Raw genomic sequence first — 46,800 nt, 5'->3', positions numbered from 1 at the left:
ACGTTCCCATCAACTTATTCAAAAAGATTTTTTCTACAAAAAAGTTTTTAATAATCAGCTTATTTTTCAAATATTCTTGTTGTTGCAAGATACTTAATTGGTTCACTTCAGCCCATTCCTTTGAATGCTTTCGAATAGATTTCGCAAATAATTTTGGCACTAATATTGGTAGGAACGACAACGTTATAAAGAGAGCTGCCAGCTTTAAATCTATAGCGGACACATATAACAAAGTGACCAACGCAAATACAAGGCAATAGAAAAATCCCATGATGGACTTGATTCCTTGTTCTTCTAATAGTTTTAATTCATTAAGCACGATTGACTCTACTTCCTGTTGATTAAACTTTCCATAAAAGAATGCTGTAATAACTTTTTCTTTAAGGGATAGAGTTACTTGCTTTATCATTTTTTGTTGCGAATCTTCCCATATGAATAATCCCAGACGAATTAGGGAAAAGCTGAGAATACCTATCATTGAAATTTTTACTAAATCCTCAACCTTTTGAGTCGCCGAAACATCAATTAATCCAGAAATAAAAGAAGGGATAATAATACCATCTAAAGCAGTTAAAGACATACCAATTGCTATTAATAATAGGTATTTCCTTGGTAACCAACCTAATATCTTCTTCATATATCCCATATCGTTTACATTCCTTCCTACACAGCTTCTATTACGATATTAATTATAGCAAATAGTTAAAAACTTTGTACATCTATTTTTAGCAATGATTCCAAGTTATATTTAGCAAAGATTTTTTCTTAGAAAGCCTAATCTATCCCTATTTTTATCCAAAAAAAGCTCTATTACTGCGATTATAAAATCCGCAACTCTCTTCGGTATCACTTTTTGTGTATTTTATTCAACCTCCTTATAAAAAATGAAGAAAAGTGTTGCGTCCTTCATTTTGAATGGATCTGTGAAAGGTGTTAGAAAGTGCATACCACCGCTCTTTTTGAAGCTTTTTGGTGTTTCAAATCGAGAAGCAACTGAAAAAAATTTTTTGATTTTCTCTCGGAATTTTTACTATGATTTTCGACATTCGTACTTTTGAACCAAAACCATGTTATTGACTATACCGCTAAAAACCTCATCATTTCAACGTTTATAGTTTACTTTTAATTTTAAAATTCGAAATGTAACATATATGCTACTGTAGCATATATGTTACATTTTTATTTTTGCAGTCTTTCACTCAATAAAAAACCGTAACCCTGGAGGCTACGGTCGGTTGTTTGATTATTTTATAGTATATTGTCTTTCGTGATTTTTAACTCCTGTGAGTGTCACTGGGCTATTGTCTTCACGTGTGAAAGTTTGTTCACCGCTAGAATCGACAACTTCCATAAAGATTTCTTCGTATTCTTCAACGGTTAACATTTTACGGTTTTCAAGCAAAGCCTTATGTTCCGCAATATGCAATTGATTTTCGAATCCTTCAACTAATTCCCCAGCAAAGAATTCCCCAACTGCTCCTGAACCATAACTAAAGAATCCGATGCGGTCTCCAGCTACTAGTACAGAACTGTTTTCTAATAACGAAATAAAACTTAGGAATAATGATCCTGTATAAATATTTCCGACATGGCGGTTATAAATAGACGCTTCTTGGTATCTTGCCGTGAAACGTTCTCTTTCTTCTTCGCTCATTTCTTCTAAGAACGGTTTGAAAGCTTTCATCCCCATCTTCGTATACGGTAAGTGGAAGCAAATGGCCTCGAAGTCCGAAAACTCGCAATGAGTCTTTTCTTGATAGTTCTTCCACACTTCAGAGAAGAAACGGATGTATTGTTCATTTGAAAATTGACCATCTACTAATGGATAGGCTTCATAGTTCGGTCTCCAAAAGTCCATTACGTCATCCGTAAACAAGCTTGTTTCATTGTCTAAGACTAATAAACGTGGCGACTCAGAAACAACCATGGCTACCGCACCAGCTCCTTGAGTAGGTTCTCCACCAGAATTTAATCCATATTTAGCGATATCACTAGCAATGACCAATACTTTTGATGAAGGGTTTAATGCGATATGCCCTTTTGCTAATTGAAGGGCTGCTGTTGCCCCATAACAAGCGTGCTTTAATTCTACGCTTCGAACACGATTAGATAATCCTAACATCCGTTGCATATAGACTGCAGCTGATTTTGATTGATCAATTCCTGTTTCTGTTCCAAATAAAATCATATCAATAGATTCGCGGTCAGCATCATCAATAATCGATAAAGCTGCATTTGCGGCTAAAGTCACGATATCTTGTGTAACGGGAGCTACTGCCATTGTAGACTGTCCAATGCCAATCGTGTATTTAGCTGGCTCTACTCCACGTGCAACTGCCAATGTTTCCATATCCAGTGCAGTTGGCGGAACAAAAAAGCCAATCTTATCTATTCCTATATTCATTGTTGTTCTCCTTTACAAAAAAGCCCTAACCACATGTTAGTCTTCCTGTTCTTTCTTAGCAACAACTATACTAGCAAAAAATTGCCGTCTGGACAATTGAATTTACTATTTGTTCTATAATTTAAACAATTCTTTACTATTTAGAACGATTAAAAATTAGGGTTTAGAGGCAAAATCTTATAAAATAGAGGAGATGAAAGTGAATCTACTATAGAAAGGAATCAAAGATATGAACGGAAATGATATTGTCATTGTCAGTGCCACACGGACTGCCATTGGTAAATTCGGAGGTCAATTTGCTACAACCTCTGCGATTGAATTAGGAACAGCGGTAGCAAAATCCGCAATCCAAAAAGCCAAATTATCTCCCGACCAAATTGATACAGTGATTTTCGGAAATGTTTTACAAGCTGGACTTGGCCAAAACCCTGCTCGACAAGTAGGATTAAAAGCTGGTCTACTCCATTCTAGTACAGCCTTAACGGTCAATGAAGTTTGTGGTTCTGGGTTAAAAGCCATTATTCTTGCAGCGCAATCCCTTCGACTAGGAGATGCTAAAATCGTCTTAGCTGGTGGTATGGAAAATATGAGTTTAGCACCTCATTTATTACAACAACGGTTTGCTCCAAAAAACGGACCGGTTACTTTAGTCGATTCATTATTTAATGATGGGTTAACAGACGCCTATTCAATGGACGCGATGGGGATTACCGCTGAAAACATCGTTGAAAAATACGGATTTACACGTGAAGAACAAGACGCTTTCGCTGTGGCTTCTCAACAAAAAGCCGCTAAAGCACAAGCAGAAGGACGTTTCCAGAAGGAAATCACTCCAGTCGCAGTCTTCAATCGCAAGACAAAATCTGAGGACTTAAAAACAACGGACGAATCGATTCGCGGCAATACGACATTAGAGATTCTTGCAGGACTAAAACCATCCTTCAAAAAAGATGGAGTGGTCACTGCTGGAAACTCTTCAGGAATCAATGATGGAGCCGCTTGTGTCATTATGACCACTCGCGAATATGCAAAAGAATTGAATCTACCTATTCTAGCAACTCTAAAAGGATATGCAGAAGCAGGTGTGGATCCTGCAATCATGGGGGTTGGACCTATTCCAGCGATTGAAAAATTAGTAGCACGCACCCGTATTCCTCTTGAAAAAGTGGATATCTTCGAACTGAACGAAGCCTTTGCGGCACAAAGTATGGCCGTCATTAAAGACTTGAAAATCCCAACCGAAAAAGTAAATCCATTTGGTGGGGCGATTGCACTAGGACATCCAATCGGTGCTTCTGGCACACGTATTGTTGTCACACTGATCAATGCTCTAAATCAATTAGATGGTAAACTCGGCGTTGCTTCACTTTGTGTGGGTGGCGGAATGGGCGTTGCCATCGCAATTGAACGCGAAAAATAATAGAAACAAAGAGAGCTGCCCAAAATTCACTTATAAGTGAATTTTGGGCAACTCTCTTTCTCTTCTTTTTTTCCTTGGAAGAACGAAGAAAAGAAATCAATTTAAAGATTCGAAGTAAAGCTGTAACTTTATTTCTCTTCGTGTTTCTTTTGTTCGTGTCGCTGTTGATAGTATTCTCGAATCTCTTCATTCTCCTGGCTTGCCTGATATTTAATCGAAATTCCTTCTTTTTTCCAATGAATGCTCGTTAAAATATCATCCCAGCTTGGAAATTCGACGTTAAATGTATCCGCAAAACTAATGGAAGCTCTCCATACATCGAAGCGAGTCTGTAGTAAAAGCAAGGCTACTCGAGTGAGTAGTTCACGTTTTTCTTCATCCATTTGCCCTGCAGCTTTGAAGAACTCTTGAACATAATGCATAAATTTGCCAAACACATCATTAATCGTATCTAATCCAATCGTAAAAAGAAGCTCGAAGAACACGTCCCAGAACAGTTCTAGTTCTTCATCACTCACTTCTTCAGTCCATTTTTTAAACGTTTGGTCATTTAATTGACTGTTTTTTGTCAGCTGATCCATCGTTACAAATTGTCCATTTTCAATTTCCCATGTCAAAGCGCTATGTTGTAGAGCAGCAAAGGCATTACTTTTGACGATGACATAAGGAATTTCAGATTCCAAAAGCAATCCTACTAACGCATCTTGAGGAATGTAACGCATCGCTAACGGAACCACTGCGTGATAGCCTTCCGTTTCTAAAATTGAACGGTGTAATCCTGGAGAATCAAAACAGAAGATTTTCCCCAATCTCGATTGAACTTCTTTCTCTTGGGTAGAGGCAGCGTATAAGGCTAGATTTCCTCCTTTTGAATGTCCTGACAAGAGGATTTCCCCATCGAACAACTTCGCCTGTTGCTCCAAATATTCCTTGGCATCTTTGTGCGCTGGAATCACTGGAGAATACGTCATCATAAAGTCTTCTTTCCAACCAATCAGCGTTTCATCTGTTCCACGATAAATCACGATGCGCACGTTGGGGTTTATCTCCACTGTAAATGCGGCAAATTGTTTTGTAATATCTGAGTCCACTTCGCTCTTCATCCCAAAAAACTTAAGGGATTGATATCGTTTTGCTTTTCCAATTTCCTGAGTTAAATCGACTCTTTCTTGCGTAATCATCATCGGATTATCTCTCAATAATCTCTCCGAATTTTCCCCCATATAGTGAGCAATCTCTTCAACCGTTGAAAATTCTTTTCCACTCATATCTGAAGAAACGATTTCTTCTAGAGGTGAATATCCTAATTCCGTTAAGACAAGGGCGTCAATTTCAGAGAAAGGTCTCTCATCAAACGTGTCCTTTCCAAACTCTTGTACATAATTCATCATATTTTTCATTGAATCGTCCTCCATTAATTTGAGTGAGTCCAATACTATTTTACTCCGCCCTTATACCTCTTGCAACTCTTTTTCCTATAGGCTTTTTTTGTTGATTTACTATAGAATTTTCCCTCCTTTTTATGCTATACTACTGAAATGAATTGAAGGGGGTTGTCGTATGAAATTAGGTTTTGATAGTGAGAAATATCTAGAAGAACAAAGTCAGTTCATTCTTCAGCGAGTGAATGCTTATGACAAATTATATTTAGAATTTGGGGGAAAACTAATCGGTGATTTCCATGCAATGCGAGTATTACCTGGATTTGACCCAGACGGAAAAATCAAATTACTCCACCGCCTAAGAGACAAAGCAGAGATTATCATCTGTGTATATGCCGGTGATATTGAACAAAACAAAGTTCGCGGTGACCTTGGAATCACTTATGATCAAGATGTTCTCCGCTTAATGGACGACCTACACTATTGGGACCTCAAAATCAATAGTGTCCTCATCACACGATACACAGGGCAACCTGCTGCTACTCAATTTAAAAATTCCCTCGAGCGACGTGGTATCAAAGTGTATACGCATGGTTACACAGAAGGGTATCCAATGGACGTGGAAACCATCGTGAGTGACGCAGGATATGGCGCAAATGAATTTATCGAAACAACACGTCCTCTAGTTGTCGTAACAGCTCCTGGTGCTAACAGTGGAAAACTAGCAACTTGCTTAAGCCAACTATATCACGAAACCAAACGTGGTCGCCGTGCAGGATACTCTAAATTCGAAACATTCCCTGTATGGAATTTACCGCTCAACCATCCTGTTAACGTGGCGTATGAAGCAGCCACTGCTGACTTAGAAGATGTCAATATGATTGATACTTTCCACCTTGCGCATTACGGAGAAACAACAGTAAACTACAACCGAGATATTGAAGCATTCCCTCTATTACGTCGTATCTTGACAAAGATTTATGGTGACGCTCCAATTCCTTACAACTCTCCTACAGATATGGGCGTGAACCGTGTTGGATTTGCTATCACTGATGATGAAGTCGTTAGCGAAGCTTCTAACCAAGAAATCATCCGCCGTTACTATGCAGGTCAATGTGACTACAAACGCGGTATCGGAACTTTAGAAGCGGCTCAGCGTGGTAAATATATTATGGAAGAATGTGGTCTTTCTGCAAAGGATCGACCAGTCGTAGCCGTTGCCCTCGGAAAAGAAAAAGAAGTCAACACTCCTGTCGTTTCACTCCAATTACCAACTGGAAAAATCATCACAGGTAGACAAACGGACACGATGACGGCTAGCGCGGCTTGCTTACTCAACTGTATTAAAGAGCTTGCAGAAATCGGAGACTCTATCCATCTCCTACCTCCAGTGATTTTAAACGCTATTGGACAACTAGGTCAAGACATCCTCAAACACCAACGCCGTTCTCTAGACAGTAAAGAAGTGCTCATTGCATTAAGCATTTCTGCAGTAACCAATCCTGCTGCAGAAGCTGCAAAAAATCAATTACAAAACTTACGTAACTTACAAGCGCATAGCACGGTCATCTTACAAAAAGCTGACGAAGAAACCTTCCGAAACCTCGGAGTTATGGTCACTAGCGAACCAAAATTCGCCGGCACCAATCTTTATTACACAAACTAACCTAAGCCCTCGTTCATTTGGACGAGGACTTTTTTATTGGCACAATCATAATCCTAGAACCCTTCCCAGCACTTCCCCCTGTTTCTTTAACTGTCCCAGCGCACTCCACTTCCCCTAGCCGTCCATACGACCTATTAGCCTTTCCAACTCCTCTTTTCAGAAGTGGAATCCTAAAATTCCGCACACTCTCTCTTTTTCATAAAAACCTTCGTTCCATTGAAATTCGTCAAAATAAAAGAGGGGATTGGATTCTATTCTCCCAATGAGCCTCAAATTCACGGATTCTATAGTAGGAATAGTGGCGGTTGTAACCGATGTGAAATGGGAGTAAGACAGAAGAAACAATGCACTTCTGTTTCTTCGTCGTCTTACCCCCGCAAGGACAAATAGGATTGACCAAACTGCTTGCCAGTAACGGTCAATCCATTTGTCTACTGCGTCAAAATCAATAAAGTTTATTAATTGATAAAGACAAACTTGAAGCTCGGTAGTCGTTGAGACTAAAGGCTCAACACGGTACAGCCACTATCACTACTATGAAGAAATCCGTAGAATTTAAAGGCGAATTGAACTCTATTCCAATTTCTCTTCTTTTATTCCTGCACAAGAATTTCAAAGGATTGAAGTTCCTTTTTTCATCATTCTTTATTTTTATGCACAAAAAAAGTCGAGAGCGTGTCTCGACTTTTCTTAGTTTCTAAAGATTTTGGCTTCTAAGAAGAGATCGTTGTAAAGGCCTAATAGGTCGGTTCCTAAGTTTTCGTAAACCTCCATCTTACTCATCGCCTCTTCCGTCGGATAAAAACTCTCATCCGAAGTAATATCTTCCGGCAATAATGCTAGCGCATCTTTATTTGGAGTGGCATATCCTACATATTTCGCATTTTTAGCCGCCACCTCTGGACGCAACATGAAGTTAATAAACTCATAGGCGCCTTCCTTATTGCCCACTGTTTTTGGAATGACAATATTATCAAACCATAAATTCGTTCCTTCGCTTGCAACTACGTAGGCGAGGTTTTCGTTTTCGCTCATCATTTTTGATGCCTCTCCTGAGAACGTCACTGCAATATTTGCTTCTTCTTGAATCATATACGTCTTCATTTCATCCGCAATAATGGCTTTCGCATTTGGCATTAACGTCTTCAAGAACTTACCTGCCTCTTTCACAATGGTTTCATCTTTTTCGTTTAAGGAGTACCCTTGTGTTTGTAGCGCGATTCCCATCATTTCACGAGCGCCATCAATGAATAAGATCGAATCTTTAAATTCTTCCTTCCATAAATCTCTCCACTCACTAATGGTTCCTTCGGGATAGACATTTTTATTGTATACAATTCCTAGAGTTCCCCAGAAATAAGGAATACTATACGAATTTTCAGGGTCAAAAGACTGATGTAGGAAACGTGGATCAATATGTTCGATGCCTTTTATTTTCGAATAGTCTAATTTCTCTAATAGATTTTCTTGGACCATTTTATGAATCGTATATTCACTTGGAATAGCGACATCATAATTTGTTCCGCCTTGCTTAATCTTGGTTAACATGGCTTCGTTCGAATCAAAGGTTTCATAGATGACTTTATATCCAGTTTCCTCTTCGAATTGAGCAATCAACTCTGGATCAATATAGTCTCCCCAGTTATAAACGATAATTGTTTCGGGGCTACCAGCTGTTGCCGTTTCAAAGTTTTTACGAACTCCAAACAGCACTAGGCAAGAAACTAAAATCGCCCCGATTAAAATCGTTAGTCGCTTCATAATGTGACTCCTTTCAATAAGTCACTCTCCACATTCTTCCCATTGAATCGTTTTTGTTGGAACTTTTGAATAAAGTAATAGCCAATTACAAGGGATAGGGAGAATAGGAACATCAATGTACTTAAGGCATTGATTTCTAAACTAATCCCTTGACGTGCACGTGAGTAGATTTCAACGGCAATCGTTGAGAATCCATTCCCCGTTACGAAGAATGTCACCGCAAAGTCATCTAGCGAATACGTAAAGGCCATAAAGAATCCACTTAGAATTCCTGGTGTAATTGATGGCAACATGATGCGTGTTAACACTTGAGAACTTGTTGCTCCTAAGTCACGAGCCGCTGTAATCATTGATGGATTCATTTCAGATAATTTTGGTAAAACCATTAACACGACAATTGGAATATTAAACGCGATATGCGCAAGTAATACAGACATAAAGCCGAGTTTAAATCCTACAACTGTGAATAGAATCAATAAACTTGCCCCGATGATAACGTCTGGTGACACCATCAAAATATTGTTAAACCCTAATAGGACTTGCTTGCGACGGTTTGAACGGATGTAATGGATCATAATGGCTCCAAGTGTCCCAATCACAGTCGCGATGAGTGATGATAGTAGCGCAAGAATCAGTGTATCCAGCACAATCCCGATTAAACGCGTATCTGCTAGAACTGCTTCATAATGCTTGAAAGTGAACTCTTCAAAACCATTCATGCTTCCAGCACTGTTAAAGGAGTAAAAAATCAAGTAAAAAATAGGCGCATATAAGACGACAAATACAAACACTAAGTAGAGATTACTCCACTTGTTATTATTTTCTAATTTCATTCAGATACGCCTCCTTTCTTACGATCTCTTGTAACAAACATTAAAATAATCATCGCCACGATTAATACCACACCGATGGTTGAACCCATTCCCCAGTTTTGCGTTACAAGGAAGTGTTGCTCAACGGCTGTACCCAGTGTAATGACGCGGTTTCCTCCAATTAAACGAGTCAACATGAAGAGTGAGAGCGATGGAATAAATACCGCTTGTACTCCACTACGAACCCCATTCATTGTTAATGGGAAAATAACACGTCTAAAGGTATCCCATTTCGTCGCACCTAAGTCACGGCTTGCCGCAATCAGAGAGCCTGGTAATTCTTCAATAGAGTTGAAGATTGGCAAAATCATAAATGGTAACTCGATATACGCTGCTACCGTTAAGAAACTGAAGTCTGTAAACAAGAATTCTTGTGGTGCAATTCCAAATAAGGAAAGGAATTGGTTAACCGTTCCTGTTTGACTAAAGATTCCAATAAATGCATAGGCTTTTAATAAAAGGTTAACCCATGTTGGCAAAATAATTAATAAGAGCCATAATTGTTTATGTTTTGTACGACTAAGGAATAGCGCTGTTGGATAACTAATTAGCAATGTCACTAGAGTGACTAGAAATGCATACCAAACAGAATTGAAGGTCATTTCTAAGTAGTTTCCTGACGCAAAATAGTTTGTATAATTTCCAACGGTTACTTGTCCATTGATGTCGAAGAATGATTTATAAAAAATCATTCCAAGCGGTGTTACTACGAATAATAACAACCAAATAAAGTATGGAATGGAAAATAAGAAACGAGATTGTTTAGTCATTTTCTTCTACCTCGTCTTCGTAGCTTTCTAGACGAGCATCGAAGTCTTCTTCACTTTCTCCAAAACGCATTACGTGGATGTCGTGTGGTTCGAAGTATAAGCCCACTTTTGATCCTACTTCTGCTTTACGAGTGGAGTGAATCATCCATTCATTGCCATTTTCGTCATAGCAGATGATTTCGTAGTGAACCCCACGGAATAACTGAGTATCTACTTCAACGATTAATTTTCCTTTTTCAATTGTTGTTAACGCTAAATCTTCTGGGCGAATCACGATTTCAACTTTTTCGTTTGGACGCATTCCGGCATCGGCACACTCAAATTCTTTTCCAACGAATTCTACAAGATAGTCTTCCTTCATGATTCCATCAACGATATTACTTTCACCAATGAAGTCCGCAACGAAGCGGTTGATTGGCTCATCGTAAATATCTACTGGCGTTCCTGATTGAATGACTTCCCCTTTACTCATAACGAAAATTTCATCACTCATCGCTAACGCTTCTTCTTGGTCATGCGTTACGAAGATAAATGTGATGCCTAGACGTTGTTGCAATTCACGAAGTTCATATTGCATGTCTGTACGAAGTTTTAAGTCTAACGCTGATAATGGTTCATCGAGTAGTAGCACTTCTGGTTCATTGACAAGCGCTCGGGCGATAGCCACACGTTGTTGTTGTCCACCAGACATTTGTGAGATTTCACGGTTTTCATATCCTGATAATTGCACCATCTTTAGAGCGTCTGCCACTTTTTCTTTAATGATGTTTTCTGGTGTTTTCTTTAAGCGTAATCCAAACGCGATATTTTCGAACACATTCATATGTGGGAATAATGCGTAGTCTTGGAACACAGTGTTCACTTTACGTTTATTTGGTGGAAGGTTAGTAACGTCTTCCCCGTTTAAAGTCACTTTTCCGTTTGATACATCTGTAAATCCAGCAATGATACGTAAGATTGTTGTCTTACCGCATCCTGAAGGCCCTAGTAATGTATAGAATTTTCCTTTTTCGATTTCGAAATTAATATTTTTTAATACATGAGTATCCTCATAAAATTTGTTCACATTCTCAAATGAGATAATGGTATTGTTTGACATTGCTAGCACCTAACTTTCTTTATTATAAATAGGAATCTGTTGCCACGACTAACACTTTAGAAGTCGTTTTACCGGCATTACTAATTTGATGTTTGGCTTTCGCCTCGAAATAGAACGATTCTCCCTTAGAAACTATTTCGACTTGTTTTCCGACTTTGACTTGAATGGAACCTTCAAGTACATACCCAAATGTCTCTGACAGTGAAGGTTGGAATGTTTTATACGCTCCCCCAACTTGAAACTCCAGAATCACGGGTTCCATCTCATGCTCATTTGAATCTGGGTTGAGCCATGTCACCGTAGTATGGTGTTTAGCATCTTCCATCATCGTCATATCTTCCTCACGGTAAATCGTGAGTGCTTCTTCAGGACCTTCATCAAAAAAATCTGCAGCAGGACATCCTAATACTTCTAAAATATCGAAGAATGTATCCATGGATGGCGAGCTCAAATCATTTTCTAATTGCGAAATATATCCTTTTGACAAATCTGTTCTCTCCGCTAACTCTTCTTGCGTTAAACCCTTTTGAATTCGCAAGGCACGCAGTTGATGTCCGATTTCCATTGTCTTCTCCTTTTAAACTAATTGTTTACTAACACAAAGAGTATTATACATTAAGTTTAGTAATAGTCAACCGAAAGAACCTGAAAAAAACAGATTTTTTTAGAAGTTTTATTTAACTTAAGATTGCTATTTTGACTGATATTTATTAGGGGAGATAAAGAGCCCAATTATCATATATGATAATTGGATAGAAAATAAAAAAATCAAAATTAACTTAAAAGTTAATTTTGATTTTTTTATTTTTATTCATTTTAAGCTTTTACAATTGGAATCCACAATTCCATTTTATAATCAGGACTCGACATATCCCCTTCATAATAATATTCAAAGTCTGGAGCTCCCGAATGCATATAACCGTGCTCAGGCATAAAGACCTCCATTGCGTATTTCCATCCTTGATGAATACACTCTGGAACCGGACCTGCTAGTTCAATAATCGCATACTCTGCTTCGGGAACCTCCATTATGTCGAGACCAAGATCCTGTGCTTTTTTTGAATCTGTAATCACATATCCCGCTAAATAATTTATCTCACTTGAATCTTGAACATCATGACACATTCCTACACTCTCTCCAGTTCCAATCTTAGCTAATTGTTCATGAGAGTATCTTGAATAGAACTCTCCCCATACACTTGGGCAAAGCGATGAATTGATGTTTTGTTTATTCAGACCTGCCACCGTAAAGGCTTTTTTGTTTTCTATCTTGATATTCATACTTCTTCCTCCTTTGACACTCAATGCCAATTGCAATCGTGAAACAATTTTGAATGGTTTCCCATGTCGTACTTCTGAAGGAGAAAATCCATGAAAATTCTTGAATGCCGCTCCAAATGAGTCTGAAGTTTCATAACCAAATCTAAATGCAATATCTATTATTTTCTCATTAGAATCTCGTAACACAATCGCAGCTTCTGTTAATCTCCTACTTCTGAGATAATCAGAGAGCGTGGTCTGCGTTAAGATTGAAAATAGCCGGCTAAACATTGGATACGAGTATCCAGATAAGGTTAAAATTTTTCTTTCATCAATATCCTCTTCTAGAACGGTCTCAAGATAATCAATGGTTCGATTAAAAGAATGCATCATATTCATCTTCATTCCTCCTTCAACATTATTTTAAGCCTTTCTTTTTAAAGATACCCTATATTTTTTGTACAAACTATCACTGAATTTGTTACTTCTATTATTTTCAACCATATTATACTAAATCATTGAACCGAAAAATAGTATGGATTCTGTATAAACCAAAAGGGATTCGCTTGGCGAATCCCTTTTGGTTTTGATGAAGTTAAACTTGGGTGCGACCACTCACCCGTGTATGCTGTAGAGTTGAGTTCGGGCTCGTAGCTTTCGCGTTCCTTTCCGATAATTATCCGCACGTCCTTATCGGACCCTTGCGTTAATTTCGGTAAAGGGTCGAAAGCTGACCACTTGCCCTCACATCCTGAAGTTGAGCTCGCAATCGCAGAAATGGCGTGCGTTTCCCGAAACATCCGCAGAACGTTTCACGTTCCTTCCGGTGTTCCGGTCCAACGTTCCATTTCTGAATGCGATTGCTCACATCCTGGTTGTAGTTGAGTTCGTCTTCGCAGAAATCGCGTCCACTTCCCAAACCATACGCACATCGTTTTTACGATGCTTGCGTTGGTTTGGTCCAGTGGTCGATTTCTAACCGCGAAGACTCACATCCTGGTTCTAGTTGAACTCAGAAAAGCAGAAACGACGTCCACTTCGACAAACATACGCACGACTCGTTCCGAGTCCTTTACGTTGTTTGTCTCCAGTGATTCGTTTCTAAACGCTTTTCTTCGTATCCTGTTTTTAATGCGCAACCATTTCTTGTGCGATTTCTAATCCGCTTAGTTTTGTTGGGTAGTATGTTGGCCAGTTATCCATTTCTTCTAAAAGTTTTTCTTGGCTTTCATTGCCCATAAAGATGTGGAAGTGTTCAGCTTTTACTGGAGCGATGTTATGGTCACTAAACTGAACATATTTTGGTGCACCTTCTACTGGTGTTACTGCTTCAAATAAGAAACGAACACCACGATTTCCTTTTTTATAAGTAAGAATTTTATAGCCAACATATTTATATTCGGCTTTCACCGTTGTTCCATCTTCTTTTTTGAATTCCATTGTTTTATCAGTGATATTGATATTCGTGATATCTGATTTATATCCCTTAGTATAGTAGTCTTTGAATTCTTCTTTCGTCATTGTCTTTTTCAATTTTGCTTTATAATCAAAGACTTGATCTAAAGTTCCATCGACTAAATAAGGATAGACAGATTGCCATTCCCCTGTATAATCCGATAAAGTACGATCTTTCACGGTACTATCTTCAAAGTATCCATTATGAACCGTCTTGTTATCTGTTGTTTTTTCAGGTTGGATGTCTTTTCCTGGTTGATCTGTTGTTTTCTTCAATGCTGTAAGATTTTCGCGCATTACTGAAATATAGTCTTCGCCTTTATCCATTTGCTCTTTTGTAAGAGACTCAATTGGATTTAAGACCGCAAGCTCGACACCTGTTTCATCGGCTAAAGTTTTCGCAATTTTCTCAGATGCATTCTCTTCGAAGTAAATTACTTTAATGTCATTTTCTTTTACATATTTTGTTAATTCTGCAAGGCGTGAAGCACTTGGTTCAGCCTCAGGTGAAATTCCTGTAATTCCGACTTGGTTTAGATTGTAATCTAACGCTAAATAACGGAACGCCGTATGTTGTGTCACAAAATTCTTTTGTTTCGCATCTTTAAATGCATTTGTGTAGTCATTATGCAATGTTGTTAATTTTTCAATATACGCATTGGCATTCTTTTCAAATACTTCTTTACGATCTGGGAAAGCTTCGACTAATTGTTTTGTAATAGATTGAACCATTTTAATTGCGCGTTCTGGAGATAACCACACATGCGGATCATATTCATGACTATGGCCTTCTTCCGAATGGTCATGATCATGTTCTTCTTCCTCTCCACCTGGTAGTAATACCATATCTTTTGTTGCACTAATTGGTTTTACTTTACTATCAGAGAGTGTCTTTAATACGGTAGGAATCCATGTTTCCATATATTCACTATCATAAACTAGCGCATCCGCTTCACTCATTTTCGCAATTTCTTTTGCAGAAGGCTCGTAATCATGAGGCTCCACTCCTGCTCCAATTACTAGAGATACGTCTGCTTCATCCCCAACGATATTTTTTGTAAAGTCATAGATTGGATAAAACGTTGTTGAAATTTTTAGTTTTCCTTGTTTGGTCTGAGTACTTGAAGTGTTTGAATTGTTCGTAACGCATCCTGCCACAACAAGTAAAAACAACATCAAAAATCCAATAAAGGTCGTTTTTTTCATGATAGTTTCTGTCTCCTTTTCTTAAATCGTAATTCTTACGTTTTGTATTGTAGCACCTTCTAATTCTCTTTGCAAGAATTTTTTCTGAAAACATAATGGAAACATCTTCGGTTGGGATGGAGTCTTTTTCAGTAAAAAAGCCTTATTCGCATCATCGCAGATAAGACTTCTCTTCTATTAGATTAATACTTTCGATAAGAACGATTGTGTCCGTTCCATTTGTGGATGTTCTAGGACCTCTTTTGGATGGCCTTCTTCTACAATCACACCACCGTCCATGAAGATTAGACGCGTTCCAACTTCACGGGCAAATCCCATTTCGTGTGTCACGACAACCATGGTCATACCTCCTGCCGCGAGTTCCTTCATCACGTTGAGTACTTCACCAACCATCTCTGGGTCTAGCGCTGAAGTAGGCTCATCGAATAAGAGCACATCGGGTTCCATCGCAAGCGAACGTGCGATTGCGATTCTTTGTTTTTGTCCCCCAGATAAGGAGTTCGGATACACATCCGCTTTATCGGCTAGGCCCATTTTCTCCAGAAGCTCGTGCGCTTTTTGTTCTGCGACTGCTTTGTCGACTTTCTTCAATTGGATGGGTCCAATCGTGATATTTTCTAATACGGTTAAATGCGGGAATAAATTGAAATGCTGGAAGACCATTCCTAGGTGTTGACGCACGCTATCGAGGTCCACCCCTTTTTCATTAATGCATTGATCTTTGAAGAACACCTTCCCGCTAGTGGGCTCTTCTAATAAGTTTAGGCAACGTAAGAAAGTTGATTTTCCTGATCCAGAAGGACCGATAATCACGAGCACTTCTCCTTGTTCAACATGAGTTGTAATCCCATTTAAGACTTGCTTGTCACCATATTGTTTTTTAATCGATTCTGTTCTAATCACTGGCTTGTAACTTCCTTTCTAATTTGTCCATAAAGAATGCTATCGTCGTTGTCATGACGAAGTATAAGAACGCCGTCATTAATAATGGGATGAACACCGTAAAGGTTGCCCCACGAACCGTATCCGAGCTATACATCAAATCGTGAATACCGATTAGAGATACGATGGAGGTTTCTTTAATTAAGGTTGCAAATTCATTCCCGATGGCTGGTAAAATATTCTTCATCGCTTGTGGCAAGATAATTTGGCGCATTGCCATTCCTTTTGGCATTCCCATGGAACGAGCGGCTTCCATTTGCCCTTTATCCACTGATTGAATCCCACTACGAATAATCTCCGCGATATAAGCTGTCGTATTTACAGATACCGCGATGACTCCTGATAAGAAATCATTTAAATCAAGCACAGTCGCTAGTCCAAAATAGACTAAGTACAATTGGACCAATAGAGGAGTTCCACGAATAATATCAATGTACACTTTCGCTGCATTCGATAAAACCTTATGAGAACTCAAACGAGCAAGAGCCATTAGAGTCCCACAGCCAACCCCGACTACGACTGAGAAAAACGATAGCAAAATCGTTGTTGTAACCCCTTCTATAAACAGAGGCCAATATTTAATGATTAATTCCATTCTTTTTCCTTCTTTCTATTCAGACATTAAATTCGTATTGCGGATAATAGATTCTTTCAGTTTCCCTGAGGCTTCCAATGCATCGAGTACTTCTTGAACTTTTTTAAGGAAGACTTCATTCCCTTTTTGTGCGACTGCCGCAGTTCCCGCATCTTCACTTGGAATCTCAACAGAAGCCACTGTCAAGTCACTATTCGCTTTCACAAATTCATCAGCCGCAATATTATCCATAATCACGGCATCTAGTTTTCCTTGTTGAAGTGCTAAAATCAAAGTAGGATTCTTTGGTTGAGAGGTCAAATTGGCACCCGTTAATGTATCCTTCACGATTCCCTCTTGCGAAGTCCCTTTTTGAGCTCCGACATTTGCTCCATCGAAAGCATCGATTGTTGTATATTTATCCGCATCTGTCTTCTTCACAACAGCGACCATATGGGAATCATAGTAAATATTAGAGAACGCTACTTCCTTACTTCGCTCCTCAGTAGGAGTGATTCCAGCGAGAACTAAATCTACTTTTCCAGCTTTCATCGCTGCAATTAAGAAATTAAATTCCATTTCTCTAATTTCTACTTCTACTCCTAAAGCTTCCCCGAGAGCGTTAGCAATATCGATATCAATTCCCACTACGGAATCTTTCCCATCTTTCACATAATGCCATTCAAAAGGGGGATAATCTGCAGTCGTCCCAATCACAATTTTCTTCTTAGTATAAATTCTATCCAACACTACCGACCCTGTACTATTTTCTGTTGTTGGTTGATTCGTACATGCTGCTAAGAAGCCGACAAGCACGATGAGCATCGCTATGATTTTCTTCATTTGAAACCTCCTTATAAAATAAAAACGCCCCTTATGCTAAACGCATAAGAGACGATGTCTGTCGTGGTACCACTCTAAATTTGACGGGGAATTACTTCCCGATCCTTTTGCTTGATAACGCATGTCCTGCGAAGATGGATACTAATTTCTCCATCTTTTCTACAAAGTGCGCTTCCAGAATTTCTAATCCGATGAGCTTCCACTCTACCTCATCTCGCTTTCGACTCCAAAATTCTGTACTCTCTTTGTCAATGAATTTAAGTTTTTAAGTTGTTTTGTATTTTAGACCTATTTTTTGGAATTGTCAACCAAAAAATGAGAGAAGCATTAAAATGTTGTTTTAATTTCTTTCATGCTTACACTCTGTTCAATCTTTTCTTGCAATTTCCACCCAATCACCCAACCAATGACAAGCACATAGTTTTCAATTGCTCCAACGAGATTGACAAAGGTAGCTCCCTCTAAATAAGCAAGAAGATGATTCGTACCAATCCCTAATCCGCCGACTATTAGTGCTCCTAAAACGACTCTTAAATAAAACCAATCATACTTAACATTAACGGCCACTAAAATCATCAAAACCGCCAAATTCCAAAATCCGATTTCTCGTTGCCAACCAACTGCAACCCCGTATCCCGAGTGAGCTCCCATCACCTCTGGAAAGAAAATTTGATAAATCATCGCGCCTCCCATCGCCACCAATAGTATTATAAACAGTACTCTTAAAAATTTGTTCATCTTCTTCACCTCGTCATTCTTTATTTGAATTTTTTATCTGATTTTCCAAAATAAAAGAGCCCTCAGATTCTATCCAACGAATCGAATAGAAATCTAAGAAGCTCTTCTTAATTATTTGCTTAAACCTTCAATGATTTTATCTAAGTTCCATTTCATCATGCTGTAGTAGCTGTCTCCATCTTTTCCTTCTTCAGCAATTGAATCCGTAAAGATTGTAGAGTGAATTGGTTTGCCTGTTTCTTGAGATACAGTTTTCATTGGACGATCATCCACACTACTTTCAACGAATAATGATGGAACTTTTGATTCACGTAATTGACGAACCAATTTTGTGATTTGTTCTGGAGTTCCTTCTTCTTCTGTGTTGATTTCCCAAATGTAAGCTGATGGAATATCGTACGCTTTAGAGAAGTACTTGAAGCAGCCTTCACTAGTTACGATTAAACGTTTTTCTTCAGGAATTTTTGCAATACGTGCTTTTGCATCTTTATCCAAAGCTTCTAGTTTTTCAACATAAGCTTTTAAATTCTTTTCATAAGCTTCTTTGTTCTTTGGATCTTTTGCAATCAATTGTTTTGCAATATTTTTAGCATAGATAATTCCGTTTTCGATGTTTAACCATGCATGTGGGTCTTCTTTCCCTGCTTCGTTTTCTCCTTCTAAGTAAATCACTTTAACGCCATCACTTACCGCAAAGTAATCTTTATTTGCTTCTTTTTTAGCGTTTTTCACCATTTTAGCGAACCAAGCATCCTCACCATTTTCTAAGTTGATACCATTGTAGAAAATCAAGTCTGCTTTTTGAACTTTTTGAACATCCTCTGGTAATGGTTCATATTCGTGAGGGTCTTGCCCTACTGGAACGATACTATGTAAATCCACTAAATCTCCAGCGATATTTTTTGTCATATCATAAATAATAGAGTTCGTTGTCACTACTTGTAATTTTTTGCTTTCTGCTGTCGCAGATGTCGTTTGAGAACTATTCTCTTTACCAGTAGCGCATCCTGCAATCCCTAAGACAACAAGAGCAGCTACTAAAAGTTTCTTCATGCTATTCATGAGATTTCCTTCTTTCTCTTTGTTTTGGTGAAATAATAAAGCTTACGACAAAAAGTGCTGCAGAAGTTAACACGATCGTAGATCCAATCGCAATATTAAATGTATACCCAATAAACAATCCTAAAACAGAAGATAAAGAGCCGAATATAGCTGCTAAAATTAACATCGTTTTAAGACGATTGGAGTACAAGTAAGCTGTCGCTGCAGGAGTAATGAGCAGAGCCACTATCATAACGGTTCCTACGCTTTGCATTGCTGTAATAGATACCAATGCTAAAAGAAACATTAATAGATAATGATAAAACTGTACGTTCATTCCTGCTGATTGAGCAAAAATCGGATCAAAACTGGTTACTTGTAATTCTTTGAAATAAGCTAGAATTACAATAAACACAATCAAGCTAACCACTAATGTAATGATTAAATCAACATCTTGCACTGCTAAAATATTCCCAAATAAAATATGGAATAAATCTGTAGAACTTTTAGCAACACCAATCAAAATAACTCCCAGCGCCAGAAAAGAACTAAAGGTAATCCCAATAGCGGTATCCCCTTTTACTGTACTATTTTGATTAATAAAGGCAATTAGAAATGAAGCTAATAAACCAAATACGAGGGCTCCTATAAAGAAATTAATGCCTAAAATATAGGATAACGCTACCCCGGGAAGAACCGCGTGAGAGATAGCATCTCCCATCAGTGACATTCCTCTTAGAATGATAAAACATCCTAAAATCCCCGCAACAGCACCAATAACGACTGCTGAAACTAATGCGTTTTGCAAGAAGTGAAATTCAAACAAGCCTTCAATAAAATTATGCATGTTGCTCACCTCCTTGAGGAATATACACACTTCCACCATAAACGTGATCTAAGTACTTCGAAATAAAGACTTCTTCTGTTTTTCCAGAAGCCACTATCCCGTGTTTCACTAGAACCACATGGTCAAAGTATTCCTTCACTTTAGACAGGTCATGGTTCACCATTAAAATGGTTTTCCCTTCCTCTTTCCATTTGCGGATAATCGTCATAATCACTTTCTCGCTGAGCATATCAATTCCAACGAAAGGTTCGTCAAGAAAGATATAATCTGCTTCTTGAACCATACAACGCGCAAGTAGTACACGTTGGAATTGTCCCCCTGAAAGTGCTCCAATTTGACGAGTCGCCAACTCTGACAAACCTACCTCTTCAATCGCTTCGTCTACTTTGGCCCAATCTTCTTTCGTGAGTCTTTGTAAAGGAGCTTTTTTTACACTTCTCCCTAAGGCTACACATTCATGAATCGTAATCGGAAACGTAAAGTCGATATGGCTTTTTTGTTCAACGTATGCAATTCTAGATAGTGCTTTTCTAGTTGACACACCATCAATACGAATCTCTCCGCTAGATGGAATTAGTCCTAGTATTGCTTTTAATAGTGTTGATTTTCCTGCACCATTGGGCCCAATAATCCCTGTAATGGTTGGTCCTTCAATGGATAAATTGCAGTCTTGTAAAACATGTGGTTGCATCGCGTATGATACCCCAACATTTTTAATCGTAATCAATGAATTCATCCCCTCAATTTATGTAGATTCTACATTTATTAGGTTACCCTAAAAAAATAATTTCGTCAAGTGTTTTTTTAGGTTTACCAAAAATTTTTCAGAAAATTTTTGAAAACAAGCCTTTACACGCTTAAATCAGCTGATTATCTCTCTTTTAAAAGCGCAAAAAGGCGCCTTCCGTTGCCCGGAAGACGCCCTTTCAAACTCTTTATTTTGTTAATAATGCTGCAGCTGCTTCATCACAAATGACGGTCACTTTCGGATGGTTTTGCAAGATACTTGCTGGAACCTCTTCTGTAATTGGGCCTTCTACTAAGCCTTTAATCGCATGAATCTTACTTGGACCGAATGCAATTAACACAATTTCTTTTGCATCCATAATCGATTGTAAGCCCATTGAGTAAGCATAGCGTGGAACATCTTCTTCTTTTTCAAAGAAGCGTTTGTTTGCCTCAATCGTTGACTCTGTTAAATGAACTTTATGCGTGCGTTGTGTAAACGGCGTACCTGGCTCATTGAATCCAATATGTGCGTTACTTCCAATTCCCAATAATTGTAAGTCCACTGGATTTTCTTGAAGAATGCGTTCATAGCGTTCTACTTCCGCATCGACATCTTTGGCTAATCCATCTGGTAAATAGCTATGTTTGAATGGTTTTGCATCGAATAATTGCTCTTTCATGAAATAATGATAGCTATGTTCATCCGTCGGCGCTAATCCCACATACTCATCTAAGTTTACTGACACTCGATCTGAAAAATCTAAATCACTATTTCTTAATAATTCATATAACCCAATTGGACTTGATCCAGTTGCCAACCCAAATACTTGCGCTCCTTCGCCGTGTGCACGTTTAAACACCTCAAAAGCTGCTTTTGCTCCCTCTTCTTGAGTTTTTACAACAATAACTTCCATAAATAATACCTCCCTGTATTCCCTTTCATAAAAGGGTTCTAAAAACATGAACAACTGCTCAAATCTATTCTAACAAAAATTCAGAGGTCTTTAAATAGCTAAATTCATTTTAGTTTATAAAATCTTCCCTATCTTACCGTAGAAATTCCTCTTTACGATAAAAAGAGGAGAGTTTCCTCTCCTCACTTTTTTGGAACATCCTATAACCGGTTCCCTCTCTCAAGCTCATGACGAACCGCTAATCGAACGACCCAGTAACAAGCGTAGATAAAGACTACTGCTAATACGATTCCTCCAAAAACCACTGGTAATCCTACATCCATATAGAGCACCTCCAATGAGACTCAAATCTTTTAAAACCGACATCTTTACATGTTTAACATAGCACTTTTTAACATAAAGTCAATAGGTGCTCGTCTGATATTGAAAGAAAAACTACATCAACTAAATGTCAGTTGGTGTAGACCTCATTTTTTTTATTTCCAAAAATCATCATAGATTGTAATTGGTAAGTGACGTTTATGTTCCGTCTTTTGATACCAATTTTCAATCGTCTCTGCTGCTTTTTCGTTGATGTCTTTTCCTTCGAGATAATCATCAATCTCTTCGTAAGTAACCCCAAGTGCTACTTCGTCTGGCAGCGATGGACGGTCTTCTTCAAGGTCTGCCGTTGGAACTTTCAAGTATAGGTGTTTTGGAGCACCTAGTACTTGTAACATCGCTCGGCCTTGACGTTTATTAAGACGCCATAACGGAGTGATATCCGCAGCACCGTCTCCAAATTTCGTGTAGAAACCTGTCACCGATTCTGCCGCATGGTCTGTCCCGATAACGGCACAGCCTGTTTGGCCTGCAATCGCATATTGAGCAATCATGCGTTCACGCGCTTTAATATTTCCCTTATTGAAATCCGAAATTTCCATTCCAAGTTCTTCAATACTACGTTCAGACGCATCTACCGCATCCTTCACGTTCACGCGAAGCACATCCGTTGCCTTCATAAAGGCAATCGCGTCCATGGCATCTTGTTCATCTGCTTGCACGCCATAAGGAAGTCGCACGGCATAGAAACGATACACCTTTTGGTCTTGTTCTTCGTTCAATTCATCAATCGTCATTTGTGCGAGTTTCCCAGCGAGCGTTGAATCTTGTCCGCCACTAATCCCAAGAACATACCCATTTAAGAAGGGATGCTTTGCAAGATACGCTTTTAAGAAGTCGACCGTTTTACGAATCTCTTCTTTAGGATTAATAGTTGGTTTGACACGAAGCGTTTCGATAATTTTTTGTTGTAATGGTCTCATAACGTTCCCCTTACTTTGCGTTTTCTTTGGCCAACTGTTCTGATTTAAGACGCACTTCTTCTCTGATTTCCGCAATACTTGCCAATTTTTGGTCGTATGTCTTTTGAGAGAGGTCGACTGGATATTGCTCTGGGTTCAAGATACGTTTGTATTCGTCCCATAGCGCTTCGATTTGCTCGTCTTTGTACGCTTTAATTTCTTGAAGTGTTGGTAATTCATACACGCATTTTCCGTTTTCGAAAATCAGTTGTAAAATAGGACGCGCTGTGAAGTCTGTCACTGTTTTATTAATATAAGTGTAGACTGGATGGAACATAAAGAGCTCATCTAAATGGTCTGGACGTTCATCCCATAATGCGATGTAGTCCCCTTCAGACTTGCCATCTGAATTGCGTGTAATACGCCATACTTGTTTCTTACCAGGTGTGGATACTTTTTCCGCATTGTTCGAAATCTTCATTGTATCCACCATTACGCCGTTTTCGTCTTCGATACTTACAAGCTTGTACACACAGCCAAGTGCTGGTTGGTCATACGCTGTAATTAAACGAGTACCGATTCCCCAAACGTCGATTTTAGCTCCTTGCATCTTCAAGTTAAGGATTGTTTTTTCATCTAAGTCACTTGACGCGTAAATTTTCGCTTTTGTAAATCCAGCTTCGTCTAATTGTTGACGAACTTTTTTCGACATATAGGCCATGTCCCCACTATCGATACGAACACCTAAGAAATTAATCTTTTCGCCGAATTCTTTGGCTACACGGATGGCATTTGGAACCCCAGATTTCAAAATATCATACGTATCGACTAAGAATACGCAGTCACGGTGAGTCTTCGCATAAGCTTTGAACGCTTCGTAGTCATCACGGTACGCTTGTACTAATGCGTGGGCATGTGTCCCAGAAACTGGAATGCCAAACATCTTGCCAGCACGAACGTTACTTGTCGCATCACATCCACCGATGTACGCTGCACGTGTTCCCCAAATGGCCGCATCTAATTCTTGCGCGCGACGAGTTCCGAATTCTAATACTGGATTGTCTCCTGAGACCATACGTACACGGCTCGCTTTTGTTGCGATCAGCGTTTGGAAGTTCACGATATTTAATAAAGCTGTTTCGATTAATTGACATTCTGCAAGCGTTCCTTCAACTTGCACCAGTGGTTCATTCGCGAAAACAAGTTCTCCTTCTACTGCAGAGCGGATGCTTCCTTTGAATTCGAAGTTTTCTAGGTATGTTAAGAATTCTTCTGGATAGTGCCCAAGTCCACGTAAGTATTCAATATCTGTTTTTGAGAAACGTAATTGTTCAATAAAGTGGACAATGCGTTCTAGTCCCGCAAAAATTGCATAACCATTTTCAAATGGCAACTTTCTGAAATACGCTTCAAAAATCGCTTTTTTCTCAGACACGCCTGTTTCCCAATATGTTTTCATCATATTAATTTGGTATAGGTCTGTATGTAGTGTTAAACTATCATCTTTATAAACTGAGTTCATCTATCGATACTCCTTTTTTATTGTAGTTACCTCTTTATTTTACACCAGTTCCGGACGATTGTACACGGATGGAGACTGGAAACAAAAAAGCAAATCCTTCATCAGACTTGCTTTTTTGCTTTATTTATTTTTATAGGTCTAAGAATCCTTCGTGTGGAGTCATATGGAAGTATTCCGCGATTTCTTGTAATTGCACATCTGTGATTTCTTGTAGGATTTTACCGCCTTGTGCACCCACTTGAGAGTAAATCATCGCTGCTTTTTCGATGACCTCAATTAATCCATATGTTTCATCAAGCGTATCGCCTGCCGCAAATAATCCGTGATGTGGCCAAATCACCGCTCTAAACTCTGCCATTTTCGCAGCTGTTGCTTCCCCGATCGCGTTTGTTCCTGGTGTCATATAAGGAATCACGCCAATTCCTTCTGGGAAGACCACAATTGATTCAGCTTGCATTTTCCAAAGAAGTCTTGATAAATGACGTTCGTCTAATGGTTGTGTGAAGCTTAATGCGATAAGGTTTGTTGGGTGGCAATGGAAGACCACTTTATGATTTGGATTCACTTTAAGTCGTTCGATATGGCTCATTAAGTGACTTGCAAATTCTGAGGTTGGCTTTCCGCCATCTTCGAATCCCCATAGTAATTCTGCTTTTTGTCCGTCCTCTGAAATACGAACTAAGCCTAAATCAAGAAGAGGTTGGTTGGTGACATTTCTGAAGTATCGACCGGTACCTGTTACTAAGTAATAGAATCCTGCAAGTGTTGAGGCATCGAATCCTAAGTCGAGCGAACGTTTCACTTCTTTCACATCTTCATACGCTTCTACTTCACTATCTTCTAAGCGTACTGATACGTTACCCCCGTTACGTTCATCCCAGTAGCGTAAGTACGATTCTTTTGTGAGTTCACATAATTTTTTTACAGCTGGTGATTCAATAAATTTTGCCATTTTCTAATTCTCCCTTAGTTTCTTTGTGATAACACTTGTTCTTTCTTTAGTTTGACTTCATTATACCATGTAAGTCCGACTGGAACACCATTTAGTTTCAAACTTTTTAAATCAAACAATAACCGGTAACACTCCTTGAGTATTACCGGTCTTACTTTATTCGAATTTTCCTTGATTCGCTTCGTTAGCTGTTTTCAAATCAATTTGAAGAAGGTTGGCTAAGTTTGCATCATCAATCGTTGCTTTTCCTTTATCATCCACTTTAATCGCTAAATAGTGCGTATTTCTTGGAAGATAATCCATGCCCTCTAGGTTGACCCCTAAATTCGATTTAAACCCTAGGGCTGCTAATCGATAAATCAACTTAAGCAAGAGCGCTTTAGAAAAATCAGATTGCCCTATCTTTTGAGATTCCTGGATTAACCCTTCAAAGAAAGCTTGATTGCCTCTTTGATAGCTTGCTTGTACCTCATATTGATAGAGATCTACTTTTGGAGCTTGGAATTTCAAATACACGGTATCCCCATCTACTTTGTAATCTTCCAGTGTATAAGCTCCTGCTTTACCTAATGAGTTCGTATTTACTTTTAAGTACATTGGTCCATAAACTTTAATAGGATAAGTAACTCCTCGAAACTCTATTTCTGCATCATTAGAGAAGGTTGGTCTCGATTCTTTTAACATCTGCACCATATACCCATTCCATAGTTTATCAAAAAATTCTTCTTGATTTGAGGTGGTTGTTGCATGTAAAAGCACATCGAAATTTTCTTGATTTACAAAAATAGCATCCACTAATTTTAAGGCTTCTTGCACTTTACTATCTGTAATGCTCTTTTTCTTCTCCGCAAGTTCTCCAGCAGCTTTTTTCACACGACTTAAAGGCATTTTTACAGTTTTGCCACTATTAGATTCTACATACGTTTGTTCGTAATTCGTTAATGGAGGCATTTTAGCATCCCAATCAAAGGAAGCCGCTGGTCCAGTAACATCATTTTTATGATAAACGGTATCTTTCGTTTGAGCTTGAGTAGTTTCACTTGCAGTAGTTGGAGTAGCTGAGCACCCTGCAATGACGAATGAACAGAATAACGAGCTCCCTACTAGAAGTAATTTAATTTCTTTTTTCATTGAGTTCTCCTTAATACTTTTAAAATAGCGATTTTTGAAAGCTTATTTATTTGAATTTCATTATAGCATACTCCTTTGATTCTCAAAACTTTCTTTCTATAAAGCTCAAAAAAGCACCCCTACAAATGTAAGAGTGCTCTACTTCCTTCATTATTGTAATTTTTCTAAGTCGACTTGTAAGGCAGCTACTTTATCTTTAGCAGCAGCTTCACTATCCGCTTTTGCTCCGATGTAGAACTTAATTTTTGGTTCGGTACCACTTGGGCGAACAGCAATCCAAGATCCATCTTCTAAAATGTATTTCAATACATTAGACGTTGGAAGTCCGATTTCAGAAACGACCCCATTCGCATCTTTTTGTTCGTTTACTGCGAAATCTTGTGCTAATGCTACTTTCAATCCTCCAAAGCTTGTTGGAACTGAAGCGCGTAAGCCATCTAATAAGGCTTTGATTTTTTGTGGACCTTCTAAACCAGCTACTGTTACAGAAATTGTTTTTTCTAAGAAATAACCATGTTTTGCATATAATGCTTGAAGACCATCATATAAAGTTTTGCCTTCGTTCTTGAAGCGTGCAGCTACTTCTGTGAGTAATAACACTGCTTGAACCGCATCTTTATCACGCACAAATGATTTCACAAGGTAACCGTAACTTTCTTCGAAACCGAACATGAACGTATGGTCTCCCGTTTCTTCGTCGTGTTGAATTTGTTCTGCGATGAATTTGAATCCTGTTAACACATTCATCATTTCAGCGCCGTAACTCTTAGCAACAGCTGTTGGAAGTTCACTACTTACGATTGATTTCACGACAAGCGCGTTACTTGGAAGAGTTCCTGCTTGTTGGTGAGCATAGAGTAAGTAATCGACTAAGATAGCAGCGATTTGGTTCCCTGTAATCACTTGGTAGCTTCCATCTGGTAAACGTACAGCAGCCCCCATACGGTCCGCATCAGGGTCAGTCGCTAATAATACATCAGCTCCAACCTTTTGTCCTAATTTCATCGCATATTCAAATGCTCCTGCTTCCTCAGGGTTTGGCGATTTAACTGTTGAGAAATCTCCATCTGGCATTGCTTGTTCTTCAACAATATGTAGACCTTTGAAATTTGCTTGTTCTAATGCTTTTTCTACAAGCATTAATCCTGTACCGTGTAAAGGCGTATACACAACTGATAAGCCTTCAACATCGCTAAGTAATGATGGATTTACAGATACTGATTTAATTTCTTTTAAGTACGCATCATCAACATCTTTACCGATGATTGTTACAAGACCCGACGCTTCTAGCGCATTATCATCTAACACTTTAATTTCAAGAGGATTTTCGACTTGGCGAACATACGCTGTTAATGCATCCGCATCTTTTGGAGGCATTTGCCCACCGTCTTCACCATATACTTTATATCCGTTGTAAGCTGCTGGGTTATGACTAGCTGTAATCATAATTCCGGCAAATGTATGCAAGTGACGCACTGCAAATGATAATTCAGGAGTTGGTCGTAAACTTTCAAACACATACGAAGCAATTCCATGAGACGCTAAAGTACGAGCAGATTCCATTGCAAATTCTGGTGAAAAATGACGTGAATCGTAGGCAATGGCTACCCCACGTTTTTTTGCTTCTTCTCCATAAGTTTCAATCAATCTTGATAACCCTTCAGTCGCTTGACGAACGGTATACGTATTCATTCGGTTAATCCCAGGCCCCACAATTCCACGCATTCCCGCTGTACCAAATTCTAATGGCATATAGAAGGCTTCCTCTTTTTGTGTATCATCCATTGATTGTAATTGCACTTTTAATCCTTCTTCAAGTGCCTCAAAAGATTCCCATAATTTTGCTGTTTCTTTCCAACTCATTTGCATTCGTCTCCTTCTACTGAGTAATCATTTCTTACGTTATTTTATTATCCCCGATTTTCCGAATAGTTTCAACCTCTTTGTGAACTAAAAATCAAGATTTTGAACTTCGAAGCCGTATTCCTGAATATGTGTTTTCAGCATATGCAAGAATCGCTCCGCTTCTTTGGATAATTTTCGTTGATCGTGTTGCAAGATTCCTAGTTCCATTCTATCTTCTACGTCCAGCGGCACCGCAACAATCTTATCATCATTTAGCTTACTACTAATAATCCCTGAACTGATGGTGTATCCATTTAAACCGACCATTAGATTAAAGATGGTCGCACGGTCACTTACCTTAATACTCTTCTTATGCTCCATCGTGCTAAGGATTTCTTCTGAGAAGTAGAATGAGTTTTCTTCCCCTTGTTCATACGACAAATACGGATAATCTTCAAGTTCTTCTAGACTAATGCTCTCTTTTTCTGCAAGTGGATTTTGAGTACTCAAAAACACGTGTGGTTTCGCCTTAAATAATGGCGTAAAAACTAAGTCCTTTTCCTTAAACAATTTTTCCATGACTTTGCGGTTGAAATCATTCAAATATAAGACCCCAATCTCACTCTTATAGTTTGTTAAGTCTTCTAAGATATTTTGCGTTTCTGTTTCTCGGAGTGTGAATTGATATTCATCTCCAGCTTCCTTTTGAATAAAATCTACAAATGCATGAACGACAAAAGCATAGTGCTGAGCGGATACTGAGAATGTTCGTTTCCGTTTGGTTTGTCTTTTGTATTTTTCTTCCATCAAATTCACTTGATCGAGGACTTGACGAGCGTATACTAAAAATTCTCGCCCTTCTGCTGTCAAAGTAATTCCTGTATTACCACGTTGAAAAAGTGTGATATCCATTTCTAATTCCAACTCACGAATGGCCTTTGATAAACTTGGTTGGCTGACATATAAGTCTTTTGCGGCTTCATTCATAGAGCCTTTTTCAACAATTTTCTCGAAATAAATTAATTGTTGAATTCTCATCCGACCACTCCCTTCTATTACATTTATTGTACCATCTTCTTGCAAAAATAAAAATAAACTCCTCCGTGCATTTGCACGAAGGAGTCGATAGGAATTTGTGCTTATTCTTGGAATTTGAATACGACAGAAGAATCATATAATTTAAGAACTTTTTCAAATAAAAATTTACTTGCAATCGCTGCTGCAATTGGAACAACGAACCATACAATAGCTGCTAAGCCCACCTTCAATCCAGCATCGATAGAAGCTAATGGTCCTACCAACCCTACGATACCGAACCCTGCAGATTGTGGAGTACCACTTACTGAGAAGAGCGCTACTGGAATCGCTGAAATAATCGCTGTTGATAAACATGGAATCAAAATCACTGGATATTTGAATAAGTTAGGCATCATTAATTTCATAGCCCCTAGAGCGATGGCTAACGTTACCCCTGATTTATTGACTTTCCATGAGTGGACTACTAATGCTACGGCTGTTGCGGCAACCCCCATTGCAGCCGCCCCGGCAGACACGCCGTTTAATTGAATCGCTAAACCAATCGCTACTGTAGAAATTGGAGAGATAATTAATATTGCAAATGAGCAGCAAATTAAGATTGACATCAAAATTGGTTGTAATGTTGTGAATTCGTTGATGACTTGACCAATCGCTGCAGTAATCATTTTAACGTATGGTAAGAGCAATAATCCGATAAGCGCAGATCCAACTCCAACGACAATTGGCATTGCTACAACGGCAGTTGAACCGAATTTATCTTTGATCAGCATTAACATTCCAACAGCGATACCTGCAGTGACCATTGTATTAATCAAGTCCCCTGTTCCAGCACCGACAAATTTTTGAAGTTCTGCATTATACGTCACTACCCCACTGGCTACGAAGCAGGCCCCTGCAACAACCATCATCGGCATTGGTTTAAATCCGAATTGTAATGCAATTAAGCCCCCGATAATAAGTGGAGTTGCTAATTGGAAAATAACCGCGATTTGCGTAATGGTTACTGCGATTGGATATTGACTAAAATGTTTTAAAATTGCTGAAAGAACGGCATTTGGAATCAGTCCGACGATAACCCCTAGGGCTGTCCCTGCTAAGATTTTATTGATAAAAACTGAAGCCGTCATTTTTTGTTTTGCTTGTGCTTCCATAGTTTTGTCCCCCTCTACTGCGAGCTATTTAGCTCCAAGAATTTGTTCTTTACAATGAACCAATGCTGTTAAAAACTCACAATATGGTGTTGGAACGCCATATTTTTGTCCTTTACGCACTACCGCTCCGTTGATGTAATCAATTTCTGTTAAACGATTATTTTCATTTAAGTCTTGATACATCGATGGGTGATGAAGCCCGATTGTTTCACGATTATAACAATTTGTTTCAATGAAATCTACAATTTCTGAAATATTTAACAGAATGTTTTCATTTTTTGCAACTTCTGAAAATTCTTTCACAATATTTTCAACAATCAAGTGTGCAGTCGTTGTAGAACCAAACTCATACATATTACTCATCAAGATGGTGCAAAGTCCATTCATCGTTCCATTTACACATGCTTTCTTGTAAATGGCGAATAGAATATTCTCAGAGTAAGACGCATTTAACCCCCCGCTGTTCAACACCTCGACGATTTCTTCGGCATTCGTTTTTGCCTCTGCCGTATCTACTAAGTTCTTCAAAGCTACCGTTCCACTACCGAAGAGTTTGACACGACCTGGACCTTCCATTCCAGCCGTCCACATCGTATTTCCGATAAAGATATCTTCTTTTGGAACAAATTGTTCAATTATTTCTTCATGTCCAATTCCATTGAGTAAACAAAGGACTCTTGTTTCATCATGAATCACTGGTTTCAAATCTGTTAGCATACCTTCTAATTGCATCGCTTTTGTAAATAAAATGATTAGGTCACTTGTCATTGCTTCTGTGACTTCACTTTGAAGTACTGCTGGCAACTTCACCACAACTTCTTCCCCGTTAAAGTTGGCCTTGAGACCGTCCTTTTGAATGGCTTCCACATGATCTTTCCAACCATCTACCAAAAGTACTTCATGCCCTGCTTGATGGAGCATTAACCCAAAGCGGCTTCCCATTGCACCGGCACCTGCGATTGTAATTTTCATCGTAATTCCTCCTTTATGTTTTAAAAACCTTATTGTTTCCGTCTTTATTCTTTGTTACAATTATTGTGTAACAGTTCACTTAAAAGAATAGGAGATGCCCAATGGATATTAAACACCTTCACTACTTTATAAGTATCGTTGACCATGGCGGATATTCTAATGCCGCTCGTAGTTTGTTCATTACGCAACCGACCCTTTCTCAAACCATTAAAAAATTAGAATCCGAATTACATACTCCGCTATTTATTCAGCAAACTAACAATAGTATTCGACTGACTGAAGCTGGACAGCTCTTATACGATAATGGTAAGAAAATCATTTCTTTGATGGAAGAGACTGTGGCTCAAATTCATGAGCTTAATCAACCTCAAAAAGAAACAATTCGAATTGGGCTACCGACACTTTTTGCGATCAAATTAATGCCTGAGTTCTCGCGTTTTATGATGTCGCATCCTTCGATTCACTTAACGATGGTGCAAGGCGGTTCGCGTGAGCTTCAAACTGCACTAGTGAATGAAGAAATCGACCTTGGTGTTCTCTCATTCCCAAAGATTGAGTCCAATATTATGATTGAACCGTTCCAACAACATTTCGCTGGTTATCAGGCGAGTCTTGTCGTTCCTAAAGGTCATCCACTAGCTTCGAGAGACTCTGTTACCTTTGAAGATTTGAAGGAGGAACGTTTTAGCACCTTATCCGAACACTTTATGCTTGGGAAATTATTACACCAACGCTCTAGACATTTTGGCTTTGAACCGAATATCGTTTACGTAGACGACAACTGGGAAGTACTACTCGCCAGTCTTGCAACCTTTAACTCCGTTTGCATCATGGCACTGGAATATAAAGAATTTTATTCAGATGACGAACTCGTATGGATTCCTCTCATCGATAAAAATGGATTCTTCCCTATCGGAGTTGCTTATCGACCAAACGAAAAATATTCGCAAAACATCTTAGAACTCATTGAATTATTACGAACTTTATAAGGATTCTTATGTTTTCATTGTACTCTCCTTGTGAAGTTTTTACCAATTGAATTTTCTTATAGACCTATTAATTTTTCTTATAACAACACAAAAAAAGGAACGAACTTCTCTCAAAGTTCGTTCCTTTTACTGATTCAATTTATCCGACTAAATAGCCCAGTCTCCGTTGCGGAAGATTGGAACAACCGTACCGTCTTCACGAATACCGTCTACGTTCATTTCTGGTCCACCGATCATGAAGTCCACGTGTACATCCGAACGGTTTAATCCAGCTTCTCTTAATTCTTCTTCAGTTTCGAAGTTTTCTCCACCTTTAACACTTGTAGCATATGCTGAACCAATTGCTAAGTGGTTTGATGCATTTTCATCGAATAATGTATTGAAGAATGTAATGCCTGATTGTGAGATTGGTGATGGGTCGCTTACTAGTGCTACTTCACCTAATCCACGAGCACCATTGTTTTCGAATACTAAGTCTTTCATTACTTGGTCGCCTTTTTCAGCAGATACTTCTGTGATTTGACCGTCTTTGAAAGTCACTTTGATGCCTTCGATAATGTGACCGTTGTAGCTTAATGGTTTTGTGCTTGATACATATCCGTCAGCTACGCGAAAATCTGGAGCTGAGAAGACTTCTTCTGTTGGCATGTTTGCGATGAAGTGTTCTCCTTGAGCATTGATGCTTCCAGCACTTTCCCAAACATGGTTTTTAGGCATTCCTAGAGTTAAGTCTGTCCCTGGTGCAGTGTAATGTAATTTAGCAAATTGTTCTTTATTTAAAACAGCTGCTTTTTTGTCTAATTTTTCTTCATGTTCTTTCCAAGCCGCAACTGGGTCGTCAGCATATACTCGACAAGTTGTAAAGATTTGATTCCATAATAAATCTACAGCTTCTTCTGTTGATGTTGCTTCTGGGAATACTTTTTTAGCCCATGCGCTACCTGCTGCAGCTGCTACTGTCCAGCTTATTTTATTCGATTGACCTGCAACACGCATTGGTTTTAAAGCAACACTTGTAGCTTTCATTGATTTTGCAAGACGACTTGTATCTACTCCATTTAATGCATCTGGATCTCTAGAAACAATGCTTAAACGACTTGCTTTATGATCTAATAAATAGTGCATTTCTTGTACTTTATATTCTGGAACAGTCGTAATACGATCTTCCGCAGCATATAATAAACGGTCACGGTTGATTTCATCATCACTCCATTGAACGATAACTTCGCTTGCTCCTAATTGATAAGCTTCTTTAACTAATAAACGTGCAAAAGGTGCTTGTTCCACTTCTGCATAAATTACTACAGTATGTCCTGGTTGAACATTAATTCCTGTAGACACTAGTAATTTTGCATATTTTTGTAAATTTACATCAAAATTTTCTAATACCATATTGACACTCCTTTTAAAATAACTATCTTCATCCTATCATATTTTTAGTCGAAATTCTTATAAAACACTTCATCTAAGTATAACCCATGAGAAGGTGCCGTTGGACCTGCTGCATTTCGGTCCATGGCTTCTAAAATCTGTTTCATCTCTTCGACTTCTCGTAAACCATCTCCAATTTGAAGCGCCGTTCCAACTAAAATGCGAACCATATTGTAAAGGAAACCTTTACCCTCAAAAGTGAAAATTAATTCATCACCGTTTCTCTTCACTTCTGCTTTCGTCACAACGCGAACTTTGGAGTCTTTATCGCTTTTTGTCGAACAAAAACTTGTAAAATCATGTTCTCCAATCACTGCTTCAAAAGCCTTGTTGATGCGGTCTACATCCGTTTTGAATGGGTGATGCAGCTCATACTGACGAAGAAACGGACTCTGCACCTGTGCAGTCGTTACTTTATAAATATATCGTTTCCCAGTCACACTATAGCGCGCGTGAAACTCCTCAGAGACCGCTTCTGCAGAAATAATCCGGATTGAAGTTGGTAATAAACTATTCATCGCACGAACAAGTGAGTTGGCCTCTATGCGTTTTGGGTAATCGATATGAACCACTTGACCATTGGCATGAACACCAGAGTCTGTCCGGCCAGATCCACTAACAGGAATGTATTGACCCTTTGTCATCTTCTTGAGCGCTTTATTCAGTTCTGCTTGAATGCTATTTCCATTCTCTTGCACTTGAAATCCAACATAAGGCGTTCCATCATATTGAATCGTGAGTTTATATCGCTGCATCCTTTTCCCTTCTTTCAAAAAAGAGCTTGACAAGTCAAGCTCCTTATTTTTTATGCTTTAAATACAAATAATAAAATTGTTACAACCACAAGGGATAATCCCGCAATGGCGTCTCTTATTTCATAGTTCAGAACACGGTATTTACTACGTCCGTCTCCTCCTTGATATCCACGTGCTTCCATGGCTGTAGCCAAGTCTTCTGCACGATTCAATGAGCTCACAAAAAGCGGAATAAGAATTGGAATAATCGCCTTCATTTGTTCAAAGAGATTTCCTTCTCCAAAATCAACCCCACGAGCTCGTTGCGCGTTCATAATTTTTTGCGCTTCATCCATTAAAGTTGGAACGAAACGAAGCGCAATCGATAGCATTAACGCAACCTCATGTACTGGAAACTTCACAATAGAAAGAGGCTTCATTACAGCTTCAATCGCATCTGTTAATTGCAAGGGTGCAGTTGTTAGCGTTAGGAGCGTTGAGAATGAGATAATTAATACAAAACGTAAGAAAATGAATACCGCGTTAATAATCCCCTCGGAAGTCACTTGGAGGAATCCCCATTTAAAGTAAACTTCCCCTCCACTTGTGAATAGAATTTGAAGTGCTACTGTGAATAGAATAACCCAAATTAATGGTCGAATTCCTTTCCAAAAAAATCCTAAGGGAATCTTTGACAACAGTAACGCCACGAGTGTATAGGCAATTAACAAGCCATATGTTACCCAGTTATTAGCCAAGAAGATGACTAATACAAACGCGAATGTTCCAATTAATTTCGTTCGTGGATCTAGTTTATGGATCCATGAGTCTCCTTGTAAATAGCGTCCTAAAATTAATTTATCGAGCACTTGCTTCACCTCCTAAATTAGAATGTGAAACCAGTAAATCCGCTAATTGATCTAATGTCATTGGGCGTTCTTCGGTTGTAAAACCTTTCTCCTTCAGTTTCTCCACAAATTGAATAGTAGAAGGAAGGCCTAATTGTTTTTCTTGGAGCCAATGTGCATCTGCGAACACTTCTTCAGGCGTACCAGTTTTTACAACAGTTCCTTTCTCACAAACAATCACGTAATCCGCATAGTCACTTACATCATTCATTTGATGTGTTACAAGAACGATGGTAATCCCTTGCTCTTTTTGCAAGGAGGAAAACATCTCCATCATTTCTTTACGACCTTTGGGATCTAGTCCCGCAGTTGGTTCATCAAGCACTAACACCTCAGGCTGCATCGCTAATACTCCTGCAATAGCAACACGGCGCATTTGCCCTCCAGATAAATCAAACGGAGACTTCTGTAAAACGTCTTCAGGAAGTCCCACAATTTTCAGTGTGTGTTTGGCAATTTGATTAGCGTCTTCCTCACTCACTCCAAAATTCTTTGGACCAAATGCAATATCTTTCTGAACGGTTTCCTCAAAAAGTTGTGCTTCAGGGAATTGGAATACGATTCCTACTTTCTTTCGTAGAGGTTTAAGATCCTTATTACTCGTTTGAGCATCTACTATACGTTCCCCTAAGGCAACTGTTCCTGTAGTAGGTTTTAATAAAGCATTTAAATGTTGAAGAATAGTCGACTTTCCTGAACCAGTATGACCAATGATTGCAGTGTACTTTCCAGAAGGAATTGCAAAATTCACGTCATATAATGCTCGTGTTTCAAAGGGAGTGTTTGCTTGGTATGCGAAATTTACTTCGTTAAAACGGATGTCCATAACCACTCCACCAATCCTTCCTCATCTAAATACTCCTCAGGGACATTTATTCCTCTTTCACGAAGAGCTTCTATCAGTTTCTCAGCAAAAGGAACATCTAATCCTTTTTCAACTAGTTTGGATCCTAATTTAAAAATTTCCTTTGGAGTCCCGATTTGTTGAATTTGACCTTGCTCCATCAAAACAACTCTGTCTGCTTGAGCCGCTTCATCCAAATCATGTGTAATAGAAATAACGGTAATCTTCTTTTCTTTATGAAGTTTTTGAATCGTCGAAATAACTTCTAAACGCCCTTTTGGATCTAACATCGATGTTGCTTCATCCAAAATAATTACTTCAGGTTCTAATGCCGTTACTCCCGCAATGGCTACTCTTTGTTTTTGTCCACCTGATAAGCGGGCTGGTTCTTTCGTTCGGAATTCAGACATTTTCACCATATCAAGAACTTTGGTAACACGTTCGAGCATTTCCTCCCGAGGAAGTCCAATATTTTCCAACCCAAAAGCAATATCATCTTCTACAGTAGTTCCCACGAATTGATTATCAGGATTTTGGAAGACCATTCCAACTGTTCTTCTTGCATCAAATACGGTCTCTGCAGTTAACGTCTTCCCATTTACAACAACAGATCCTGTGTTTGCTTCAATTAAACCATTCATAACTTTGGCCAAAGTAGATTTCCCTGATCCATTATGACCAATAATTGCTAACCATTCACCTCGTCGAATTTCTAGTGAAACTCCTGCAAGGGCTTCTCTGGCATCGTCTTCATGATAACGATAATGAATATCTTCTAACTCAATAATAGTCTGATTCAATAACGACACCCCTTTCCTTATTCTATGTATGATTAAAAAATATGTATAAAATAAAAAAACACACTTTATTACGATGAAGTGCTTCCCCGCCAAATGAATGACGGGAAGGCAACGAGCTAGACTAAATAATCAAGGAAAGAATAAGGCTACCATTCAGTAGCCTCAGACTTCCCATCTTACAAAGCAAGATGATTATTACCATCATGACGCTCTTTTCAACCATCGAAAAGTGTTCGATTGAATGTTATATTAAACTAATTCAATGATAACCATTGGTGCAGCATCGCCACGACGAGGTTCTGTTTTAAGAATACGAGTGTATCCACCTTGACGTTCGTTGTAACGAGAAGCTAAATCATTAAATAATTTTTGCAACGCTGTTTCAACAACGATTTTTTCGCCTTCTTCACGAACATCTGCAACTTCGTTACGAACAAATGCAGCTGCTTGACGACGAGCATGTAAGTTACCACGTTTACCTAAAGTAATCATTTTTTCTACAGTAGAACGAATTTCTTTAGCACGAGCTTCAGTAGTAACGATACGTTCGTTAATAATTAAGTCTGTTGTCAAGTCACGTAGTAACGCTTTACGTTGTGAACTTGTACGTCCTAATTTACGATAAGCCATTTTATAATATTCCTCCTTCTTAAGAGTTTCTATTAGTCTTCACGACGTAAGTCTAAATTTAAATCGATTAGTTTTTGTTTTACTTCTTCAAGAGATTTACGACCTAAGTTACGAACTTTGATCATTTCAGCTTCTGATTTGCTTGTTAATTCATGTACTGTATTAATTCCAGCACGTTTCAAGCAGTTATAAGAACGAACTGATAAATCTAATTCTTCAATAGTCATTTCAAGAAGACGTTCTTTTTGAGTTTCTTCTTTTTCGACCATGATTTCCATAGGAAGTGCTTCATTTGTTAAGTTAACAAAAATATTCAAGTGTTCTGTTAAAATACGAGCTGCTAAACTAATAGCATCTTGAGGTGCAATAGAACCATCTGTCCATACATCAAGAGTTAGTTTATCATAAACATTTTTTTGACCAATACGAGTGTTCTCTACTTGGTAGTTCACTTTACTAATCGGAGTATAAATAGAATCAATTGGAATAACACCAATTGGCATATTTTCAGATTTATTGTAATCAGAGCGAACATACCCACGACCATTTTTAGCGTTCATACGAACATGGAAGTGATGACCTTCTGCTACTGTACAAATGTATAAATCAGGGTTTAGAACTTGAATGTCGCTATCGTGTTTGATATCTCCTGCAGTTACAACTGCTGGTCCTTTAACATCAATTTCTAATACTTTATTTTCATCTTCACTGAAAGATTTAAGCGCAATTTTTTTAATGTTTAAAATGATTGCAGCTACATCTTCAACTACGCCATCTATTGTTGAAAATTCATGTAAAACGCCATCCATTTGGATATCTGTTACTGCAGTACCAGGGAGTGACGATAATAAGATTCGGCGTAATGAATTCCCTAAGGTAGTACCATAACCGCGTTCAAGTGGCTCAACAACGAATTTACCAAATTTTGCATCTTCGCTGACTTCAATTGTCTCAATTTTTGGTTTTTCAATTTCGATCATGTTTTTTACCCCTTTCAAAACGTTCGTTCAATGTGCGATTGTCCGACAAAATTCAACAATAACAATCCATTACACACGACGGCGTTTTGGAGGACGACATCCATTATGAGGGATTGGTGTTACGTCACGAATTGCTGTCACTTCTAAACCTGTAGCTTGTAATGAACGAATAGCAGCTTCACGACCTGAACCAGGACCTTTAACAGAAACTTCTACAGTTTTCATTCCGTGCTCCATTGAACCTTTTGCAGCAGATTCAGCAGCCATTTGAGCAGCAAATGGTGTTGATTTTTTAGAACCTTTAAATCCTAAAGCACCTGCAGAAGACCATGAAACAGCATTACCATGAACGTCTGTAATCATAACAATTGTATTATTAAATGTTGAACGGATGTGTGCTACACCAGATTCAATATTCTTTTTCACGCGGCGTTTGCGTACAACTTTCTTTGCCATGAAGAATTAACCTCCTTCTTCTATAAATTATTTTTTCTTACCTGCAATAGCCTTAGCTGGGCCTTTACGAGTACGAGCATTATTTTTTGTATTTTGTCCACGAACTGGTAAACCACGACGATGGCGAACTCCACGGTATGAACCGATTTCCATCAAACGTTTGATGTTCAAGTTCACTTCACGACGTAAGTCACCTTCAATTTTTAGTTTATCCACTTCAGCACGGATACGGTCTAACTCATCATTCGTTAATTCGCGAACACGAGTATCTTCATTAACATTAGCAGCTGCTAAAATTTGTTTTGAAGTAGTAATACCGATTCCGTAAATATAGGTTAAAGAAATAACAACACGTTTTTCACGTGGAATATCCACACCTGCAATACGAGCCATACTAATGAGTACCTCCTTATATATTATCCTTGACGTTGTTTATGTTTGGGATTTTGACAAATCACCATAACTTTACCATTGCGTTTAATAACTTTACATTTTTCGCAAATTGGTTTTACTGATGCTCTAACTTTCATTTAAGTTCCCTCCTCTATTTCATTAACGGAGTCCATTATTTAAAGCGATACGTGATTCTTCCACGCGTTAAATCATACGGTGATAATTCAACCGTAACTTTATCGCCTGGTAAAATTTTAATGTAGTGCATCCGGATTTTTCCAGATACATGCGCTAAAACCTCATGACCATTTTCAAGTTCGACCTTGAACATCGCATTTGGTAATGTTTCATTAACAATACCTTCAATTTCAATTACGTCTTCCTTTGCCATGTCTTATCCTCCTTACTTGTAATAAGTTTTTACGGATTATTTGACGGACTTCTACCGTTATCTAACTTTCTAAGTATACCATTTCAGCTACAATAAATGCAAGATAACAGGCAGAGTCTAGCGAGGTTCACCCATAATTGATTGAATCGTTTGGAATAGATTGTCAATTCCACTTTCGCCATCTACATTACGTAATATGCCTTTTGCTTTATAGTAGTTTAAGATTGGTTTTGATTGTTCGATATTAATTTGAATTCGATTTTCCACTGTTTCAGGCTTATCGTCTTCACGTTGGTAAAAATCGTGAGACCCACAACGATCACATGTCCCTTCTACTTTAGGTGGATTATTTGTTTTGTGATATGTTGATCCACAGTTACGACAAATAATTCTTCCTGTTAGACGTTGCATTAAGATCTCAGGGTTCACTTCAATATTAATCACTGCATCAATTGAGCGATTTAAATCTTCCATGATTTTATCAAGTGCTTCCGCTTGAGCTTGAGTACGTGGGAAACCGTCCAATAAGAATCCTTTTTCTGTATCGGCTTGTTGTAAACGTTCCTTTACAATGCCGTTTGTTACTTCATCAGGTACTAATTCGCCTTTATCCATGAATGATTTAGCTTTAAGACCTAATTCAGTTTGTTGTTGCATAGCAGCACGGAACATATCTCCTGTTGAAATATGTGGAATTCCGTATGTAGCAACAATCTTTTCAGCTTGAGTGCCTTTACCTGCACCAGGTAAGCCCATTAAAATAATGTTCATAGTTGCCTCCTAGAATCATAACTGAGGAACTGACAAAACGCATTACTGCATCTTGTCAATTAATCCGTTATTCCTCAATAAATCCTTTATACTTACGTTTAATCGTACGTCCTTCAATTTGACGGCTAATTTCTAAAGCAACTCCGACAACAATTAGAAGGTTTGTACCACCTAGCATCAATCCTCTTGGTAAGTTCCACAATGCTGAAGCCACCATAGGAAGAATTGAAATACCTCCTAAGTAAAGCGCCCCTACTGTACTCAATCGAAGTAATGTACTTGAAACAAACGATTCAGTATCTTTACCTGGACGAACACTTAGGATGTAACCACCAGATTTTTGTAAGTTTTCTGCTACTTTCTCAGGGTTAACCTGAACGAAAGCATAGAAGAATGTAAATACAACAATTAACACTGTGTATAATGTTGCACCAGCAGGCTTAGTAAAATCAAAAATGTTAGTTGCAATTTGGTACCAGCCAGACTCGCTATGATCATTAGCATACAGACTTAAAATTGTTGATGGTAATGTCATGAATGAGCTAGCAAAGATAACAGGAATTACCCCTGCAGAGTTGATTTTTAATGGTAACCAAGATGTTTCACTTGATCCTGTTGCACGTTTTGAGTAAGAAATCGGTAAGCGACGTTGTGCTTGCTCAATATATACTACTAACATAACGACTAAAACAATCGCTACGATTAATGCAACTGTGAATCCTATTGCACGATATAATTCAGTGTCTTCACGACCTTGAATTTGTTTTACATAGAATTCATAAATATCGTGCGGCATTCTTGCTACGATACCTGCGAAGATTAGGACAGAAACACCATTCCCAATCCCTTTAACGGTTATCATGTCTCCTAACCAAGTAAGGAACATTGAACCAGCTGTTAACACAAGTGCAATCATTAAAAATGTTTTAATTCCTGGATTGTTAATTAAGCCATAATTTGACCAAACGTTAAATCCAAATGAAATTGCATAAGCTTGGAAAAATCCAATAACAATTGTTAAATATCGCGTTGCTGTATTTAATTTACGACGACCAACTTCACCTTGTTTAGACCATTCAACGAATGTCGGCAGAAGATCCATTTGTAATAATTGTACAACAATCGAAGCAGTGATATATGGTGAAACTCCCATTGAGAACAATGAGAAATTTGATAATGCACCGCCGCTAAATGTATTTAACAAACCAAAGATTCCTGTAGTTGCAAATGTTTGAATCGCTCCAGCATTTACACCAGGAACTGTCACTTGTGATCCAATACGAAAGACAACCAGAATCATCATCGTAAACAATAAACGATTTCTAATCTCCTTCATTTGAACAGCATTTTTTAGTAGAGTGAACATTAGATCACCTCTACAGTTCCACCTGCAGCTTCAATAGCTTCTTTTGCTGCTTGCGAGAATTTATTTGCTTTTACAGTTAACTTACGTTCAAGTTTACCATTAGCTAACACTTTGATACCGTCTTTTTCGTTTTTAACGATACCAGCCTCAACTAGTACAGCCGCAGTTACTTCTTGACCATCTTCAAAACGATTTAATGTTTCAAGATTTACAACTGCATATTCTTTACGATTAATATTTTGGAAACCACGTTTTGGAATACGACGGAACAATGGAGTTTGTCCACCTTCGAATCCTAATCTAACGCCACCGCCTGAACGAGCTTTTTGACCTTTGCTTCCGCGTCCAGCAGTTTTACCATTTCCTGAACCTTGACCTCTACCAACACGATTACGTTCTTTACGAGAACCTTCAGCTGGTTGTAATTCATGAAGTTTCATGTTCTGGGCACCTCCTCTTATAAGTTTTAAATTAAACTTCCTCAACATCCACTAAATGTGAAACTGTGTTAACCATACCTTTAATAGCTACGTTAGCAGGTTTAACCACTGTTGAACGAATTTTTGTTAAGCCTAATGCTTTACAAGTATCGATTTGGTTTTGAGGACGTCCAATCAAGCTTTTCTTTAAAGTAATCTTTAATTCTGCCATTTTTATGTCCTCCTTATCCTAAAAGTTCTTCAACTGATTTGCCACGTAATGTAGCAACATCTTCAACACGTTTTAATTGTTTTAATCCTTCGATTGTAGCACGAACCATGTTTACTGGTGTGTTTGAGCCTAAAGATTTTGAAGTTACGTCTGCAATACCTGCTAATTCAACAACGGCACGAACTGGTCCACCTGCTGCAATTCCTGAACCGGCTTGAGCTGGTTTTAACAATACGTTACCACCGCAGAAACGACCGATAACTTCGTGAGGAATTGTAGAACCACTAGTTGGAACTTCAATAAGGTTTTTCTTAGCATCTTCAATAGCTTTACGAATAGCTTCTGGTACTTCTTGAGCTTTACCAGTACCGAAACCAACATGTCCATTATGGTCACCGACAACTACTAAAGCAGCAAAACGTAAACGACGTCCACCTTTTACAACTTTTGTAACGCGGTTAATCGCAACGACACGATCTTCTAATTCTAAGTTTCTTGCATCAATATTAACCATGAATTGTGGATCCTCCTTTTCCTAGAATACTAGTCCATTTTCACGTGCTGCTTCAGCTAAAGCTTTTACACGTCCATGGTATAAGTATCCACCACGGTCAAAGACTACTTTCTTAATATTTTTTTCAAGTCCGCGTTCTGCAATTAATTTACCTACAGCAGAAGCTTCCTCAGTTTTTGTTCCGTTTTCTACATTAGTATCTAAAGTAGAGGCACTTGCTAGCGTCACACCCGCTACGTCATCAATTAATTGAGCGTAGATGTTTTTGTTAGAACGAAAAACGTTCAAGCGTGGGCACTCAGCAGTACCAGAAATTTTACGACGAACACGTGCGTGACGAGTTTGACGCACTTTATTTTTGTCTGGTTTTGTAATCACAATTTTCACCTCTTATAAATTAATCATGCTGCGATAAGCGCAACAAAAGGTAAATAATCACTAAAATTATTTACCTGTTTTACCTTCTTTACGACGTACAAATTCATCAACGTAACGAATTCCTTTACCTTTATAAGGTTCTGGAGGACGTACGCCACGAATGTTAGCAGCTAATTCGCCAACTTTTTGTTTGTCATAACCTTTAACGATTACTTTTGTATTAGAAGGAACTTCGATTTCTACTCCTTCTTCTGGAGTGAACTCCACTGGATGAGAATATCCAACGTTTAATACAAGGTTTTTACCTTGTAATTGAGCACGATACCCAACCCCGATTAATTCCAATTCTTTTTGGAATCCTTCAGTAACACCAACTACCATGTTGTTGAATACTGCTCGAGTTGTTCCGTGGATTGTTTTGTTTTCTTTTGAATCATCTGGACGAGTGAATACTACTTCACCTTCGCGTTGTTCTAAAGAAATGTTTTGGTTGAATGTATAAGTTAATTCACCTTTAGGACCTTTGACAGTAACTGTGTTGTCCTTTAAGTCTAATGTTACCCCTGCAGGAATAACGACTGGTTTATTTCCGATACGGCTCACTTGGCTGCACCTCCTTGTTTTCTAGATTACCAAACGTATGCTAGAACTTCTCCACCTACGTTTTTAGCTCTTGCTTCTTTGTCTGTAATAACACCTTCAGATGTTGATACAATAGCGATTCCTAAACCATTTAACACTTTAGGAACTTCACCTGTTTTAGCATAAACACGTAAACCAGGTTTAGAAATACGTTTCAATCCTGTGATTACACGTTCGTTATTTTTTCCATATTTCAAGAACACTTTCATGATGCCTTGTTTACCATCTTCTTCAACTGAGAAGTCTTTGATGAACCCTTCAGATTTTAAGATGTTTGCAATAGCAACTTTCATGTTTGATGACGGAACTTCTAGTGATTCGTGACGAACCATGTTCGCGTTACGAATACGAGTTAAGAAATCCGCGATTGGATCTGTCATAACCATTAATGAGTACCTCCTTTATCAAGTAGTAATGATTACCAACTTGCTTTCTTCATTCCTGGGATTTGCCCTTTATAGGCAAGCTCACGTAAACAAATACGGCAAAGTTTGAATTTACGATAAACTGAATGTGGTCGACCACAACGTTCACAACGAGTATATTCTTGAGTTGAATATTTTTTTGGACGTTTGTTCTTTGCGATCATTGATTTTTTAGCCAAACTACTCGCCTCCTGTGAGTTTTATTTTTATTTTTGGAAAGGCATTCCAAGTTGAGTTAATAATTCTTTTGCTTCTTCGTCTGTATTAGCTGTTGTTACGATAACAATATCCATACCACGAACTTTGTCTACACGATCGTAGTCAATTTCAGGGAAGATTAATTGTTCTTTAACACCTAATGTGTAGTTACCGCGTCCATCAAAAGATTTTTTAGAAATCCCACGAAAGTCACGTACACGAGGTAATGAAACAGTTACTAACTTGTCTAAGAAGTCATACATACGTTCACCACGTAGAGTAACTTTAGTTCCGATTGGCATACCTTCACGTAAACGGAAACCAGCGATTGATTTCTTCGCAGTTGTCACAACTGGTTTTTGTCCAGAGATTAATGTTAACTCTTCAACTGCTTTTTCTAAGTTTTTAGCGTTAGATGTTGCATCACCAACACCCATATTAATAACGATTTTTTCTACTTTAGGTACTTCCATAACTGATTTGTAGTTAAATTTTTCAATTAATGAAGGTACTACTTCGTTTTTGTATTTTTCATTTAAGCGATTCATGCAGGATGGTCCTCCTTCCTCAAATTACTGAATTATGCTTTTTTATGACCTTTAGGTACACGTACCTTTTCACCGTTTTCTACTTTAAAGCCTGTACGAGTTGCTTTACCTGTAGTAGGGTCTACGAACATTACGTTTGAAACATGAATTGGAGCTTCCACTTCAACGATTCCCCCTGTTTGGTTCGCTTGAGATGGTTTTTGATGTTTCTTAACAATGTTAACACCTTCAACGATTACACGGTCTTTTTTAGGAAAACTCTTTAAAATTTTTCCCTCTTTACCTTTGTCTTTACCTGAGATTACTTTTACGATATCACCAGTTTTAACGTGCATGTGTTACACCTCCTTCGATTTTGATGAGAATTATAATACTTCTGGAGCTAATGAAACGATCTTCATGTAGTTGTTATCACGTAATTCACGTGCAACTGGTCCAAAGATACGTGTTCCACGAGGGCTCTTGTCATCACGAATGATTACACATGCATTTTCGTCGAACTTAATGTATGAACCGTCTTTACGACGTGCACCTGATTTAGTACGAACGATTACAGCTTTAACGACATCCCCTTTTTTAACAACTCCACCTGGTGTTGCTTGTTTAACGGATGCAACGATTACGTCACCGATATTAGCTGTTTTGCGGCCAGATCCGCCTAGAACTCTAATTGTTAACACTTCACGAGCGCCTGAGTTGTCAGCCACTTTTAGTCGAGTTTCTGTTTGAATCACTATTGGTTCCTCCTTTCAAATGTATACACAATTGAAATTAAATAATTACTGCTTCTTCAACAATTTCAACTAATCGGAAACGTTTTGTTTTTGACAATGGACGAGTTTCCATAATCTTAACAATGTCCCCAACTTTTGCTGAGTTATTTTCATCATGAGCTACAAATTTTTTCGTATATTTAACACGTTTACCGTAAGTT

General features: G+C 38.4%; 54 protein-coding genes and 1 other annotated feature (1 of these 55 cut by a window edge). Of the genes, 3 read left to right on the top strand and 51 right to left on the bottom strand.

The features are described from left to right. Nucleotides 1-637: 6TM ABC transporter family protein (locus tag ACO5V7_RS04765; RefSeq protein WP_485485244.1), on the bottom strand; the 637-nt coding region annotated here is incomplete at its 3' end. Between the two features lie 606 nt (nucleotides 638-1,243). Then, a complete protein-coding gene (locus tag ACO5V7_RS04760; RefSeq protein ID WP_005607370.1) occupies nucleotides 1,244-2,404 on the bottom strand; it encodes a hydroxymethylglutaryl-CoA synthase in 1,161 nt (386 codons plus the stop codon). Nucleotides 2,405-2,633: 229 nt separating this feature from the next. On the opposite strand from ACO5V7_RS04760, the gene ACO5V7_RS04755 reads away from it, so the two are divergent. Then, nucleotides 2,634-3,824, top strand: a complete 1,191-nt coding sequence (locus ACO5V7_RS04755; RefSeq protein ID WP_485485243.1) for a thiolase family protein — start codon at nucleotides 2,634-2,636, stop codon at nucleotides 3,822-3,824. A 128-nt stretch (nucleotides 3,825-3,952) separates the two neighbouring features. Here the strand turns inward: ACO5V7_RS04755 and ACO5V7_RS04750 are convergent, their stop codons facing one another. Next, complete coding sequence (locus ACO5V7_RS04750) at nucleotides 3,953-5,224, bottom strand: Mbeg1-like protein (RefSeq protein WP_485485242.1); 1,272 nt, start codon at nucleotides 5,222-5,224, stop codon at nucleotides 3,953-3,955. A 160-nt stretch (nucleotides 5,225-5,384) separates the two neighbouring features. On the opposite strand from ACO5V7_RS04750, the gene ACO5V7_RS04745 reads away from it, so the two are divergent. After that, a complete protein-coding gene (locus ACO5V7_RS04745) occupies nucleotides 5,385-6,872 on the top strand; it encodes a DUF1846 domain-containing protein (RefSeq protein WP_485485241.1) in 1,488 nt (495 codons plus the stop codon). A gap of 690 nt (nucleotides 6,873-7,562) precedes the next feature. Here the strand turns inward: ACO5V7_RS04745 and ACO5V7_RS04740 are convergent. From ACO5V7_RS04740 to ACO5V7_RS04625, 24 genes are all read right to left on the bottom strand, one after another. Continuing rightward, nucleotides 7,563-8,633 (bottom strand): ABC transporter substrate-binding protein, encoded by a 1,071-nt coding sequence (locus ACO5V7_RS04740; protein WP_485485240.1) that lies wholly within the window; start codon nucleotides 8,631-8,633, stop codon nucleotides 7,563-7,565. Further along, nucleotides 8,630-9,466 carry an ABC transporter permease gene (locus ACO5V7_RS04735; RefSeq protein ID WP_485485239.1) on the bottom strand — a complete coding sequence of 279 codons (837 nt, stop codon included), beginning with the start codon at nucleotides 9,464-9,466 and terminating at the stop codon, nucleotides 8,630-8,632. Before ACO5V7_RS04735 ends, ACO5V7_RS04740 begins: the two co-directional genes overlap by 4 nt. After that, on the bottom strand, nucleotides 9,463-10,275 hold the full coding sequence (locus ACO5V7_RS04730) for an ABC transporter permease (RefSeq protein ID WP_288295516.1): 813 nt from the start codon (nucleotides 10,273-10,275) through the stop codon (nucleotides 9,463-9,465). The genes ACO5V7_RS04735 and ACO5V7_RS04730 overlap by 4 nt, the downstream gene beginning before the upstream one ends. After that, nucleotides 10,268-11,374: an ABC transporter ATP-binding protein gene (locus ACO5V7_RS04725; RefSeq protein WP_298650566.1), complete on the bottom strand. Its 1,107-nt coding sequence runs from the start codon at nucleotides 11,372-11,374 to the stop codon at nucleotides 10,268-10,270. The genes ACO5V7_RS04730 and ACO5V7_RS04725 overlap by 8 nt, the downstream gene beginning before the upstream one ends. A 22-nt stretch (nucleotides 11,375-11,396) precedes the next feature. Next, the gene (locus ACO5V7_RS04720) at nucleotides 11,397-11,939 is read right to left on the bottom strand and encodes a helix-turn-helix domain-containing protein (RefSeq protein WP_005607384.1); all 543 of its coding nucleotides are present in this window, start codon (nucleotides 11,937-11,939) and stop codon (nucleotides 11,397-11,399) included. A gap of 251 nt (nucleotides 11,940-12,190) precedes the next feature. Next, complete coding sequence (locus ACO5V7_RS04715) at nucleotides 12,191-13,033, bottom strand: AraC family transcriptional regulator (RefSeq protein ID WP_485485238.1); 843 nt, start codon at nucleotides 13,031-13,033, stop codon at nucleotides 12,191-12,193. A gap of 729 nt (nucleotides 13,034-13,762) precedes the next feature. Then, nucleotides 13,763-15,295, bottom strand: coding sequence for a metal ABC transporter solute-binding protein, Zn/Mn family (locus ACO5V7_RS04710; RefSeq protein ID WP_485485237.1), 1,533 nt, complete (start codon nucleotides 15,293-15,295; stop codon nucleotides 13,763-13,765). A gap of 177 nt (nucleotides 15,296-15,472) precedes the next feature. After that, nucleotides 15,473-16,198: an amino acid ABC transporter ATP-binding protein gene (locus tag ACO5V7_RS04705; RefSeq protein WP_485485236.1), complete on the bottom strand. Its 726-nt coding sequence runs from the start codon at nucleotides 16,196-16,198 to the stop codon at nucleotides 15,473-15,475. After that, the gene (locus ACO5V7_RS04700) at nucleotides 16,191-16,832 is read right to left on the bottom strand and encodes an amino acid ABC transporter permease (protein WP_485485235.1); all 642 of its coding nucleotides are present in this window, start codon (nucleotides 16,830-16,832) and stop codon (nucleotides 16,191-16,193) included. The genes ACO5V7_RS04705 and ACO5V7_RS04700 overlap by 8 nt, the downstream gene beginning before the upstream one ends. Before the next feature lie 15 nt (nucleotides 16,833-16,847). Continuing rightward, nucleotides 16,848-17,654 (bottom strand): transporter substrate-binding domain-containing protein, encoded by an 807-nt coding sequence (locus ACO5V7_RS04695; protein ID WP_485485234.1) that lies wholly within the window; start codon nucleotides 17,652-17,654, stop codon nucleotides 16,848-16,850. A 44-nt stretch (nucleotides 17,655-17,698) separates the two neighbouring features. Further along, nucleotides 17,699-17,915 (bottom strand) — a binding site (T-box leader). A 66-nt stretch (nucleotides 17,916-17,981) separates the two neighbouring features. Continuing rightward, nucleotides 17,982-18,392 (bottom strand): hypothetical protein, encoded by a 411-nt coding sequence (locus tag ACO5V7_RS04690; RefSeq protein ID WP_485485233.1) that lies wholly within the window; start codon nucleotides 18,390-18,392, stop codon nucleotides 17,982-17,984. A 111-nt stretch (nucleotides 18,393-18,503) separates the two neighbouring features. Next, on the bottom strand, nucleotides 18,504-19,454 hold the full coding sequence (locus ACO5V7_RS04685; RefSeq protein ID WP_485485232.1) for a metal ABC transporter substrate-binding lipoprotein: 951 nt from the start codon (nucleotides 19,452-19,454) through the stop codon (nucleotides 18,504-18,506). Continuing rightward, nucleotides 19,447-20,280 carry a metal ABC transporter permease gene (locus tag ACO5V7_RS04680; protein WP_289015639.1) on the bottom strand — a complete coding sequence of 278 codons (834 nt, stop codon included), beginning with the start codon at nucleotides 20,278-20,280 and terminating at the stop codon, nucleotides 19,447-19,449. Before ACO5V7_RS04680 ends, ACO5V7_RS04685 begins: the two co-directional genes overlap by 8 nt. After that, nucleotides 20,273-21,007 (bottom strand): metal ABC transporter ATP-binding protein, encoded by a 735-nt coding sequence (locus ACO5V7_RS04675; protein ID WP_485485247.1) that lies wholly within the window; start codon nucleotides 21,005-21,007, stop codon nucleotides 20,273-20,275. The genes ACO5V7_RS04680 and ACO5V7_RS04675 overlap by 8 nt, the downstream gene beginning before the upstream one ends. Before the next feature lie 208 nt (nucleotides 21,008-21,215). After that, nucleotides 21,216-21,923, bottom strand: coding sequence for a glucosamine-6-phosphate deaminase (locus tag ACO5V7_RS04670; RefSeq protein WP_485485231.1), 708 nt, complete (start codon nucleotides 21,921-21,923; stop codon nucleotides 21,216-21,218). Between the two features lie 200 nt (nucleotides 21,924-22,123). Beyond that, entirely contained in the window at nucleotides 22,124-22,246 is a 123-nt protein-coding gene (locus ACO5V7_RS04665) for a hypothetical protein (protein ID WP_485485230.1), read from the bottom strand. A 153-nt stretch (nucleotides 22,247-22,399) separates the two neighbouring features. Continuing rightward, nucleotides 22,400-23,227 carry an ammonia-dependent NAD(+) synthetase gene (nadE, locus tag ACO5V7_RS04660; protein ID WP_485485229.1) on the bottom strand — a complete coding sequence of 276 codons (828 nt, stop codon included), beginning with the start codon at nucleotides 23,225-23,227 and terminating at the stop codon, nucleotides 22,400-22,402. A 10-nt stretch (nucleotides 23,228-23,237) separates the two neighbouring features. Continuing rightward, nucleotides 23,238-24,728 carry a nicotinate phosphoribosyltransferase gene (locus ACO5V7_RS04655; RefSeq protein ID WP_485485228.1) on the bottom strand — a complete coding sequence of 497 codons (1,491 nt, stop codon included), beginning with the start codon at nucleotides 24,726-24,728 and terminating at the stop codon, nucleotides 23,238-23,240. 130 nt (nucleotides 24,729-24,858) lie between these two features. Further along, a complete protein-coding gene (gene rhaD / locus ACO5V7_RS04650; protein WP_485485227.1) occupies nucleotides 24,859-25,680 on the bottom strand; it encodes a rhamnulose-1-phosphate aldolase in 822 nt (273 codons plus the stop codon). Between the two features lie 156 nt (nucleotides 25,681-25,836). Continuing rightward, the gene (locus ACO5V7_RS04645) at nucleotides 25,837-26,811 is read right to left on the bottom strand and encodes a hypothetical protein (RefSeq protein ID WP_485485226.1); all 975 of its coding nucleotides are present in this window, start codon (nucleotides 26,809-26,811) and stop codon (nucleotides 25,837-25,839) included. Nucleotides 26,812-26,961: 150 nt separating this feature from the next. Further along, on the bottom strand, nucleotides 26,962-28,674 hold the full coding sequence (locus ACO5V7_RS04640) for a phospho-sugar mutase (RefSeq protein WP_485485225.1): 1,713 nt from the start codon (nucleotides 28,672-28,674) through the stop codon (nucleotides 26,962-26,964). Nucleotides 28,675-28,761: 87 nt separating this feature from the next. Next, the gene (locus ACO5V7_RS04635; protein WP_485485224.1) at nucleotides 28,762-29,694 is read right to left on the bottom strand and encodes a LysR family transcriptional regulator; all 933 of its coding nucleotides are present in this window, start codon (nucleotides 29,692-29,694) and stop codon (nucleotides 28,762-28,764) included. Between the two features lie 101 nt (nucleotides 29,695-29,795). After that, the gene (locus ACO5V7_RS04630) at nucleotides 29,796-30,845 is read right to left on the bottom strand and encodes a PTS sugar transporter subunit IIC (protein WP_485485223.1); all 1,050 of its coding nucleotides are present in this window, start codon (nucleotides 30,843-30,845) and stop codon (nucleotides 29,796-29,798) included. Between the two features lie 24 nt (nucleotides 30,846-30,869). Further along, nucleotides 30,870-31,817, bottom strand: coding sequence for a 2-dehydropantoate 2-reductase (locus tag ACO5V7_RS04625; RefSeq protein ID WP_485485222.1), 948 nt, complete (start codon nucleotides 31,815-31,817; stop codon nucleotides 30,870-30,872). Between the two features lie 101 nt (nucleotides 31,818-31,918). Here ACO5V7_RS04625 and ACO5V7_RS04620 point away from each other — a divergent pair, with 101 nt between their 5' ends. Beyond that, nucleotides 31,919-32,806 (top strand): LysR family transcriptional regulator, encoded by an 888-nt coding sequence (locus tag ACO5V7_RS04620; protein ID WP_485485221.1) that lies wholly within the window; start codon nucleotides 31,919-31,921, stop codon nucleotides 32,804-32,806. Nucleotides 32,807-32,953: 147 nt separating this feature from the next. Here the strand turns inward: ACO5V7_RS04620 and ACO5V7_RS04615 are convergent, their stop codons facing one another. The 24 genes from ACO5V7_RS04615 to rpsQ all read right to left on the bottom strand — a co-directional run. Then, entirely contained in the window at nucleotides 32,954-34,198 is a 1,245-nt protein-coding gene (locus ACO5V7_RS04615) for an aminopeptidase (RefSeq protein WP_485485220.1), read from the bottom strand. 44 nt (nucleotides 34,199-34,242) lie between these two features. Then, on the bottom strand, nucleotides 34,243-34,992 hold the full coding sequence (gene truA, locus ACO5V7_RS04610) for a tRNA pseudouridine(38-40) synthase TruA (RefSeq protein WP_485485219.1): 750 nt from the start codon (nucleotides 34,990-34,992) through the stop codon (nucleotides 34,243-34,245). 50 nt (nucleotides 34,993-35,042) lie between these two features. Then, on the bottom strand, nucleotides 35,043-35,840 hold the full coding sequence (locus ACO5V7_RS04605) for an energy-coupling factor transporter transmembrane component T family protein (protein ID WP_485485218.1): 798 nt from the start codon (nucleotides 35,838-35,840) through the stop codon (nucleotides 35,043-35,045). Next, the gene (locus ACO5V7_RS04600) at nucleotides 35,830-36,705 is read right to left on the bottom strand and encodes an energy-coupling factor ABC transporter ATP-binding protein (RefSeq protein ID WP_485485217.1); all 876 of its coding nucleotides are present in this window, start codon (nucleotides 36,703-36,705) and stop codon (nucleotides 35,830-35,832) included. The genes ACO5V7_RS04605 and ACO5V7_RS04600 overlap by 11 nt, the downstream gene beginning before the upstream one ends. Continuing rightward, entirely contained in the window at nucleotides 36,681-37,532 is an 852-nt protein-coding gene (locus ACO5V7_RS04595; protein WP_485485216.1) for an energy-coupling factor ABC transporter ATP-binding protein, read from the bottom strand. Before ACO5V7_RS04595 ends, ACO5V7_RS04600 begins: the two co-directional genes overlap by 25 nt. A 240-nt stretch (nucleotides 37,533-37,772) precedes the next feature. Further along, a complete protein-coding gene (gene rplQ, locus ACO5V7_RS04590) occupies nucleotides 37,773-38,153 on the bottom strand; it encodes a 50S ribosomal protein L17 (RefSeq protein WP_485485215.1) in 381 nt (126 codons plus the stop codon). 32 nt (nucleotides 38,154-38,185) lie between these two features. After that, nucleotides 38,186-39,133: a DNA-directed RNA polymerase subunit alpha gene (locus ACO5V7_RS04585; protein ID WP_005607438.1), complete on the bottom strand. Its 948-nt coding sequence runs from the start codon at nucleotides 39,131-39,133 to the stop codon at nucleotides 38,186-38,188. A gap of 69 nt (nucleotides 39,134-39,202) precedes the next feature. Continuing rightward, a complete protein-coding gene (gene rpsK / locus ACO5V7_RS04580; RefSeq protein WP_005607440.1) occupies nucleotides 39,203-39,589 on the bottom strand; it encodes a 30S ribosomal protein S11 in 387 nt (128 codons plus the stop codon). Nucleotides 39,590-39,616: 27 nt separating this feature from the next. Then, nucleotides 39,617-39,982: a 30S ribosomal protein S13 gene (gene rpsM, locus ACO5V7_RS04575; RefSeq protein WP_005607442.1), complete on the bottom strand. Its 366-nt coding sequence runs from the start codon at nucleotides 39,980-39,982 to the stop codon at nucleotides 39,617-39,619. A 23-nt stretch (nucleotides 39,983-40,005) separates the two neighbouring features. Beyond that, nucleotides 40,006-40,119: a 50S ribosomal protein L36 gene (gene rpmJ, locus ACO5V7_RS04570; protein ID WP_005607444.1), complete on the bottom strand. Its 114-nt coding sequence runs from the start codon at nucleotides 40,117-40,119 to the stop codon at nucleotides 40,006-40,008. 35 nt (nucleotides 40,120-40,154) lie between these two features. Next, entirely contained in the window at nucleotides 40,155-40,373 is a 219-nt protein-coding gene (infA, locus tag ACO5V7_RS04565) for a translation initiation factor IF-1 (protein ID WP_005607446.1), read from the bottom strand. A gap of 117 nt (nucleotides 40,374-40,490) precedes the next feature. Continuing rightward, nucleotides 40,491-41,144, bottom strand: coding sequence for an adenylate kinase (locus ACO5V7_RS04560; RefSeq protein ID WP_005607447.1), 654 nt, complete (start codon nucleotides 41,142-41,144; stop codon nucleotides 40,491-40,493). Nucleotides 41,145-41,211: 67 nt separating this feature from the next. Continuing rightward, nucleotides 41,212-42,510, bottom strand: a complete 1,299-nt coding sequence (gene secY, locus ACO5V7_RS04555; protein ID WP_298650483.1) for a preprotein translocase subunit SecY — start codon at nucleotides 42,508-42,510, stop codon at nucleotides 41,212-41,214. After that, nucleotides 42,510-42,950: a 50S ribosomal protein L15 gene (gene rplO, locus ACO5V7_RS04550; RefSeq protein WP_039849224.1), complete on the bottom strand. Its 441-nt coding sequence runs from the start codon at nucleotides 42,948-42,950 to the stop codon at nucleotides 42,510-42,512. The genes secY and rplO overlap by 1 nt, the downstream gene beginning before the upstream one ends. A 31-nt stretch (nucleotides 42,951-42,981) precedes the next feature. After that, complete coding sequence (rpmD, locus tag ACO5V7_RS04545; RefSeq protein ID WP_005607451.1) at nucleotides 42,982-43,161, bottom strand: 50S ribosomal protein L30; 180 nt, start codon at nucleotides 43,159-43,161, stop codon at nucleotides 42,982-42,984. Nucleotides 43,162-43,174: 13 nt separating this feature from the next. Next, on the bottom strand, nucleotides 43,175-43,675 hold the full coding sequence (gene rpsE / locus ACO5V7_RS04540; RefSeq protein ID WP_485485214.1) for a 30S ribosomal protein S5: 501 nt from the start codon (nucleotides 43,673-43,675) through the stop codon (nucleotides 43,175-43,177). Nucleotides 43,676-43,696: 21 nt separating this feature from the next. Next, nucleotides 43,697-44,053: a 50S ribosomal protein L18 gene (gene rplR, locus ACO5V7_RS04535; RefSeq protein ID WP_039849225.1), complete on the bottom strand. Its 357-nt coding sequence runs from the start codon at nucleotides 44,051-44,053 to the stop codon at nucleotides 43,697-43,699. Between the two features lie 66 nt (nucleotides 44,054-44,119). Next, nucleotides 44,120-44,656 (bottom strand): 50S ribosomal protein L6, encoded by a 537-nt coding sequence (gene rplF / locus ACO5V7_RS04530; protein ID WP_298650477.1) that lies wholly within the window; start codon nucleotides 44,654-44,656, stop codon nucleotides 44,120-44,122. Between the two features lie 26 nt (nucleotides 44,657-44,682). After that, nucleotides 44,683-45,081, bottom strand: a complete 399-nt coding sequence (gene rpsH / locus ACO5V7_RS04525) for a 30S ribosomal protein S8 (protein WP_005607457.1) — start codon at nucleotides 45,079-45,081, stop codon at nucleotides 44,683-44,685. Nucleotides 45,082-45,113: 32 nt separating this feature from the next. Continuing rightward, on the bottom strand, nucleotides 45,114-45,299 hold the full coding sequence (locus tag ACO5V7_RS04520) for a type Z 30S ribosomal protein S14 (protein WP_005607459.1): 186 nt from the start codon (nucleotides 45,297-45,299) through the stop codon (nucleotides 45,114-45,116). A gap of 27 nt (nucleotides 45,300-45,326) precedes the next feature. Beyond that, nucleotides 45,327-45,866, bottom strand: coding sequence for a 50S ribosomal protein L5 (rplE, locus tag ACO5V7_RS04515; RefSeq protein WP_485485213.1), 540 nt, complete (start codon nucleotides 45,864-45,866; stop codon nucleotides 45,327-45,329). Between the two features lie 32 nt (nucleotides 45,867-45,898). Next, entirely contained in the window at nucleotides 45,899-46,201 is a 303-nt protein-coding gene (rplX, locus tag ACO5V7_RS04510) for a 50S ribosomal protein L24 (protein ID WP_298650468.1), read from the bottom strand. A gap of 30 nt (nucleotides 46,202-46,231) precedes the next feature. Then, entirely contained in the window at nucleotides 46,232-46,600 is a 369-nt protein-coding gene (rplN, locus tag ACO5V7_RS04505) for a 50S ribosomal protein L14 (RefSeq protein ID WP_005607465.1), read from the bottom strand. Between the two features lie 37 nt (nucleotides 46,601-46,637). Next, nucleotides 46,638-46,800, bottom strand: partial view of a 30S ribosomal protein S17 gene (gene rpsQ / locus ACO5V7_RS04500; protein WP_039849226.1) — the 3' portion only. Its footprint extends 104 nt past the window's final position; the window shows 163 of its 267 coding nt (coding positions 105-267); the start codon falls outside the window, past its right edge; the stop codon is at nucleotides 46,638-46,640.

The sequence above is a fragment of the Granulicatella sp. genome (assembly GCF_057274575.1).
The sequence above is the reverse complement of the archived record's forward strand: the minus strand, read 5'-3'. Positions and strand labels throughout refer to the sequence as shown.

What these genes read in the sequence shown, in the direction of transcription:
- rplE (WP_485485213.1), bottom strand. Translation starts at nt 45,866, where the DNA reads ATGAATCGCTTAAATGAAAAATACAAAAACGAAGTAGTACCTTCATTA.
- ACO5V7_RS04735 (WP_485485239.1), bottom strand. Translation starts at nt 9,466, where the DNA reads ATGAAATTAGAAAATAATAACAAGTGGAGTAATCTCTACTTAGTGTTT.
- rpsH (WP_005607457.1), bottom strand. Translation starts at nt 45,081, where the DNA reads ATGGTTATGACAGATCCAATCGCGGATTTCTTAACTCGTATTCGTAAC.
- rplX (WP_298650468.1), bottom strand. Translation starts at nt 46,201, where the DNA reads ATGCACGTTAAAACTGGTGATATCGTAAAAGTAATCTCAGGTAAAGAC.
- ACO5V7_RS04745 (WP_485485241.1), top strand. Translation starts at nt 5,385, where the DNA reads ATGAAATTAGGTTTTGATAGTGAGAAATATCTAGAAGAACAAAGTCAG.
- infA (WP_005607446.1), bottom strand. Translation starts at nt 40,373, where the DNA reads ATGGCAAAGGAAGACGTAATTGAAATTGAAGGTATTGTTAATGAAACA.
- rpsM (WP_005607442.1), bottom strand. Translation starts at nt 39,982, where the DNA reads ATGGCTCGTATTGCAGGTGTGGATATTCCACGTGAAAAACGTGTTGTT.
- ACO5V7_RS04710 (WP_485485237.1), bottom strand. Translation starts at nt 15,295, where the DNA reads ATGAAAAAAACGACCTTTATTGGATTTTTGATGTTGTTTTTACTTGTT.
- secY (WP_298650483.1), bottom strand. Translation starts at nt 42,510, where the DNA reads ATGTTCACTCTACTAAAAAATGCTGTTCAAATGAAGGAGATTAGAAAT.
- ACO5V7_RS04720 (WP_005607384.1), bottom strand. Translation starts at nt 11,939, where the DNA reads ATGGAAATCGGACATCAACTGCGTGCCTTGCGAATTCAAAAGGGTTTA.
- ACO5V7_RS04645 (WP_485485226.1), bottom strand. Translation starts at nt 26,811, where the DNA reads ATGAAAAAAGAAATTAAATTACTTCTAGTAGGGAGCTCGTTATTCTGT.
- ACO5V7_RS04620 (WP_485485221.1), top strand. Translation starts at nt 31,919, where the DNA reads ATGGATATTAAACACCTTCACTACTTTATAAGTATCGTTGACCATGGC.
- ACO5V7_RS04685 (WP_485485232.1), bottom strand. Translation starts at nt 19,454, where the DNA reads ATGAATAGCATGAAGAAACTTTTAGTAGCTGCTCTTGTTGTCTTAGGG.
- ACO5V7_RS04750 (WP_485485242.1), bottom strand. Translation starts at nt 5,224, where the DNA reads ATGAAAAATATGATGAATTATGTACAAGAGTTTGGAAAGGACACGTTT.
- ACO5V7_RS04680 (WP_289015639.1), bottom strand. Translation starts at nt 20,280, where the DNA reads ATGCATAATTTTATTGAAGGCTTGTTTGAATTTCACTTCTTGCAAAAC.
- ACO5V7_RS04730 (WP_288295516.1), bottom strand. Translation starts at nt 10,275, where the DNA reads ATGACTAAACAATCTCGTTTCTTATTTTCCATTCCATACTTTATTTGG.
- ACO5V7_RS04760 (WP_005607370.1), bottom strand. Translation starts at nt 2,404, where the DNA reads ATGAATATAGGAATAGATAAGATTGGCTTTTTTGTTCCGCCAACTGCA.
- ACO5V7_RS04740 (WP_485485240.1), bottom strand. Translation starts at nt 8,633, where the DNA reads ATGAAGCGACTAACGATTTTAATCGGGGCGATTTTAGTTTCTTGCCTA.
- ACO5V7_RS04690 (WP_485485233.1), bottom strand. Translation starts at nt 18,392, where the DNA reads ATGAACAAATTTTTAAGAGTACTGTTTATAATACTATTGGTGGCGATG.
- ACO5V7_RS04700 (WP_485485235.1), bottom strand. Translation starts at nt 16,832, where the DNA reads ATGGAATTAATCATTAAATATTGGCCTCTGTTTATAGAAGGGGTTACA.
- rpmD (WP_005607451.1), bottom strand. Translation starts at nt 43,161, where the DNA reads ATGGCAGAATTAAAGATTACTTTAAAGAAAAGCTTGATTGGACGTCCT.
- rpsE (WP_485485214.1), bottom strand. Translation starts at nt 43,675, where the DNA reads ATGGTTAATATTGATGCAAGAAACTTAGAATTAGAAGATCGTGTCGTT.
- ACO5V7_RS04640 (WP_485485225.1), bottom strand. Translation starts at nt 28,674, where the DNA reads ATGAGTTGGAAAGAAACAGCAAAATTATGGGAATCTTTTGAGGCACTT.
- rpmJ (WP_005607444.1), bottom strand. Translation starts at nt 40,119, where the DNA reads ATGAAAGTTAGAGCATCAGTAAAACCAATTTGCGAAAAATGTAAAGTT.
- ACO5V7_RS04625 (WP_485485222.1), bottom strand. Translation starts at nt 31,817, where the DNA reads ATGAAAATTACAATCGCAGGTGCCGGTGCAATGGGAAGCCGCTTTGGG.
- nadE (WP_485485229.1), bottom strand. Translation starts at nt 23,227, where the DNA reads ATGAGACCATTACAACAAAAAATTATCGAAACGCTTCGTGTCAAACCA.
- ACO5V7_RS04670 (WP_485485231.1), bottom strand. Translation starts at nt 21,923, where the DNA reads ATGGAAGTTATTGTTGTAAAAACTCAAGAAGAGGGAGCAAAAGCAGCT.
- rpsK (WP_005607440.1), bottom strand. Translation starts at nt 39,589, where the DNA reads ATGGCAAAGAAAGTTGTACGCAAACGCCGCGTGAAAAAGAATATTGAA.
- ACO5V7_RS04560 (WP_005607447.1), bottom strand. Translation starts at nt 41,144, where the DNA reads ATGAACATTATTTTAATGGGCTTACCTGGTGCAGGTAAAGGCACTCAA.
- ACO5V7_RS04725 (WP_298650566.1), bottom strand. Translation starts at nt 11,374, where the DNA reads ATGTCAAACAATACCATTATCTCATTTGAGAATGTGAACAAATTTTAT.
- ACO5V7_RS04635 (WP_485485224.1), bottom strand. Translation starts at nt 29,694, where the DNA reads ATGAGAATTCAACAATTAATTTATTTCGAGAAAATTGTTGAAAAAGGC.
- rhaD (WP_485485227.1), bottom strand. Translation starts at nt 25,680, where the DNA reads ATGGCAAAATTTATTGAATCACCAGCTGTAAAAAAATTATGTGAACTC.
- rplO (WP_039849224.1), bottom strand. Translation starts at nt 42,950, where the DNA reads ATGAAACTTCATGAATTACAACCAGCTGAAGGTTCTCGTAAAGAACGT.
- ACO5V7_RS04630 (WP_485485223.1), bottom strand. Translation starts at nt 30,845, where the DNA reads ATGGAAGCACAAGCAAAACAAAAAATGACGGCTTCAGTTTTTATCAAT.
- truA (WP_485485219.1), bottom strand. Translation starts at nt 34,992, where the DNA reads ATGCAGCGATATAAACTCACGATTCAATATGATGGAACGCCTTATGTT.
- ACO5V7_RS04715 (WP_485485238.1), bottom strand. Translation starts at nt 13,033, where the DNA reads ATGAATATGATGCATTCTTTTAATCGAACCATTGATTATCTTGAGACC.
- ACO5V7_RS04615 (WP_485485220.1), bottom strand. Translation starts at nt 34,198, where the DNA reads ATGGTATTAGAAAATTTTGATGTAAATTTACAAAAATATGCAAAATTA.
- rplQ (WP_485485215.1), bottom strand. Translation starts at nt 38,153, where the DNA reads ATGGCTTATCGTAAATTAGGACGTACAAGTTCACAACGTAAAGCGTTA.
- ACO5V7_RS04695 (WP_485485234.1), bottom strand. Translation starts at nt 17,654, where the DNA reads ATGAAGAAAATCATAGCGATGCTCATCGTGCTTGTCGGCTTCTTAGCA.
- ACO5V7_RS04665 (WP_485485230.1), bottom strand. Translation starts at nt 22,246, where the DNA reads ATGGATGTAGGATTACCAGTGGTTTTTGGAGGAATCGTATTAGCAGTA.
- ACO5V7_RS04600 (WP_485485217.1), bottom strand. Translation starts at nt 36,705, where the DNA reads ATGGACATCCGTTTTAACGAAGTAAATTTCGCATACCAAGCAAACACT.
- ACO5V7_RS04655 (WP_485485228.1), bottom strand. Translation starts at nt 24,728, where the DNA reads ATGAACTCAGTTTATAAAGATGATAGTTTAACACTACATACAGACCTA.
- ACO5V7_RS04585 (WP_005607438.1), bottom strand. Translation starts at nt 39,133, where the DNA reads ATGATCGAAATTGAAAAACCAAAAATTGAGACAATTGAAGTCAGCGAA.
- ACO5V7_RS04755 (WP_485485243.1), top strand. Translation starts at nt 2,634, where the DNA reads ATGAACGGAAATGATATTGTCATTGTCAGTGCCACACGGACTGCCATT.